Raw genomic sequence first — 55,778 nt, forward strand, 5'->3', positions numbered from 1 at the left:
GCACCCGCCCGCCAGAGGCCACCGCAACCGACCACCAGCAGCAACCACACCATTCCGGTAAAAGACCACCGCAACCAGGACCAACAACAGAACACGCGCTGGTGTTCTGCATTTGAACCCGTTAAGTAAATCTGTGCTGAGCCGTGGCGGGGTGAGGTGGAACCGAAGGGGTCGTGCCGGTGACCTCGGTCGAGCGGGCGGAGTCGGAGCGTGGGGTGCGGGCGGTGGCCTGGACACAGGCGTATGCATTGCGGTGCTGGATCGTGCTGGCTTGCGCTCAGCCCGGGTGTGCTTCAAGCGCATGTGGCCGAGCCGGGCGTCTCGCCGTCGGCGGGTCACCAAGTGGCGCACGAGGTTCATCGAGCACCGGCAAGCGGGCGCAGAACACTAGTCGAAGAAGTCGAATTCGTTGTTGCGGACGCCGGCGAGGAAGGCTTCCCATTCGGTGCGGGTGTAGATGATGACTTCGGCGTCGGGGCGGTGGCTGTGTCGGACGGCGACGCGGTCGGTCCCGTCCGCAAGTGGCCCGGCCTCGACGCAGTTCCCGCCATTATTGGGGCTGTAGCTGCTGATGTGCCAGGCGACGCGGGATCGCTCCCGCGCTCCAGGGGGACGCTCGGGTTCAGGCATGGCTGTGCCCTGTCATGTAGTGAAGAAGTCGAATTCGTTGTTGCGGACGCCGGCGAGGAAGGCTTCCCATTCGGCGCGGGTGTAGATGATGACTTCGGCGTCGGGGCGGTGGCTGTGTCGGACGGCGACGCGGTCGGTCCCGTCCGCAAGTGGCCCGGCCTCGACGCAGTTCCCGCCGCCGTTGGGGCTGAAGCTGCTGATGTGCCACGCGATGTGGGATCGCTCCTGCGGCCCGAGGGCGCCCTGGGGGTCAGATGTGTTCACGTTTCGTCCTCTCCGATCGCCGAGATCACCTCGATGGATTCGGCTGGCTCGAGAGCCATAGCTCGATGACCATCGTAAGCACGGATGAATCGGCATATGTCGGGTGCCTCAGTGTAGATGGCGCCCGCCAGAGTTTCTGTGTAGGCGACCTCCGGGAACGGCTCCGGCATCTGGAAGATCTCGAAGGATCCGTAGACGCTCGCCAGTGCCCCGGCCGAGAGTGGAAGCACCCTGATCTCGACCGTGGGCAGGGCCGCAAGCTCCGTGAGCAGGGCGAGTTGACCCTTCATGACGTCCCGCGCCCCTATCCTTCGCCTGAGCACCGACTCGTCGAGGATCACGGAAAGCTTTGGCGGGTCCTCCCTGTGCAGTATCTGCTGGCGAGTCATGCGGAGCTCGTGCCAGCGCCGCACCTGCTCGGGAGTGGCATTGGGCTCGTCCAGACGGATCGCACGCTCGGCGTAAGCAGGCGTTTGCAGCAGGCCGGGCACGACGACTGATGCATATGAGCGGATGTGGCAGGCGCGTGACTCGAGCCAGACGTAATCGATCAAAGATCCGGTCACGTCGCCCGCGTAGCCGTCCCACCAGCCTTTCTGCCATACGTCTTTGCTGAGGTTGAGAAGCTTCTGGCGGAGAGTCGGATCCGAGACGCCGTAGAGATCGAGAAGGGCGAGCAGGTCGGGCCGCCGTATGGGGTAGAAACCCGTCTCGTACCGGCTGACGGTCCCGGTGTCACGTTGCAGGTACTCGGCGGCGTCCTTGAGTAGGACGCCTTTGCTGTCGCGCAATTCGCGGAGTTGCTGGCCTAGCCATTGGGAGCGCAGGGTTCCCGCCCGAGGTGTGCCCGCCATCGCGTATGTCCTCTCCGGCATCGAAAAGATCAAGAGCAAACTGCCACAGGCAACTTGTCACAAGCTTGGCGCAGTGACATTATACGCAGAGTGCAAGGTTCGATGCGGAGAGTCGCAAAGATCTTTGATCTTAGAGGCCGGGACGGATCAACGCTTGGCGGCACGTCCGTCCCGGCCCGGGGCTCGGAAGGGAGTATCCGGATGGATGACGTCCACGAATCCGAACTAACGCCTGTCTACCACGCGGAGGTGGCGGAGTGGGCCGTGGCGCTCGGCGGTGGGGTGGCGCCCCGGCTGTTCGCGCTGGTGCGCGACGAGTCGGGTGAGGACGATACGGCCGTGGAGGAGATCCTGGCCTACGGGATCGCTCTGCCGGACGGTTCCGCCGCCACCGTGCCGCTGAGCGGGCGGGGGTTCGGGCGCTGGCTCACCCCGGAGAGCGCCTCAGATCGGACGTCCGCGGCGTTGGTCTGGCTGTCGCCGGGGCCGTGATCGAGGACGCGTGCAGCCCCGAAATCCCTGCGGGTTTCGGGGCATGGTCTAGGTGCTGGGAGCCAGGAAGACGTTCTGGCCGGTTCGGGTGACGGTGATGCGGAGCCTGCGAAGTGCGTCGGGCGCGCGCTCTGCGCGGAGCACTGATTGCGGCTGCTTCTGATCTCGCAGCGGCATTAAGAACGTGGCGCCTGCCGCGCGTCCGGTGGCGGTTCCTTTTGTGACCGTGAGCATCAGGAGCGCGCCCGGGCATTCGGGGCCCGAGTAGGGGAGCACGATGCGGCCTCCGTCGCGAGTCTGCTCGACCCACGTGTAGGGGACCGTGCGGGCCGCCGCCGTCACGATCACCCGGTCGAGGGGCGCCCGCTCGGGGACGCCCTGTTCAACTCCGCAGCGTCGATCATCTACCGCATTACGGGGAGGGCCGAGGACGAGGAGGTCGGCCAGAGCAGGCCGTTCGCGTCCTGGTCGACCTGGGTGACCACCGACTCCTCGCCTGCGACGTGCTCCGCCCACAGCTCCGGATCGTCCGCACGATCGAGCGGCTGGAGTTGCTCGCCCTCGGGCCGTATCCAGATCCGCTCCGGGATGAAGTCGGCCCTGTTCGCGGCTACCCGAGACCGGTGCAGAGTGGACACGGTCACCTCCTTCTGCGTCCCGGATCCATTGTTGGCGTGCGGGTGTCCGGTGTCCTCTGCTTGCTCGGTTCATGGTGTCCCGACAGCCACGGATCTCGGTGCCGCTGGAGGGCGAGGGGACGATCACAGCGGAGGGCATGCCGGCTTCCGCCTGGTCCACTGGGGCCGTCGGGCACAGGGCCCGGCTGGACGGCCTGCGTGTCGAGGGGTGCGAGGCCGTGCGGGAGCAGGCGGCGGAGTACGGGAGGCAAGCCCGTGCGTTCGTGTCGGGGGCGGTCGACGGTGCCGGGGCGGAGACGCCATGACGGCCCGGGGCCTTTGCTCTGGGTGGGAGCGCGGGCCCCGGGACTGCCTCAGATGCGGTTGACGCCCTCGCGGCGGGCCTGGTCGGCGACCGCGGCGGTGACGGCCGGGGCGACCCGGTCGTCGAAGGGGTTCGGGATGATGTAGTCGGCGTTCAGGTCGTCGCCGACGATGTCGGCCAGGGCGTTCGCCGCGGCCAGCTTCATGCCCTCGGTGATGCTGTGGGCGCGGACGTCCAGCGCGCCGCGGAAGATGCCCGGGAACGCCAGCACGTTGTTGATCTGGTTCGGGAAGTCGCTGCGGCCGGTCGCGACGACCTTGGCGTGCCGGCGGGCGACCTCGGGGTGGACCTCGGGGGTCGGGTTGGAGAGCGCGAACACGATCGCGTTCTCCGACATCGTGGCGACGCACGACTCGTGGACGGTGCTGCCGGACAGGCCGATGAACACGTCGGCGCCGCGCAGCGCCTCCTCGGTGGAGCCCTTGAGGTGCGACCGGTTCGTGATCGCGGCGATGCGCTCCTTCACCGGGTTGAGGCCGTCGCGGCCCTCGTGGATGAGGCCCTTGCTGTCGGACAGCGCGATGTCGCCGATGCCGCCCTCGATCAGCATCTTGGAGACGGCGATGCCGGACGCGCCGGCGCCGGCGACGACCGCGCGCAGCTCCGACAGCGGCTTGCCGACGAAGCGGGCCGCGTTCTTCAGCGCGGCGAGCGCGACGATCGCGGTGCCGTGCTGGTCGTCGTGGAAGACGGGGATGTCGAGCGCGGCGCGCAGCCGGTCCTCGATCTCGAAGCAGCGGGGGGCGCTGATGTCCTCCAGGTTGATGCCGCCGAAGCTCGGCGCCATCCGGGTCACGGTGTCGACGATCTCGTCCACGTCGGTGCAGCTCAGCGCGATCGGCACCGAGTCGACGTCGGCGAACTCCTTGAACAGCAGGGACTTGCCCTCCATGACCGGCATGGACGCGGCGGGGCCGATGTCGCCGAGGCCGAGCACGGCGGTGCCGTCGGTGACGACGGCGACGACCTTGGACGTCCAGGTGTAGTCGTAGGCCAGGTCGGGGTTGTCGGCGATGGCGGTGCACACCCGGGCGACGCCCGGGGTGTACGCGAGCGAAAGATCGTCCTTGTTCCGGACCGGGATGGTCGACCGCATCTCCAGCTTCCCGCCGCGGTGCAGCGGGAAGGCCGGATCGTCCTCCAGCGAGGGCGGTTCGGTGGGAATGGGCTGAGCAGCCACAGCGACCCCTGTCAGTGAAAGTTGGCTTTCTTGTGATGCCGCCGCGGTGGTGGTGTGTGGTGGCCTCACCTGGTGGTCATCTCGCGACGTACGGGGGTCACCCGTTGTCCGATTGTGCCACACGGGGTCCCGGCCGCCCGGTGGCCGGGGTGGGTGTTGACCGTCACGTGACGGTTGCCACATGTAGCGCCCTGGTAGCACACCGTGGGCGGAGAAGGGGTGGACATGCCCTTTGGGCGCTACCTCGTTGCGTGATTGTTTCGCACCCTTTATCCAGATCAGGGGGGTTGTACGCCAAACTGTGCACCTGACCTTCGGATCTACACGGATCCGACGAAACGATCTGGAGGGGGACCAGTGACCACCGGTTCTCTGCGCCGTCGCCTTGTCGCGGCGAGCGCGCTCGTGCTGGGCGGCGCGCTCGCCCTGTCCGCATGCGGCGACAGTGACGACTCCGGCGACTCCGGCGCGGCCGCGAACACGAGCGCGGACAGCAAGCTCGCGGCCATGGTCCCGGACGCCATCAAGAGCGACGGCAAGATCTCCATCGGCACCGACGCGTCCTACCCGCCCAACGAGTCGGTCGACCCGGCGTCGCAGAAGATCGTCGGCTGGGACATCCAGCTGTTCGACGCCGTCGCGGCCAAGCTCGGCCTGAAGACCGAGTACCACAACGCGGGCTTCGACACGATCATCCCGGGCGTCCAGTCCGGCAAGTACGAGGCCGGTGTCTCCTCCTTCACCGACACCAAGGAGCGCGAGCAGGCCGTCGACTTCGTCACCTACTACTCGGCGGGGACGGCCTGGGCGGCGCTGAAGGGCAACCCCAAGGGCGTCAACCCCGACGACGCCTGCGGCAAGAGCATCGGCGTCCAGCAGGGCACGGTGCAGGTCGACGACCTCACGGCGCGCAGCAAGAAGTGCACCGACGCGGGCAAGCCGGCCATCAAGCAGGTCGTCCGCAAGCAGCAGACCGAGGTCAACAACGACCTGGTCGCCGGCAAGATCGACGCGATGGCGGCGGACTCGCCGATCGTCGGCGGCGCGGCCAAGACGACCGGCAAGCTGGAGATCATCGGCCAGGTCTACGACACCGCGCCCTACGGCTACACCTTCGGCAAGAACTCCGGCCAGTTCAAGGAGGCCGTGCAGGCCGCGCTGAAGGCGCTCATCGCCGACGGCACCTACAAGAAGATCCTCACCGACAACGGCGTGGAGAGCGGCGCGATCACCGAGCCGGCGATCAACGCGGCGCAGAGCTGATCGAATGACGGTCGACACCGACGTCGAGAAGGGACGGCCCGAGGCGATCCGGGCCGTCCCCGTCCGTCATCCCGGCCGCTGGGCCGCCGCGGCGGTCGTGCTCGTACTGATCGCGATGTTCGTCCACTTCCTGTTCACCAGCGACGCGCTGGACTGGGCGGAGCAGCGGAAGTACATCTTCTCCATCGCGGTGCTGAAGGGCGTCCGCAACACGATCCTGCTCACGCTGGCCGCGATGCTGGGCGGCGTGCTGATCGGCACCGTCCTCGCGCTGATGCGGCTGTCGCCCAACCCGCTGCTGCGCGGCTCGTCCTGGTTCTACCTGTGGTTCTTCCGCGGGACGCCGCTGTACACGCAGTTGCTCGTCTGGGGCGCGATCGGGTCGCTGTTCCCGACCGTCGGTATCGGCATCCCGTTCGGGCCGGAGTTCCACACCTGGCAGACGCAGTCGCTCGTCACCGCCATGATCGCCGCGGGGCTCGGGCTCATCCTCAACGAGGCCGCCTACATGGCGGAGATCATCCGGGCCGGGATCCTGTCGGTGGACGAGGGGCAGCAGGAGGCGGCGAGCGCGCTCGGCATGTCCCGGATGCAGACCATGGGGCGGATCGTGCTGCCGCAGGCGATGCGGGTCATCATCCCGCCGACCGGCAACGAGGCGCTCTCCATGATGAAGAACACCTCGCTGGTCGCGGCGATCCCGTTCTCCGAACTGACGTTCACCGCGCAGACCATCTACGCCAGCACCTACAAGATCATTCCGATGCTGGTGATGGCGTGCCTGTGGTACCTGCTGCTGTCCTCGCTGATGATGGTGGGCCAGCACTACCTGGAGCGCCACTTCAGCCGCGGGGTCGGCAGGGCGGTGTCGCGCGAGCCCAGGCGCCGCTTCCGGGGCGGAGGCGGCGGCCAGTGAGCGGAGGGAAGGACATCGTGAGCAGCTCCCTCTCCACGGAGCCCGACCGGGCGCCCGAGAGCGGCGGCCTGATGGTCAAGGCCGAGAACGTGCACAAGTCCTTCGGCCGCCTGGAGGTGCTGAAGGGCATCGACCTGGAGGTGCGGCAGGGCGAGGTGATGTGCGTCGTGGGGCCGTCCGGGTCGGGCAAGTCGACGTTCCTGCGCTGCATCAACCACCTGGAGAAGATCAACGCGGGCAGGCTGTGGGTGAACGGCCACCTGGTCGGCTACCGCGAGTCCGGCGGCAAGCTCTACGAGCTGCGCGACAAGGAGGTGGCCGCGCAGCGCCGCGAGATCGGCATGGTGTTCCAGCGCTTCAACCTCTTCCCCCACAAGACGGCGCTGGACAACGTCATGGGCGCCCCGATGTGGGTCAAGAAGCTTCCGAAGGACCAGGTCAAGCGGCAGGCCCTCGAACTGCTCGAGCGCGTCGGCCTCGCCGACAAAGCGCAGAGCTACCCGGCGCAGCTGTCCGGCGGGCAGCAGCAGCGGGTCGCGATCGCGCGGGCGCTGGCCATGGAGCCCGCGCTGATGCTGTTCGACGAGCCGACGTCCGCGCTGGACCCCGAGCTCGTCGGCGAGGTGCTGGAGACGATGAAGCAGCTCGCGCTCGACGGTATGACCATGGTCGTGGTCACCCACGAGATGGGGTTCGCCCGCGAGGTCGGGGACTCCCTGGTCTTCATGGACGGCGGCGTGGTCGTCGAGGAGGGCACGCCCCGCGACGTCCTGACCAACCCGCAGCACCCCCGCACCCAGGACTTCCTCTCCAAGGTGCTCTAGCTCCCCGTTGGAGATGGGCGCTGTTGCGGCCTCGGCGCGGTTCAGCCGCCCGCGAAGAACGACACCACTTCGCGGGTCGGCTCCCCTCCCTCGGGCTGGACGAGCAGCGGGACGCGCTGTCGCCGGGGCACGAACAGGAAGCCGGGGAACGGCGTGTCGTGGCCGGGGCACGCGCTGAACGTGATCGCGTGGTCGGCCTCCGCCGGGGTGCGGGCGGCGCTCGCGGCGTCGGCGTAGAGGAGGCCCGCGGCCTCCCGGTACTCGTCCGGGACCGACAGCGTGGCCGTCTTCCCGGCGCGCACCACCACGCCCACCTTGTACCGGCCGCCGGAGCCGTGACCGGCGGGGTCGGCGTCCGCCCAGCCGCGCAGGCCCGGGATGATCAGCGGCTCCACGACCAGATCGTCCGGGCCGGTCTTGACGGGACCGGAGCGCTCCCCGGGGAACGAGGCGTTGCGGTTCGCGCAGTTCATGACCCGCGGGTTGGCGAGGCTGCCCGGCGCGGCCGCGGGACGCGACGGTGACGCGGCGGGGCGTTCCGGGGACGGCGCCGCGGTGGGACGGTCGCCGCCGTCCGCCTGGCCGGTGCAGGCCGATGTGAGCACCAGGCCCGTGAGGAGCAGCGTTCGCAATCGCATGGGCGCATTGTCGCGGAGCGCCCGTCCCTCCGGAAGGGGCGGCGGGCCCCGCTGGCGGAGCCGCGGCCCGGCACGGCTAGTGTCGGTTCATGTTCGCTGTCACGGCCACGCAGATCGACGCAGACAATCCGCTGAACGGGCTGACGCTGGGGGAGCGGCCCGAACCCGAGGTACCGGACGGCTGGACGACCGTCACGGTGAAGGCCGCCGCGCTCAACCACCACGACCTGTGGTCGCTGAAGGGCGTCGGCCTGCCCGCCGACCGGCTCCCGATGATCCTCGGCTGCGACGCGGCCGGGGTGGACGAGGACGGCAACGAGGTCATCGTCCACTCGGTGATCGGCGATCCGGAGCGGGGCGGCGGCGACGAGACCCTCGACCCGAAGCGGTCGCTGCTGTCGGAGGTCCACCAGGGGACGCTCGCGGAGAAGGTCGCGGTGCCGCGCCGCAACCTCGTCCCCAAGCCCGCCGAGCTGTCGTTCGAGGAGGCGGCCTGCCTGCCGACGGCCTGGCTGACCGCCTACCGGATGCTGTTCGACAAGGCGGAGCTCCAGCCCGGCTCGTCGGTGCTGGTGCAGGGCGCCGGCGGCGGGGTCGCGACGGCCGCGATCGCGCTGGCGTCCGCCGCCGGGTACCGGGTCTACGCGACGAGCCGGAGCGAGGCCAAGCGCAAGCGGGCGCAGGAGCTCGGCGCGGACGCCGTGTTCGAGACGGGCGCGCGGCTGCCGGAGCGGGTGGACGCCGTCATCGAGACCGTCGGGCAGGCGACCTGGTCGCACTCGCTGAAGTCGCTGCGGCCGGGCGGCCGGATCGTGGTGTCCGGCGCCACCAGCGGCCAGGTGCCGCCGGCGGAGCTGAACCGGGTGTTCTTCCTGCAGCTGTCGGTGGTCGGCAGCACCATGGGCACGCGGGCGCAGCTGGAGCGGCTCGCCCGCTTCCTGGTCAAGACCGGCACGAGGCCGCTGATCGACCGGACGCTGCCGCTGAGCGAGGCCCGGGAGGGGTTCGCCGCCATGGCGGAGGGCGACCTCTTCGGGAAGATCATCTTCACGCCGTGAGGCGCGAGCCGTGACCGGGAGCCGCGACCGGGAGCCGTGACCGGAGGCCGTGGCCGGGGTCCGGCCCGGTCACGGCCATCCGATGCGGCCAGCGGGTCGTGGCCAGCGGGGCATGGCCAGCGGGGCATGGCCAGTAGGTCGTGGCCAGTAGGTCGTGGCCAGTGGGGGCATGGCCGCCGGGTCAGTGCTTGCCGCGGTGGAACACCTCGTCGCGCAGCCGCTGCCGCGCCTCGTCCAGGACGGCCTGCGCGGCGGCGAGGCCCTCGTCGTCCAGACCGCTCTTCTTCGCCGACTTGCGGACGTCCTCGACGAACTTGCGGAGCAGGCGCTCCAGCTTGAGGCGGGCGATGTCCTCGCGGGTGCCGGTCGCCGTCTTCCAGGCGTCGTCCCAGTTCTGCCGCCACTCCTCCTTCCACGCCTGCGTCTGCTCGCGCCAGTACTCCTTCTGGCGGCGCCACTCGTCCTTCTGGCGCTCGGTGGTCTCCTTCCACGCGTCCTTGGACGTGGCCTTGCCCTGGTCGCGCATCGTCCGCGCGGCCTGGGTCAGCTCCTCGCGCAGCGTCCGGACGGTCTGCCGGACGTCCTCCTGCACGCCGCGCGCGAACTCCTGCGCCGAGGCGGAGATCTCCTCCTCCAGCTCGGCCAGCTCGTCCATCCGGCGCTCCAGCTCCTCGCGGCCCTTGTCGGTCAGCGAGTACACCTTCTTGCCCTTGACGACCTCGTGGGTGACCAGGCCCTCGGACTCCAGCCGGGCCAGCCGCGGGTAGATCGTGCCGGGGGAGGGCGAGTAGACCCCGAGGAACCGGTCCTGGAGCAGCCGGATCACCTCGTAGCCGTGCCGGGGGCTCTCCTCCAGCAGCTTCAGCAGGTACAGCCGCAGCCTGCCGTGGCCGAAAACGGGGCTCACGTCTCACTTCTCCATTCGGGGGCCGGTGGTGATCTCCGGGTCGTCGCGGCCGAGCAGGGTGATGGCGCCGGACACGGTGTTGACCGCCAGCCGGCCGCCGCCGTCGCCGAGCTTGCCGGACACGCTCTGCGCGAGCGTGCCCTCCTGCCGGCCGAGTTCGGGGAACGACGTCTTGATCCGGCCGGCGGGCGAGCTGAGCGAGACCTGCGCGCCGGTCGACTCGGGGACGCGCAGCGCCACCTCCCCGGACACCGTGTTCACCTCGAGCGTGCCGTCGGCGCCGAGGTCGAGGTCGGCGGTGATGCGGCCGCTGACCGTGCGGGCGCCGAGCCGCTCGACGGTGGCGCCGGCGAGGGCCAGGTCACCGGAGACGGAGGTGAACGAGACCGTCCCGTCCAGGCCCTGCGCCTCGATCACACCGGACACGGTGTTGGCGTCGATCGCGCCGGCCACCCCGTCCAGCGTCACGTCGCCGGAGGCGCTCTTGATGGACGTGCGGGCCGTCATCCCGGTCACGACGGCGTCCGCGGACACGAGGTTCAGCGAGACCGGGCAGTCGTGCGGGACGGTCACCGTGATCGCGGCGCGCGCCTTGCGGGTGCGCAGCCACGACAGCATGCCCTCGAACAGCTTCTCGTGGGTGAGGGTCAGCATCCCGGCCTCGTGGGTGACCATCAGCGGCGGGCCCTCGACGTCGCCGACCATGACGGACGGGCGCTCGTCGGAGGCGAGTACCGACACGCTGCCCGCGATCAGCGTGACGCGCAGCGCGACCACGCCGTCGAAGTCCAGGGAGGTGGGTTCCTCGATCGTCCAGCGCGACATCGCGACGCCCTTCGTCCGGCTCCATCGACAGTAAACACGATATGTCGCGTCGCCGGAAAGTCAAGACATATCGTGTTCGCGGCGAGCCTTATGCGTCAGTCGTCGTCATCGTCGTCATCGTCGTCATCGTCGTCATCGTCGTCATCGTCGTCCAGGTCGTCCAGCCTCGCCAGCCAGGTGGCGAGGCGGTCCACCGGGGTCTCGAACTCCGGGTTCAGGTCGACGAACTCGCGGAGCCGCTCGGCCAGCCACGTCAGGCTGACCTCCTCCGCGCCGCGCCGGTCCGTCAGCTCCTCGATGCCGCGATCGGTGAAGTACATGGGCTGGTGGTCTTCCTCCCGCGCTTTCCGCCATCGGGACGCCGAGGGCTCCGGCGCGGTGCACCGGAGCCCTCGGGTCTGCGTCGTCCCGCCTACTTCCGCTCGCCGAACAGCCGCGCCAGCAGCGCCTCCTGCTCGGCCTGGTGCAGCTTCGCCGACCCCACGGCCGGGGACGAGGACGCCGGGCGCGACACCCGCGACATCTTCAGCCCCTCGATGTGGTGCGGCAGCTTCAGCGCCATGAACGGCCAGGCGCCCATGTTCGCGGGCTCGTCCTGCACCCACACGACCTCGGCGTCCGACGGGTACTTGGCCAGCTCGGCCTTGATCTCGTCGACCGGCGGCGGGTACAGCCGCTCCACCCGGACCACCGCGGTGTCGTTCGCGCCCGCCGACTGCCGGGCCTTCACCACGTCGTAGTAGATCTTGCCGGTGGTGAGCAGCACCCGCTTCACGCCCGCCGGGTCGATCGCCGGGTCGCTCTCCGGGATCACCGGCTCGAACGCGCCGCCGGTGAACTTCTCGACCGGCGACGTCGCCGCCTTCAGCCGCAGCAGCGACTTCGGCGTGAACACCACCAGCGGCTTGTTCCGGCCCGACAGCACCTGCCAGCGCAGCAGGTGGAAGTAGTTCGCCGGCGTGGTCGGGTACACCACGGTCATGTTGTCCTGCGCGCACAGCTGCAGGTACCGCTCGATCCGCGCGGACGAGTGGTCGGGCCCCTGGCCCTCGTAGCCGTGCGGCAGCAGCAGCACGACGCCGGAGTGCTGGCCCCACTTCTGCTCGCCGGAGGAGATGTACTCGTCCACCACCGACTGGGCGCCGTTGGCGAAGTCGCCGAACTGCGCCTCCCAGCAGACCAGCGCGTCCGGGCGGGTCATCGAGTAGCCGTACTCGAAGCCCATCGCCGCGTACTCGCTGAGCAGCGAGTCGTGCACGTAGAACTTCGAGACGCCCTGCCCGAACTGCTTGAGCGGCGTGTACTCCTCGCCGGTCTTGCGGTCCACGAGCACCGCGTGCCGCTGCCCGAACGTGCCGCGCCGGGTGTCCTGCCCGACGAGCCGCACCGGGCGGCCGTCGATCAGCAGCGAGCCCATCGCCAGCAGCTCACCGGTCGCCCAGTCGATCGCGTCGTCCTCGATCATCTGGGCGCGGCGCTGCAGGATCGGCTGGAGCCGCGGGTGCGGGGTGAAGCCCTCCGGCAGGCTGACCTGCGTCTCGATGATCCGCTTGACGGTCTCCTGCGGGATCGCCGTCCCGGCCTTGCCGTGGTCGATCGGGATGCGCTCCTCGACGTCCGGCTTGACGACCGAGCCCGGCTCCAGCGGCTTCTTCACCGCCTCCCGGGTCTCGGTGAAGGCCCGTTCCAGCTGCTCCTGGTAGTCGCGGAGCGCCTGCTCGGCCTCCTCCACCGTGATGTCGCCGCGGCCGATCAGCGCCTCGGTGTAGAGCTTGCGCACCGAGCGCTTCGCGTCGATCAGGTCGTACATCAGCGGCTGCGTGAACGAGGGGTTCTCGCCCTCGTTGTGGCCGCGCCGCCGGTAGCAGACCATGTCGATGACGACGTCCTTCTTGAACGTCTGCCGGTACTCGAACGCCAGCCGCGCCACCCGCGCGCACGCCTCCGGGTCGTCGCCGTTGACGTGGAAGATCGGCGCCTGGATCATCCGCGCGACGTCGGTCGCGTAGACGCTGGAGCGCGAGTACTCCGGCGCGGTGGTGAAGCCGACCTGGTTGTTGATGATGACGTGCACGGTGCCGCCGGTGCGGTACCCGCGCAGCTGCGACAGGTTCAGCGTCTCGGCCACCACGCCCTGCCCGGCGAACGCGGCGTCGCCGTGGATCAGCACCGGCAGCACGGTGAAGCCGGCCTCGCCGACGTCGAGGATGTCCTGCTTGGCGCGGACGACGCCCTCCAGCACCGGGTCGACCGTCTCCAGGTGGGACGGGTTCGCGACCAGCTCGCAGTGGATCTTCGAGCCGTCGCTCGCCACGAAGTCGCCGGACGCGCCGAGGTGGTACTTCACGTCGCCGGAGCCCTGCGCGCTGCGCGGGTCGAGGTTGCCCTCGAACTCGCCGAAGATCTGCCCGTAGGACTTGCCGACGATGTTCGCCAGCACGTTCAGCCGGCCGCGGTGCGCCATCCCGATGACGACCTCGTCCAGGCTGGCCTTCGCCGCCGCCGAGATCACCGAGTCCAGCAGCGGGATGACCGACTCGCCGCCCTCCAGCGAGAACCGCTTCTGCCCGACGAACTTCGTCTGCAGGAACGTCTCGAACGCCTCGGCGCTGTTCAGCCGGCGCAGCACGTGCAGCTGCTCCTCGCGCGACGGCTTGTCGTGCGGGACCTCCACGCGCTCCTGGATCCAGGCGCGCTCCTCCGGGTCCTGGATGTGCATGTACTCGATGCCGACCGTCCGGCAGTACGCCATCCGCAGCACGCCGAGGATGTCGCGCAGCTTCATCGTCGGCTTGCCGCCGAACCCGCCCGTCGCGAACTCGCGCTCCAGGTCCCACAGGGTGAGGCCGTGCTTGAGGATGTCGAGGTCGGGGTGCCGGCGCTGCTTGTACTCCAGCGGGTCGGTGTCGGCCATCAGGTGGCCGCGGACCCGGTAGGCGTGGATCAGCTCGTGCACGCGGGCGACCTTGGCGACGTCGTCCTCGTGCGTGGCGGAGATGTCCTTGACCCAGCGCACCGGCTCGTACGGGATGCGCAGCGCCTCGAAGATCTCGTCGTAGAAGCCGTCCTCGCCGAGCAGCAGCTCGTGGATGCGGCGCAGGAAGTCGCCGGACTGCGCGCCCTGGATGATCCGGTGGTCGTAGGTGGAGGTCAGCGTCATGACCTTGCTGATCCCCATGCGCGACAGCGTCTCGCCGGACGCGCCGGCGAACTCGGCGGGGTACTCCATCGCGCCCACGCCGATGATCGTGCCCTGGCCCGGCATCAGCCGCGGCACCGAGTGCACCGTGCCGATCGTGCCCGGGTTCGTCAGGCTGATCGTGGTGCCCTGGAAGTCCTCCAGGGTGAGCTTGCCGCCGCGGGCCTTGCGGACGATCTCCTCGTAGGCGGCCCAGAACTGGCGGAAGTCCAGCGTCTCGGCGGCCTTGATGCTCGGCACGACGAGCTGCCGCGAGCCGTCGCCCTTCTGCAGGTCGATCGCCAGCCCGAAGTTGACGTGCTCCGGCCGGATGAGCACCGGCTTGCCGTCCACCTCGGTGAACGCGGCGTTCATCTCCGGCATCGCCGCGAGCGCCTTGACGATCGCGTACCCGATCAGGTGCGTGAACGAGACCTTGCCGCCGCGCCCGCGCTTCAGGTGGTTGTTGATGACGATGCGGTTGTCGATGAGCAGCTTCGCCGGGACGGCCCGCACGCTCGTCGCCGTCGGCACGGCGAGGCTGGCCTCCATGTTGGTGGCCGTCCGGGCCGCGACACCGCGCAGCCGGACCTCCTCCGCGCCCGCCGGCACCGGCGGGGGCGCGGGCTTGTCCGCCGCCTTCGGCGCCGGCTTCGCGGGAGCCGAAGGCGGCGCCGCCGGGCGCTGCGGTGTCGGCGGAGCGGCCGCGGTGCCGTTCGCGGCCGTGCGGGCCGCGCTCTCGGTCGGCGCCTGGGGGGACGCGGGGGTCGCGGACGCGGGCCGGCTGTCCGGCTGGTAGTCCGCGAAGAAGTTCCACCAGGCTTCGTCAACGGAGTTCGGATCTTCGAGGTACTTCTGGTACAGCTCGTCGACCAGCCACTCGTTGGCGCCGAAATCTGTGATCTTTGGGTCGGCACTTGTTTGCGACGACTCTGTCGACACGGCGGAGATCGCCCTCTTCCGCAGCTCGCAGGTGAGTTCTGAGACGCACCCCAGGCTACCGTGTTTATTGCCTTGCCCTCGGCGGTCGGCGCCTGGGGCGCCTCCCTTCAGCGGGCAAGGCGCGCGATCGCTGTGTTGATTGCTCCGCCCTCGGCGGTCGGCGCTGGCGCGCCTTCCTTCCACGGGCGAAGCGGCGATCGCTGCATCGCTCCGGCTCGCCTTGCGGCTCGCTTCGCGATCAGGTTCTCGCTTCGCTCGAACCTGGCTTCGCACGCGATCGCACCGTTTCGGTCGCTGCCGCCTCGGGTTACGGACGGTCTGGTTGCCGTCTGTGCGTGGTGCCGTGGTGGCTGGGGTTGGTGGTGCTGGGGTGGTGCGGGTCAGGTGGGTGTGTCAGTGGGTGTGGGGGGCCACCGTGGGGCCCTCGCTGGCCTGGATCAGGACGAAGCCCTGGCCCTGGTAGGCGAGCTGCATGGCCTCACCGCTGCCCCGGCCGATGAGCGCGCCGGCCTTGAAGGTGCGGTTGACGCCCACCTGGAGGCTGGTGCTCCATGCGACGGCGGACTGGCCGTCGGCGAACGTGGGGGCGCGGCCGCAGTCGAGCATGACGGGCGTGCCGTGCGTGGTGAGCGCCACCCAGCCGGTGCCCTGCAGCGTGGTGTTGAACAGGCCCCCGGCGGCGATGCCCGCGCCCTGGACGCGCTGGATGTCGGACTGCAGGTGCGAGTCGTAGGCGAGGATGTTCTTGCCGTTGACCGTGATGCCCTCGTTCTCCAGGTAGAACAGGTGGATGTCGTCCGCGTCGTTCGCGACGAACAGCAGGCCCTGCCCCTTCACGCGCATCAGCGGGACGCCCTCACCGGTCAGGGCCTTCTTCATGAACTTGCCGATGCCGCCCGCGCCCTCGTAGTCGAACTCCATCTGGCCCTGGAACGCGACCATGGAACCCTGCCGGGCCAGGACGTCCCCGTTCAGGTGGACCCGGAGCATCTTGGAGTTCTGGAGCGCGAAGTGGCCGGGAAGCTGCTGGCCCTGGTCGAGGTTGCCGAAGAACTGGCTGCGCATGGTCGGGCATGCCTTTCGTGCGGATTGGTGGAGATCCGCCAGCATAACGAGGCGACGGGGTCAGCGGTTCCGGTCGTGGGGCGCGGTCCAGTCGATGGCCGGGCCCTTGGGGACCACGCCGGACGGGTTGATGTTGCGCTGCGTCACGTAGTAGTGGCGCTTGATGTGGTCGAAGTTCGTCGTCTCGCCGAACGCGGGGATCGAGTACAGGTCGCGCGCGTAGCCCCACAGGTTCGGGTAGTCGGCGATCCGGCGCAGGTTGCATTTGAAGTGGCCGTGGTAGACGGCGTCGAACCGGGCCAGGGTCGGGTACAGCCGGACGTCGGCCTCGGTGACGGCGTCGCCGAACAGGTAGCGGCTCGTGGAGAGGCGCTCCTCCAGCCGGTCGAGGGTGTCGAAGAGGGCGTCGAACGCCTCCTCGTAGGCGTCCTGGGAGGTGGCGAACCCCGCCTTGTAGACGCCGTTGTTGACCGTCCGGTAGACGAGGTCGTTCAGCTCGTCGATCTGCGGGCGGAGCGCCTCGGGGTACAGGTCGGGCGCGCCGGCCCGGTGCAGGGCGGTGAACTCGGTCTCGAACGTGGTCGTGATGTTCGGGAAGTCGTTGGTGACCAGCCGCTCGGTCCGGGTGTCCCAGATGCACGGGACGGTGTAGCGGCCCTGGAAGGACGGGTCCGTCGACAGGTACAGCTCGGACAGGAACACCGCACCGGTCACGGGGTCGCGGTCGGGGAACCGCCAGCCCCGCTCGTCCCGGATGGGGTCGACGACGGCGACGCTGATCGCGTCCTCCAGGCCGAGGAGGCGGCGGACGATCAGGGTGCGCTGCGCCCACGGGCAGGCGTAGGAGACGAACAGCCGGTACCGGCCGGGCTCGGCCGGGTAGCCGGACGAGCCGTCCGCGGTGATCCGGTCGGTGAACCGGTTGGCCTGCCGGACGAACCGGCCTCCCTCGACCTCCTGCACGCTCACGGCGCCTCCTCCGAAAAGCCGATGGGCCGGGGCGGATCCTCGTCCTCACGGCCGGTTCGGGGACGTGTCCCCGCGGCTACCATAACCGTCGGTGGCCGGCGCGAAACGGCCGCGACCTGTCCAGGCGCACACGAGATGGCGGGGGTCCATGCTCGAACAGTTCAACGCCCTGGTGGACGGCCTGCCGCCCGCGACGGTCTACCTGATCATCGCCGCGCTGGTGTTCGCCGAGGCGGCGCTCTTCGTCGGGTTCGTGTTCCCCGGCGAGACCGCGATCGTCGTCGGCGGGGTGCTCGCCAGCCAGGACGTGCTGTCGCTGCCGGTGCTGCTGATCATCGCGGTGGTCGCGGCGGTCGCGGGCGACTCGGTCGGCTACGAGATCGGCCGCAAGTACGGGCCGCGGCTGCTGGACGTCAAGATCATGCGAAAACACCGCGCGAAGGTCGCGGGCGCGCAGGACCTGATCCGCCGCCGGGGCGCGTTCGCGGTGTTCATCGGGCGCTTCACCGCGCTGCTGCGGGCGCTGATGCCGGCGCTGGCGGGCAGCTCGAAGCTGCCGTATCCGAAGTTCCTGCTGTTCAACGTCATCGGCGGCGTGGTCTGGGTGGTGACGTTCACGCTCGGCGGCTACTTCGCGGGCGCGGCGTTCGAGCACGCGGCGAAGCTGGCGGGCCGGGGCCTCGCGATCGGGCTCGCGGTGGCGGCGGTCGTGGGGCTGGCGGTGTGGAGCGTCCGCAAGCGCCGCAAGGAGGCCGCGGAGGAGGCCCGCGCCGAGGCCGCGGAGGCCGGGGCGGGAGAGGTCGAGCCCGCGCGGCCGCTGCCGTAGGGCTCGGGTGCGGGCGGGGCTCAGATGTGCATCCGGCCGCTGATCATCGGCAGGTCGAGGTAGGTGCGGATCCCGGGTTCGGCGGCGCACACCGCGGGGACGGAGTTCAGCGCGTGCGCGGACGCGGCGGAGATCACGTCGGTGGCCCAGTCCTGGTCGACCGCGAGCGTCAGCGCGGGGCGGCCGTCCACCCGCAGCGAGTAGCCGGGGCGGCCCCAGTCGTCCGGCATCCGGGCGGCGTCGGCCTTGTGCACCACCTCGACGGTGATCACGGGGCGGCCGGCGGCGATCCCGCTGAACGTCCAGCGCGCCGCGGCGACGGTGCCGCGCGGGATCGGCCCGGCGGCGGTGGCGAGGTCGGTGCCGGCGAGCCGGTAGTCCGCGTCCACGTCGATCTCGTCGAGGTCGACGCCGAGCCCGGCCGCGACGAGGTGCAGGCTCTCGGAGAACTGCGCGCGCATCGCCGCGCGGGTCGGCCGCAGCGCGCGCTGGTACGCCTCCTCGGTCTTGCCGAAGCCGAGCATCTCGTGGACCATCCGCCACGACGGGTGCCGGGCGAAGTCGGAGCACTCGCGGGCGTAGACGTGGGTGATGCGGCGCGACAGCCGCGACAGCACGAGCGGCATGACGTCGGCCATGAAGCCGCCGCTGATGCCGCTGCCGTGCACGGACGTCCCGCCCCGCTTGCACGCCTGCTCCAGTTCGCCGACGTACTGGGGGCCGTGGGCGTGCGGGTACACCAGCCCGCTGAGCGAGATCAGGTTCTTGCCGGACGCCAGCAGCGCGCAGATCGTGTCGAGCTCGGCGAACCGGTCGTGCACGGGGCTCGGGGCGTAGATGACGCAGTCGGCGTCCAGCGCGAGGATGTCGGCGATGTCGCGGGTCGCGGCCAGCCCGATCGGGGCGCGGCCCGCGAGGGCCCCGGCGTCGGCGCCGTCCTTGGCGGGGCTGTGCACCCAGACGCCGGCGAGCTCCATGTCGTCGCGGTCGAGGACGCCCCTGATCGCGCTGCGTCCGATCGCGCCCGTCGCCCATTGCACGATGCGGTAGGGGCGGCGGCCGGTGCCCGGCGCGGCGGCGGCGATCATCGGGTCGGGACCTCCGTTGCTCCTCGCGGCTTCGCTGGAGACTACGCGCTGGCTCCGGCGAATTGCGGCATTCAACGCAACTTCCCTCGCTCTCATCGTACGCGGGGACGACCCCGGTGCGGCGCGGCCGAGCGAGATTCGGTTTAGTGGTACCACTCGGTGGCCCCGGATGGTTGTCTGGTGGCCAGGTCTCGATGTGAGGGAGATGCGAATGTCGGAACTGCGCTACGACGGCCGGGTCGCGGTCGTGACCGGGGCCGGCCACGGCCTCGGCCGCCGGCACGCCCTGGAGCTCGCCGCGCGCGGCGCCAAGGTCGTCGTCAACGACCTCGGCGGCGACCGGTCCGGTGTCGGCGCCTCCGCGGGCCCCGCCCAGGAGGTCGTGGACGAGATCAAGAAGAACGGCGGCGAGGCCGTCGCGAACCCAGACAACGTCGCGACCCCCGAGGGCGCGCAGGCCGTCGTGCAGACCGCGCTGGACGCGTTCGGCAAGGTCGACATCGTCATCAACAACGCGGGCATCCTGCGCGACAAGTCGTTCAAGAACATGTCCGTCGAGGAGTTCGACGCGGTCATCGCCGTCCACCTGCGCGGCTCGTTCCTGGTGTCCAGCGCCGCGTGGTCGCACCTGCGGGAGCAGGGCTACGGCCGGATCGTGAACACCTCGTCCCCGGCGGGCCTGTTCGGCAACTTCGGCCAGGCCAACTACTCCACCGCCAAGATGGGCCTGGTCGGCTTCACCAAGACCCTCGCCCAGGAGGGCGCGAAGTACAACATCAAGGCCAACGCGATCGCCCCGGTGGCGTGGACGCGGATGACCGAGGACCTGCTGCCCGCCGACTTCGCGGACAAGCTCGGCGTCGACCAGGTGACGCCGCTCGTCGCGTGGCTGGTGCACGAGTCCAACGAGGACTCCGGCGAGGTCTACACCGTCGGCGGCGGCCGGATCGCGAAGATCTTCGTCGCGGAGGGCCCCGGCTACGGCCAGAACTCCACGCTGTCGGTGGAGGACGTCCGGGACAACTGGGCGGCGATCAGCGCGAACGAGCCGCTCACGGTGTTCCGGAACGTGGGCGAGCAGATGGGCCCGCTGATCCAGCAGCTCACCTCCTGAGCCGTTGGGCGGGATCAAGCTCGACCGGCGGGACGGGGTGGTCACGATCACCCTGTCCCGGCCGGAGCGTCTGAACGCCGTCGACGGCGCCCTGACCGAGGAGATGCTCGACGCCCTCAACGAGCTGGCGCGCGACGCGTCCACCCACGTGGTCGTGCTCACCGGCGAGGGCCGCGGGTTCTGCTCGGGCATGGACATCCAGGGCGGCGACCCGGGCGGGGAGAGCGCCGAGGGCCGCGTCCAGCGGCTCTACGGGGGCATCGCGCGCGGCGCGGAGGTCACCGCGCGGCTGCGGGAGATCCCGCAGCCGGTGATCGCGGCGCTGCACGGGCCGGTCGCGGGCATGGGCGTGTCGTGGGCGCTCGCCAGCGACCTGCGGGTCGCCGACCCGACGACCCGGTTCGTCATCCCGTTCACGAACCTCGGCCTGTCGGCCGGCGACTGCGGCCTGTCCTGGCTGCTGCCCCGCCTGGTCGGCCCGGCCAAGGCCGCGGAGCTGTCCTACCGCGCCCAGCGCCTGGACGTGACCCGCGCGAACGAGCTCGGCCTGATCACCGAGATCACCCCGGAGGGCGGTGACCAGGAGGCCGCGCAGGCCCTGGCCGACGAGCTGCTCACCAAGTCCCCGTACGGCCTGCGCCGCACGAAGGAACTGCTCAACGCGTCCCTGGACGCCCCGGGCCTGCGCCGCCAGCTCATGGCGGAGACGGCCGTCCAGACCCTCGCCTTCTTCAGCGAGGACCTCGCGGAGGGCATGACCGCGACCCTGCAGAAGCGCACACCCGATTTCAAGAACCGCTGACGCCCGACAGGCCACGGGCCGGACGACGAAAAGCGCCCAGCGAAGGCCGCCCGGCCCGTGCCGCAATTGTCAGGCGAAGCCCTACAGACCAACAACCCCAGCCCCGGTACGGGTCGGGCGGCCGGAGGGCGCCCAGCGCCCGGAGGCCGCACGGCCCGCCGAGCCGGGCGACCGCAGCGACACGACGAGAGCCTGCACGGTCGTAGGACACCGGCACCGTGGCGTGAGGATCGACCGGCTCGTGACGGGGGTTCCAGGGGGTCGCCCCCCTGGGTTGACGCAGCACGGGTAGGGCCGCGGAGCGAGCGCTAGCGAGCGCGGCGGCCCTGCCCGCCGAGCCGGGCGACCGCAGCGGCACGACGAGAGCCTGCACGGTCGTAGGACACCGGCACCGTGGCGTGAGGATCGACCGGCTCGTGACGGGGGTTCCAGGGGGTCGCCCCCCTGGGTAAACACAGCTCAACCAGCCAGTGCGGACGACAGAGCTTCCACGTAGCGGAGTGCGGCCAGGCGGGCCAGGGCGGGGTGCGCGCCGAGGGGGGCGGAGTGGGCGGCGCCCACGCTGGCGGCGGCGGGCGGGATGAGGGCCGCTTCCGGTTCGGTGCCGATCACGTGGGGGGCCACTGCGATCGACGCGGCGCCCGCCATGCGCAGCTGCTCGGCCGCGGCCTTGACCGACGCCTCGTCGTTGAGGGAGGCGGTGAAGACCGGCGCGGCGAGCCGGGAGGCGAGCAGCACGCTGGTGACCTCGGCCTGCCGTACGGCGGTCGCGTCGCCGGGGGTGGCGACGATGAAGCCGGACGCGGCGGTCACCATGGTCATCAGCCGGATGCGGTCGGCGCGGGCGAGGCCGGCGTCGGCGAGCCGGTCGTGCAGCGCCTCGGCGATGAGCGGGTGCGGGCCGAGCGGCTCGGCGGCGACGGCGCGCACGGGGGCGGCCGCGACGGCGGCGTGCACGGCGCGGTCGAGCGCCGGGTCGGGGCCGGTGGTCAGCGGGACCACGACGGCGGCGAGCTCGTCCTGCTCCTGGCGCAGCCCGGCGAGGACGCCGTGCAGCGGGGCCTCGGCGCCGTCCAGGTGCCCGACGTAGGCGGGCTGGCCGGTGTGCTCTATCTCGACGAGCCGGGCTAGCTCGGCGCCGACCTCGGCGCCGGCCTGCCGGGCGTGCCCGGGCACGGCCAGGACCAGCGTGGGGGAACCGGGGGGCAGCAGGAAGGACTCGTCGCCGCGGTGCCGGCCGCCGCGGGGGGTGCGGCGCCGTCGCGACGGCAGTGCCTCGGATGCCTGGCTTTCGGGACTCACGGCGGGCATCGTAACGCCCTCGGGGCCCGGAGCCCTCCTCCCGTCCCGGCCTCCGTCGTTGCCTGTATGAATCGTGGATCTCCTTTCCGTGCCGGCGCGACGCGAACGGGGGTGGTGCGAGCGTGGTGGCGCGAGCGGTGGTGAAGAAGCAGAGTATGGCGCAATGCCCGCGAGCAACAGGGGGAAATGAAGTAAATTGTCCGGATTTGCCGCTATCTCCTTGCGGAAGCCGCGGCAAGATCACTCCGGTCCCGCGCATCGCCGCAGGTGACGCGGAATGGTGCGGATCCGTCCGAAAGGCGCCAAAGGGGTTGCGGTCTCGTCGCGGGCCGCCTTTATGATCCAGGGACCCTCCACGACGGAACGGTCGAGGTCACATGAAATCCCCCCGTACGCGCTCGATCCGCTCGAAGGTGACGGCGCTGCTGCTCGTGCCGCTGCTGTCGCTGGTGGCGCTGTGGGGGTACGCCGCGAGCGCCACCGGGCGGGACGCGCTCGCCCAGCGCAAGTACCACACACTCGACCGCGTGTTCGGGCCGAGCGGGCAGAGCCTCCTGGTGGAGCTCGGCAAGGAGCGCCAGTCCTCGGCCGTCTTCCTCAGCACCCCGCGCTCCACCCCCGGCGGCGTGCCCGTCACGCTCGTCGCCCAGCGCACGCGCGTCGACAAGGCCGTCGAGAACTTCCGGCGCCAGGCCGCCTCGGACGCGGCGCGCGGCGCCACCACCGAGGAGATGAAGGGCCGCGTCACCGAGGTCCTGCGGGCGCTCGGCGGGCTGGCCGGCCTGCGCTCGGCGGTCGACGGGCGGCTCGTCGACCGGCTGACCGCGATCAACGGCTACAGCACGATGGTGGACGACCTGCACCGGCTGTACGACGGCCTCGTGGTCATCGACGACTCCGGCCTCTACAACTGGATGCTGGCCACCCGGCACGCCGCGCGCGGCATGGAACTGCTCCAGCGCGAGAACGCGCTGATCGCCTCCGCCCTCGTCACCAAGGGCCGGATGACGCCCGCCGAGCACCGGCTGTTCGTCGAGATGACCGGCGAGCAGCGCTGGCAGTGGATCAAGCAGCGCACGCTGCTCGACCCGGTCGTCTACCGGACCGGGACCGCGCCGGTCTTCGCGTCCCGCCGCTACCAGGACTTCAAGGCCATCGAGGACCGCGTCGCCGCCGCCGACCCGCGCAAGCCGCTGCCCGTCGGGGAGGCCGAGTGGCGCCGGACCGCCGACCCGCTCGTGGCGTCGGTCAGCGCGATGGTGCTCGGCAGCTCCAAGGGGGCCGCCGAGCGGGCCGACCGGCTCGGCCGCGACGCCTACGTGCGGCTCGGCGTGGTCGGCGGCCTCGGCCTGCTGGCGATCGCCGCCTCGGTGCTGCTGTCGCTGCGGTTCGCGCGCGGGTTCGTCCGGGAGCTGGTCGGGCTGCACGGCTCCGCCGAGGAACTGGCCGAGCGGCGGCTGCCCGGCGTCGTCGCGCGGCTCAGCCGCAACGAGAGCGTGGACGTCGCCGCCGAGGCGCCGGGCCTGCACGCGGGCGGCACCACCGAGATCGCCCGGCTGGCGGACGCGTTCGCCAAGGTGCAGCGGACCGCCGTCGACGCCGCCGTCGGCCAGGCCGAGCTGCGCGCCGGCGTCAGCCGCATCTTCCTCAACATCGCCCGCCGCAACCAGTCGCTCCTGCACCGCCAGCTCACGATGCTGGACGGCCTGGAGAGCCGCGCCGAGGCCGACGACCTGGAAGACCTGTTCCGCATCGACCACCTCACCACCCGCATGCGGCGGCACGCGGAGAGCCTGATCATCCTGTCCGGCGCCACGCCGGGCCGCGGCTGGCGGCGGCCGGTGCGGCTCACCGACGTGCTGCGCGCCGCCGTGTCGGAGATCGAGGACTACACCCGCGTGACCGTGCTCACCGACTCCGAGGACGGACTGGTCGGCGCCGCCGTCACCGACGTCGTGCACCTGCTGGCCGAGCTGATCGAGAACGCCGCCGTGTTCTCGCCGCCGAACACCGAGGTGCGCGTCAAGGCCGAGCGGGTCGGCAACGGGTTCGCCGTCGAGATCGAGGACCGCGGGCTCGGCGTCCGGCCGGAGCTGCTCGCCGAGGCGAACCGGCGGCTCGCCGAACCGCCGGACTACGACCTCGTCGACACCGACCAGCTCGGCTTGTTCGTCGTCGCGCGCCTCGCGGCCCGGCACGGCATCGCCGTGACGCTGCAGCGGTCCCCGTACGGCGGCGTGACGGCGGTCGTCCTGCTGCCGCACGATCTGGTCGTCCCGGCGGAGCAGATGGAGGCGGGCTCGGCCGAGGCGTCCCCCCTCGACACCGCCACCGACGGCGAGCCGGGTGCGGCCCTGGTGCCGAGGCCCCGGTCCGAGGCCGTCGTCCCGCTGCGCGAGGCGCCTCCGGCGGAGGCGGGGCTGACGGACGCGGGGCTGGCGGACGCGGGGCCCGCGGAGCCGGTGGAGGCGCCGCCCGCGCTGCCCCGGCTCACCGGCCCGTGGGGCGACCCGGCCCGGCCGGTGCTCGCGGCGCCGCCGCGCAGCGCCCCGAACCCCTGGTCGGATGATGCCGCCGTGGGCGGGACCATGGGCGAGACCGCTGCGGGAGACGCCGCCGGGGAGCCCGCGGAGGGCGGGACGGACGGCGGCATCGACGGCGGCACCGAGACTGGCGCGGACGCCGGCGACGACGACTGGCGGCCCGCGGGGACCCATGCGGGGCTGCCCCGCCGGGTCAGGCAGAAGAACCTGGCACCGCAGCTGCGCAAGCGGCCCGCGCCGCGTCCCGCGGCGCAGGCCGGGGCGGGCGTGTCCGGGGGCGTCGCACGCTCCCCGGAGGAGGCGCGCTCGCTGATGGCATCGATTCAGCAGGGTTGGCGGCGCGGCCGCGCGACGGATGTGGGGGATGAGGAAACCCGATGATGCACAACACCGCGACCGGTGAACTGAACTGGCTGCTCAACGACTTCGCCGAGCGGGTGACCACGGTGCGGCAGGCGGTGATCCTGTCCCGGGACGGGCTGGCCGTCGCCGCCTCGAACGAGCTGGCCCGCGAGGACGCCGAGCACCTGTCCGCGCTGGCGTCCGGGGTGCAGAGCCTCGCGCGCGGCGCGGGCCGGCACTTCGCGGGCGGCAACGTCCGGCAGACCATCATCGAGATGGACGCGCTGCTGCTGTTCGTGACCGCCGCGGGCGACGGCACCTGCCTCGCCGTGCTCGCCGAGGCGGAGGCCGACGCCGGCCTCGTCGCCTACGAGATGGCGGTGCTGGTCAAGCGGGTCGGCCAGCACCTGCAGGCGGGCCCGAGGTTCGGCGCGGACGCGCCCGGCGCGGACTTCGGCGCCGGAGGGCCCGCGCCACGGGTCTACTGAGGGCCGCCGACCCATGGACCCGTCGGCAGAGCGGTGGCTGGACCGGGACGCCGGCCCGGTCGTGCGCCCGTACGCGCGGACCCGGGGCCGCACCCGCCCCGGCGGCCCCGGCTTCGAGCTGATCGCGGTGGTCGCCGCGACCGGCGTCCCGGCCGGGGACCGGCTGCGCTACCGCCCCGACCACGCCCGGGTGCTGCGCCGCTGCGCCGCGCCCGTCCCGGTCGTCGACCTCGCCAGCGACCTCGGGCTGCCGATCGGCGTCGTCCGCGTGCTGCTCGGCGACCTGCGGGACGAGGGGCTCGTCGCGGTGGTCGCCGAGGCGCGCTCCGCCGCGGGCCGCCGCCCGCCGGCCGGGGTGCTGAGGGAGGTGCTCAATGGCCTCCGAGCACTTTGACCGGGCGCCCTTTGAGGGAACTCGCGAGGGGGCGGTGCCGGAGGTCCGGCCGCCGATCACCACGAAGATCCTCATCGCGGGCGGGTTCGGCGCCGGCAAGACCACCATGGTCGGCTCGATCAGCGAGATCCGGCCGCTGCACACCGAGGAGCCGCTGACCGACCGCGGCGCCGGAGTCGACGACGTGTCGGGGGTCGGCGCCAAGTCGACCACGACCGTCGCCATGGACTTCGGCCGCATCACCCTCTCGGACCACCTGCTGCTCTACCTGTTCGGCACGCCCGGCCAGGAGCGGTTCTGGTTCATGTGGGACGAGCTGGCGGCCGGTGCGATCGGCGCCGTGGTGATCGCCGACACCCGCCGGCTGGCGGGCAGCTTCCCGGCCGTCGACTACTTCGAGCGCCGGGGCATCCCGTTCGTCGTCGCGGTGAACTGCTTCGACGGGATCCGCACGCACCCCGCCGAGGACATCGCGATCGCGCTCGACCTCGACCCCGGCGTCCCGGTGGTGCTGTGCGACGTCCGCCGCCGCGAGTCGTCCAAGGAGGTGCTCGTCGCGCTGATGGAGCACGTGCTGAGCTGGCCCGACGACGAGCCCGACGCCGAGCCCGACAACGAGGAGGTGGCGGACGGTGATCGGTTGCGCGATCATCGTGAACCCGCGACGTAGTAGGCTCCCGCACACCCCCGTACTCCACGCATCGGGAGGTTTCCCCCGCATGTACCGCCCCGCCCCCCAATGCCAAGCCCCCCAAGCCCGGACGATCCAGTGCAGGAGGACGAGCCAGTGAGCAGGGTCCGCCAGCGGTGAAGGTCCGCGGTTTCTCCTCCATCCGGGCGAGGATCATCCTGCTGGTCCTCGTGCCGCTGCTGGCGCTCGCCTCGCTGTGGGGCTTCCTCACCGGCATCACCTACGGCGACGCGCACCAGCTCCTGCAGAGCCGGGCGTTCCAGCAGAAGACGCTGCTGCCCACGCAGCGGCTCATCAACGCGCTGCAGAAGGAACGCCGGCTGTCGATGACCGAGCTGGGCGGCGCGCGCGTGGAGCCGGGCGCGATGCGGACCCAGCGCAACTCGACCGACGAGGCGGGCGAGGAGTTCCGCGCCGGCGCCCGCGACGGAGGGCTGCGGGACGCGATCCAGCCCGAGGTCGTCCGGCGCATGGACGAGCTGTCCGCCAAGCTCGGCACGCTCCAGTCGCTGCGCCGCGGCGTGGACGAGCGCACCGGCGGCCGCGCCCACGTCCTGCGCGAGTACAGCGAGCTCATCGACGCCTGCTATGCCATCTACACCTCGACCACGCCCGGGGACGGGTCCATCACCGCGAGCGCCCGCACTCTCACCGCGTTCGGTATGGCCCGCGAGTTCATGTCCCGCGAGGACGCCCTGCTGACGGGCGCGCTCGCCGCGGGCCGCATCACCGGCGCCGAGCGCGCCCAGTTCGCCAAGCTGGTCGGGGCGCACCACACGCTGCACGAGATCAACGCGCGCGACCTGCCCGCCGCGGGCAAGGCCCGCTACGACAAGCTCATGTCGTCCCCGGCCTTCATGCAGATGATGAAGCTGGAGGACCAGGTCATCGCGGGCGCCGAGCCGCCGCAGGCCGCCGCGCGCCGGACCCGCACGTCCACGACCCGGGGGACCGGCACCCAGGGAACGACGCCCGCCCACGGCACCGCCGGGACGAGCGCGACACAGGGGCAGACGCAGGGGCACGCGCAGGGACGGCAGCAGACGGGCGCCGCGCGGGGCCCCGCCGTCATCGAGCCGACCGTGTGGCGGTCGGTGGCCGACACCGCCGACGGCGAGCTCTACGAGCTGGAGAACAAGGTCCTCGACGAGATCGCCGCCCGCGGGCGGCACATCGCGGTCGGCGCGTTCACCCGGCTCGGCCTCGCCGGCGGCCTCGGGCTCGTGGCGATCGTGCTGTCGCTGGTCATCGCGATCCGCGTGTCCCGGCGGCTGGTGCGCGAGTGCCGCACGCTCGCGGCCGGCGTGGTGAACTTCACCACCGAGCGGCTGCCCCGGCTCGCCGCGCAGATCATCGCGGGCCGCGGCGCCGAACCGGAGCCGGAACCGGGCATCGACTACCGCATCACCGAGGTCCGGCAGATCGCCGAGTCGTTCGACCGCGCCCGCGCGGCGGTGCTGGAGGCCGCCGAGGGCGAGGTCGCGGCGCGGCGCGGCATCAGCGAGGTGTTCGTCAACCTCGCGCGCCGCAACCAGGCGCTGCTGCACCGCCAGCTCAGCCTGCTCGACAGCATGGAGCGGCGCACCGAGGACCCGTCGGAGCTGTCGGACCTGTTCCGCCTCGACCACCTCGCGACCCGCATGCGCCGGCACGCCGAGGGCCTGGTCATCCTGGCGGGCAAGTCCGCCGGGCGCGGCTGGCGGCGGCCCGTCCCGCTGGTGGACGTGGTGCGCGGCGCCGTCGCCGAGGTCGAGGACTACCCGCGCGTCCGGGTGCAGCCGCTGCCGCGCATCGCGCTGCTCGGCTCCGCCGTCGCCGACGTCATCCACCTGCTCGCCGAGGTGGTGGAGAACGCCACCACGTTCTCGCCGCCGCAGTCGCCGGTGCGGGTCAGCGGGCAGCCGGTGCCGAGCGGGTTCGCGATCGAGATCGAGGACCGCGGGCTCGGCATGACCGAGGAGGCGCTGCGCGCCGCGAACGAGCGGCTCGCGAACCCGCCGGAGTTCGACCCGTCCGACAGCGCCCAGCTCGGCCTGTTCGTCGTGGCGCGGCTGGCGCAGCGGCACGACATCACGGTCACGCTCCGCCCGTCCCCGTACGGCGGGACGACCGCGATCGCGCTGATCCCCGGCTCGCTCATCGTCGAGCACGCGGACGCGGAACCGCCCGCGCGGCGCCCGACCGGGCCGATGCGCGCGCTCCCGGACCGGCCCGCGGCGCTGTCGGCGTCCGCGCGCCCGGCGGTCGAGTCCGGCGGCGTCGTCCGGCTGGTCGCCGAGCCGGAACCGCCCGCCCCGCCGTCGGCGCGGCCGGAACCACCGCAGGAGCGGCCGGAACCACCGCAGGCCCGGCCGGAACCGGCGCAGGCCGCACCCCCCGAGGCGCCGCTGAAGGAGGGCGAGCTGCCCAAGCGCCGCAGGCAGACCCATCTCGCGCCCCAGCTCAAGGAGCGGGTGGACGCGCATCTCGCCGCGCGGGGCCAGGCGCCGCCACCGGGCGCCGAGCCCGCGGGCCGACCGGGCCAGGGGAGCCGGGAGGGGCAGGGGAGCCGGGAGGGGCAGGCGGAGCCCGCCGGGTCGCCGCCCGAGCCGGCCGGGATGCCGCTCGCCGCGCCCGTCCCCATGGACGAGCCCGCGCCGCCCGGCGGCGGGACCGTTCCGCCGGGCGCCGCCCCGGACGCGGCTCCGGGCACGGGCCCGGGCGAGGCTCCGGACGGCGACGCGGCGCGCTCACCCGAGGCGATGCGATCGATGCTGTCCGCCATGCAGGCCGGATGGCGGCGTGGCAGGCAGGACGCGGCCGACGCGGAAGCGCAGGCCGAGCGCAACCCAGGCGACCAGGAGGACGACACCCCATGACACGAGCCCAGCACTCCGGCGCGGAGGTCCCGGGTGGAGCCGGAGGTGACCTGAACTGGCTGCTCGACAGCCTGGTCCAGCGGGTCGCCGCGGTGCAGAACGCGGTCGTGCTGTCCAGCGACGGGCTGAAGATGGCCGCGTCGCGGGGCCTGGCCGCCGAGGAGTCCGACCACCTCGCCGCGGTGGCCGCCAGCTTCCAGAGCCTCGCGCGCGGGGCGGGGGAGTCGTTCGGCGGCGGCCCCGTCCGGCAGACCATCGTGGAGATGGAGTCGTCGTTCCTGTTCGTCACCGCCGCCGGGCGCGGCGCGTGCCTGGCCGTGCTGGCCTCCGCCGACGCCGACCTCGGGATCATCGCCTACGAGATGGCGATGCTCGTCACCCGGGTCGGGCAGCACCTGTCCGCCGACCCGCGGGTGGCCGCGGCCGAGCCGGGCGGCGTGTGAGGTGGGCGGCACGGCCTGGTACGACGACGCTGCGGGGCCGGTGGTCCGCCCGTACGCGGTCACCGGAGGCCGGACGCACTACGACGGCGACGACTTCGACCTCGTCGCGCTGATCGCCGTCGCGGACCCGCCGCCGGAGCCCGCGGACGGCGCGCCGTCCGCGGGACCGTGGGCCCCGGAGCCCGAACATGACATGATCCTGGAGCTTTGCCGCACCCCGTTGTCGGTCGCCGAGATAGCGTCGGATCTGGAACTCCCCCTCGGGGTGGTCCGTGTCCTGCTCGGTGATCTGCTCGACCACTCGCTGATACAGGTCCGGCGTCCCGCGCCGGTGGCGCAGTTCCCCAGCGAGCGCGTACTCAAGGAAGTGATCGATGGAATCCGTGCGCTCTGACGCGGCGGCCCAGCAGGGCGAGTCCGCGCTGACGGTGAAGATCCTCGTGGCCGGTGGTTTCGGCGTCGGCAAGACCACCCTGGTGAGCGCGGTCAGCGAGATCCGTCCGCTGCGCACCGAGGAGGCGCTGACCGAGAAGAGCATCGGGGTCGACGACACCAGCGCCGTCGCGTCCAAGACGACGACGACCGTCGCGATGGACTTCGGCCGCATCACGCTGCCGAACGGCCTCGTGCTGTTCGTCTTCGGCACCCCCGGCCAGGACCGCTTCTGGTTCATGTGGGACGAGCTGGCCAAGGGCGCCCTCGGCGCGGTCGTCCTGGTCGACACCCGCCGCCTGGCCGACTGCTTCGCCTCGGTCGACTACTTCGAACGGCGCGGCGTCCCGTTCATCATCGGCGTCAACCGCTTCGACGGCGCCGGCGTCCACTCGGCCGACCAGGTCCGCGACGCGCTCGACCTCCCCGCCGACGTGCCCGTCATCAACTGCGACGTGCGCGACCGCGAGGACGCCAAGCGCGTGCTGATCACCCTGGTCGAGCACATCATGCGCACCATGAGCGGCCGCCAGTACGCCTAGCAGCACGCCTGGCAGCACGCCTGGCAGCACGCCTGGCAGTACGCCCATTAGCACGCCTGGCCGCACCGCCGTGACGCATCGCTGACGGCCCGTACTCTCCGCGTTCCGCGGGGGTGCGGGCCGTTGCTTTCCGTGACTTTGTCCTCTGGGTGGAGAAAGTTTGGATGATCTAGAGAAAAGGTCTTCTCAAGGCGGCGAAAGCGGGTTACGGTCTCGGCCATGAGACCGGGGTCACACCGCCCCGGGAATCCCGAGAGGACGGCGTGATGCGCATGTCGGCTCGCCCGCAGAACGTGCATCAGGCACGGCTGCTGCGGCTGCTGCGGGACGAGGGGCCGCGGTCGCGCGCCGAGCTCGGCGACGTCGTCCGGCTGTCCCGGTCGAAGCTGGCCGTGGAGCTGGACCGGCTCGTCGAGCTGGGGCTCGTCGAGGGCGCCGGGCTCGCGGCCTCGCGCGGCGGGCGGCGGTCCGGGATCGTGCGGCTGGCGCCGAGCCTGCGGTTCGTCGCCTTCGACATCGGCGCCACCTCGATCGACGTCGCCGTCACCGACGGGACGCTGGAGGTGCTCGGGCACGTCAGCGAGCAGTGCGACGTCCGGCAGGGCGCGACCGTGGTGCTGGAGCGGGCGCTCGACCTGCTCGGCAAGCTGCGCGACGAGGGCCTCATCCCGCAGGTGCACGGCACCGGGATCGGGGTGCCCGGCCCGGTCAGCTTCCGCGACGGCATGCCGGTCGTCCCGCCGATCATGCCGGGCTGGGACCGGTTCCCGGTGCGCGACGCGATCGGCCAGGAGCTCGGCTGCCCGGTGCTCGTCGACAACGACGTGAACCTCATGGCCCTCGGCGAGCTGCACGCCGGGCTCGCCCGGTCGGTGGACGACTTCCTGCTCGTCAAGATCGGCACCGGCATCGGCTGCGGCATCGTGGTGGACGGCGCCATCTACCGGGGCGTGTCCGGCAGCGCCGGGGACATCGGGCACATCCGCGTCGACGACGACGGTCCGATGTGCGCGTGCGGGAACGCGGGCTGCCTGGAGGCGTTCTTCGGCGGCGCGGCCCTCGCGCGGGACGCCGCGGCGGCGGCCCGGTCGGGGGAGTCGCCGGCGCTCGCGGCGCTGCTGGAGGCGCACGGCGAGCTGACCGCCGAGCACGTCGGCGAGGCCGCCGCCGCGGGCGACCCGGCCGCGGTGCGCATCATCCGGGAGGGCGGCCGGCACGTCGGGCAGGTCCTCGCCGGGCTGGTCAGCTTCTTCAACCCCGGCCTGGTGATCATCGCGGGCGGCGTCGCCGGGCTCGGCCACACGCTGCTCGCCGAGATCCGCAGCGTCGTCTACCGCCGGTCCGCGCCGCTCGCGACCGGCAACCTGCCGATCGTGCTGTCCGAACTCGCCGGCGCGGCGGGCGTGGTCGGCGGCGCGCGGCTCATCAGCGACCACGTCTTCTCCGCGTCCTGAGGAGGCCTCCCGATGGAACCGCTGCTGCTCATGCGCGGCATCGTCAAGCAGTTCCCCGGCGTCCGCGCGCTGGACGGCGTCGACCTCGACGTCCGCCCCGGCGAGGTGCACTGCCTGCTCGGGCAGAACGGCGCCGGGAAGTCCACCCTGATCAAGGTGCTGGCCGGCGCGCACCAGCCGGACCGCGGCGAGATCGTCTTCGCCGGCGAGCCGGTGCGGCTGGCCGGGCCGACCGCCGCGATGCGGGCCGGCATCGCCACCATCTACCAGGAGCTCGACCTGGTCGACGGGCTGTCGGTCGCCGAGAACATCTTCCTCGGGCACGAGCGGGCCCGGTTCGGGTTCACCCGGCGCGGGGACGCCGAGCGGGCCGCGCGGGACCTGCTCGGCCGGCTCGGGCACGGGGAGATCCCGCCGCGCCGCGAGGTCGGCCGGCTGCCCGCGGCGGGCAAGCAGGTCGTCAGCATGGCCCGCGCCCTGTCCCACGACGCGCGGCTCATCGTGATGGACGAGCCGTCCGCCGCGCTCGCGCACGACGAGGTCGGCAACCTGTTCCGCATCATCCGCGAGCTGACCGCCGCGGGCGTCGCCGTCGTCTACATCTCGCACCGGCTGGAGGAGATCCGCGAGATCGGCGACCGGGTGACCGTCCTCAAGGACGGCCGGGCCGTCGCGGGCGGCCTGCCCGCCAAGACCACCCCGACCGGCCGGATCGTCTCGCTGATGACCGGCCGGGACGTCGAGTACGTCTTCCCGGAGCGGCCGGAGCCCGGCGGCGAGCGGGCCGAGGTGCTGCGCGTCGAGGGGCTCACGCTGCCCGGCGCGTTCGAGGACGTCTCGCTCACCGTGCGCGCCGGCGAGATCGTCGGGCTGGCCGGGCTCGTCGGGTCCGGGCGCTCGGAGATCCTGGAGACCGTCTACGGCGCCCGGCGGCCCGCGCGCGGGCGGGTGCTCGTGGACGGCCGGCCCGTCCGCCCCGGCGACACCGGCGCGGCGGTGCGGCGCGGCATGGGCATGGCGCCGGAGGAGCGCAAGAGCCAGGCGCTGCTGCTGAACGAGTCCGTCGCCGGGAACGTCAGCGTCGCCGGGCTGTCGCGGTACGCCTCGTTCGGCTGGCTCAACCGGCGCCGCGAGCTGGCCGACGTCCGCCGCCTGATCGCCTCGCTCGACATCCGGCCGCCCGACCCGCGGCGCCCCGTCGTGACGCTGTCGGGCGGCAACCAGCAGAAGGTCGTCCTCGCCCGCTGGCTGCTCGGCTCGACCGGGCTGCGGCTGCTGATCCTTGACGAGCCGACCCGCGGCGTGGACGTCGGCGCCCGCGCCGAGCTGTACGCGGTGATCCGCGAGCTGGCCGGGCGGGGGATCGGGGTGCTGCTGGTGTCCAGCGAGGTCCCCGAGGTGCTGGGGCTCGCCGACCGGGTCCTCGTCGTGCGGGAGGGGCGGGTCGTGCACACCGGCGACGCCCGCGACCTCGACGAGGCCGCCGTGCTCAACATGATCATGGAAGGGAGTGCCCTGTGACCGATACGGGACGCCCTGTGACCAAGCCGGGAGTGGGCGAGCGCGGCGGGACGCTCGTCGCGAAGGAGCCGGGCGGCGGCGGGCCCCGGCGGCTCCTCGCCCGCCTCGGCGCGGGCGGCCGGGAGATGCACCACCTCGGGCTCGTCGCCGCGCTGGTGCTGCTCGCGGCCGTCGGCCTGGTGACCGAGCCGGACAACTTCGCCACCTCCGGCAACATCGTCGGCATCCTGGCGCTCGCCGCCACCATCGGCGTGATCACCGTCGGCCAGACCTTCGTGATCATCGGCGGCGGGATCGACCTGTCCGTCGGGTCGGTGATGGCGCTCGCGTCGGTGTGGGCGACGACGGTCGCGACGCAGTCCTACGGCCCGGCCGTGATGGCGCTGTGCGCGATCCTCGTCGGGACCGGCTCCGGCGTCGTGACCGGGCTGCTGATCTCCTACGGCCGGATGGTCCCGTTCATCGCGACGCTCGCGATGCTCGTCGCGGCGCGGGGCCTCGCGCAGCGGATGTCGGACCGCAAGACCCAGCTCGTCCGGCCCGAGAACGACGCGATCGAGGCGCTGTCCACCACGAAGCTGCTCGGGCTGCCCCTCGTCGTCTACATCTTCGCGGCCGTGGCGATCGCCGGGTGGCTGCTGCTCAACCGCACCACGTTCGGCCGCCGGACGTTCGCGGTCGGCGGCAACCCGGAGGCGGCGCGGCTGGCCGGCATCGACGTCCGGCGGCACACCCTGCTGCTGTACGCGCTGTCCGGGTTCTGCTGCGGCATCGCGGCGCTCATCATCATGGCGCGCACCACCACCGGGTCCAGCACCCACGGCGACCTCTACGAGCTGGACGCGATCGCCGCCGTCATCATCGGCGGCACGCTGCTCACCGGTGGCCGCGGCACCGTCGTCGGGTCGATCCTCGGCGTGCTGATCTTCACCGTCATCACCAACCTGTTCATCCTGAACGGCCTGCAGACCAGCGACCAGCTCATCGCCAAGGGCGTGATCATCGTGATCGCCGTGCTGCTGCAGCGCCGCGGGCTCCGCTCGCCCACCTGACCCCCGTCCACCCACCCCCCAGGTCCAGCGCCGCGCGCCGCGGGGAGGCGCGCGGCGGGGGACGCCCCATCCCTTCACCAGGAGCACGTCATGCGTGATCAGAGCCCTCGTCCCACCCGCAGAGGCGTCCTGTTCTCCGGCGCCGTCGTCGCGGCCGGCGGCCTCGCCGCCGCCTGCACCAGCAACAGCGAGAAGGACGACCCGGCGCCCGCGGCGCAGGCCGGGTCGCTCGCCGGCGACAACGACAAGCCGGGCAAGCAGGTCACCCTCGGGTTCTCCGCGCCGGCCGCCGACCACGGCTGGATCGCGGCGATCGCCAAGAACGCCGAGGCGCAGGCCAAGAAGTACCAGGACGTGACGTTCAAGCCGGTCGAGCCGACCAACGACATCAACCAGCAGATCTCCGCCGTCGAGTCGCTGATCCGGGCGAAGGTGAACGTGCTGGTGATCCTGCCGAACGACGGCGAGCAGCTGAACCAGGTCGCGCGCAAGGCGATGGACGCCGGCATCCCCGTCGTCAACCTCGACCGCGTCTTCCCCGACAAGCTGTCGTACCGGACGTGGATCGGCGGCGACAACTACGGCATGGGCGTCTCCGCCGGCCACTACATCGGCAAGAAGCTGAAGGACAAGGGCGTCTCGAACCCGGTGATCCTGGAGATCCAGGGCATCGCGACGCTGCCGCTGACGCAGGAGCGCAGCAAGGGCTTCGCGGACGCGCTCAGGGCCTACGGCTTCAAGGTCACCGCGCAGCAGGACGCGAAGTTCACCGTGGAGTCCGGCAACCAGGTCGCCTCCAACCTGCTGCAGGCGCACAAGAAGATCGACGCGGTGTGGAACCACGACGACGACCAGGGCGTCGGCGTGCTCGCCGCGATCAAGCAGTCCGGCCGCAAGGAGTTCTTCATGGTCGGCGGCGCCGGGTCCGCCAACGCGATGCGGGAGATCAAGTCGGGCGGCGGCGTGCTGGAGGCGACCGTCACCTACCCGCCGACGATGGCCGCGTCCGCGATCAAGCTGGGCCGGCTCATCGCGCAGGGCAAGGGTATGGCCGACCTCGTGGAGCTCCAGGTGCCCCAGTCGGTCACGCTGGCGTCCGAGACCGTCACCAAGGACAACGTCGACACGTACATGCCGCTCGGCTTCGAGTCCTGAGCGACGGGGGCGCCGGCGCGCCCGCCCGCCGCGGCGGGCGCGCCGGCCCCGCGGGGCGGGGGGCGTCCCGGAGGACGACCCGCGAGCCCGGAAGACCACACAGAGAGGTGAGCTGAACATGACGACCGTCGGAGTCGGGATGGTCGGGCACGCGTTCATGGGACGCGCCCACTCCCAGGCGTGGCGCAGTGTCGGGCCGTTCTTCGGGCCGCCGCTGACGCCCGTCATGACCGCCCTGGCCGGACGCTCCGCCGACCGGGTCCGCGCCGCCGCCGACGCGCTCGGCTGGGCGTCGGTCGAGACCGACTGGAAGGAGCTGCTCCGCCGCGACGACGTCCAGCTCGTCGACATCTGCACGCCGGGCGACAGCCACGCCGAGATCGCCGTCGCCGCGCTGGACGCCGGCAAGCACGTCCTGTGCGAGAAGCCCCTCGCCAACTCCGTCGCCGAGGCCGAGGCGATGGCCGCCGCCGCGGAGCGGGCGCGCGAGCGCGGGATCCGCTCGATGGTCGGGTTCAACTACCGGCGCGTCCCGGCGGTCACCCTCGCGCGGCGGCTCGTGGAGGAGGGCCGCATCGGGACCGTCCGGCACGTCCGGGCGCAGTACCTCCAGGACTGGCTCGCCGACCCGGCGGCGCCGTTCACCTGGCGGCTGGACCGTGACAGGGCCGGGTCCGGGTCGCTCGGCGACATCGGCGCGCACATCATCGACACCGCGCAGTTCATCACCGGGCAGTCGCTCGTCGGGGTGTCGGCGCTGATGGACACCTTCGTCCCCGAGCGGCCCCTGCCCGGCGGCGGCACCGCCCAGGTCACCGTGGACGACGCGGCCCTGTTCATCGGGCGCACCGACGGCGGCGCGCTCGCCTCGTTCGAGGCCACCCGGTTCGCCACCGGGCGCAAGAACTCGCTGCGCATCGAGGTCAGCGGCTCGTCCGGCGCGCTGTCGTTCGACCTGGAGGCGCTCAACGAACTGTGGTTCTACGACCGGGCGGAGGACGACGCGACCGCCGGGTTCCGCCGCATCGTCGTCACCGAGCCCGTCCACCCGTACGCCGGGCACTGGTGGCCGCCCGGCCACATGCTCGGCTACGAGCACACCTTCACCCACCAGATGGCCGACCTGCTCACCGCCATCGCGGACGGCACCGACCCCCGGCCGTCGTTCGCCGACGGGCTGCAGGTCCAGCGCGTCCTCGCCGCGGTCGCCGACAGCGCGGCCTCCCGCGGCTGGGTCGACGTCGAAGGGAGCGCATGACCATGGCACGACCGATCACCCTGTTCACCGGCCAGTGGGCGGACCTGCCGTTCGAGGAGGTCTGCCGGCTCGCCTCCGGCTGGGGCTACGAGGGCCTGGAGATCGCCTGCTGGGGCGACCACTTCGAGGTCGACAAGGCCCTCGCCGACGACGACTACGTCCCGCGCAGGCTGGAGACGCTCGCCAAGCACGACCTGAAGGTGTGGGCGATCTCCAACCACCTGGTCGGGCAGGCCGTGTGCGACAACCCCGACGAGCGGCACAAGGCGATCCTGCCCGAGCGGATCTGGGGCGACGGGGAGGCCGAGGGCGTCCGGCGCCGCGCCGCCGAGGAGATCAAGGACACCGCGCGGGCCGCCGCCAAGCTCGGCGTCGACACCGTCGTCGGCTTCACCGGCTCGTCGATCTGGCACACGGTCGCGATGTTCCCGCCGACCCCCGACGCTATGGTGGAGCGCGGCTACGCCGACTTCGCCGAGCGCTGGAACCCGATCCTGGACGTGTTCGACGAGGTCGGCGTCCGGTTCGCGCACGAGGTCCACCCGAGCGAGATCGCCTACGACTACTGGACGACCGTCCGGACGCTGGAGGCCATCGGGCACCGCCCCGCGTTCGGGCTGAACTTCGACCCGTCCCACTTCGTGTGGCAGGAGCTCGACCCGGTCGGGTTCCTGTTCGACTTCCGCGACCGGATCTACCACGTCGACTGCAAGGACACCAAGGTCCGCACGGGCGACGGCCGGCGCGGGCGGCTGTCGTCGCACCTGCCGTGGGCGGACATGCGGCGCGGCTGGGACTTCATCTCCACCGGCCGCGGCGACGTGCCGTGGGAGGACGTCTTCCGCGCCCTCAACGCGATCGGCTACGACGGCCCCATCTCGGTCGAGTGGGAGGACGCCGGCATGGACCGCCTCCAGGGCGCGCCCGAGGCGCTGGAGTTCGTCCGCGGGCTGAACGCCATGACGCCGCCGGAGGGCGCGTTCGACGCCGCGTTCTCGTCCGACTGAGCGTTCTCGTCCGACTGAGCGTTCTCGTCCGACTGAGCCTTCTCGTCTGACTGAGCGTCCTCGTCCGACTGAGCGTTCGGTTCAGGGGGAGTCACGGCAGGGCGCGGAAGTCGGCGAAGTCGAAGCCGGGGGAGACCACGCAGCTGACGAGGACCTCCTCGTCCCTGGCGGGGCGCGCGGCCTGCCACACGCCGGGCGGCACGACGGCCTGGGGGACCTGCCCGTCCGCCAGGCCGTCGCCCAGCAGCACGGTCTCCGGGTCGCCGGACGGGCGGTCGCCGTCGCCGCCGAGCAGCAGCGCCAGCGGCCCGCCGCGGTGCCACAGCCACACCTCGGCGGACCGCACGGCGTGCCACATCGACTCCTCGCCGGGCGGCAGCAGGAAGTAGATGGCGGTCGCGCTCGCGCGCTCGCCCGGATAGCCGTCCGGGACGAGGGAGACGCCCGACCGCCACGTCTCCCGGTACCAGCCGCCCTCGGGGTGCGGCAGCAGGTCGAGCGCGGCGGCGGTGGCGGGCCGGTCGAGCAGCGCCGCGTGCCGCCCGTCCGGGCCGCGCCGCAGGTACCGGACGCGGGACGCGGTCGTCGTGTCGATCGTCCCGCGGCCGGGGACGGCGCCCGGCGCGGGGTCGAGCTCGACGGCGACGACCTGCCCGCCGCCGGGGAACGCGTCGTCGGCGACGGCGAGCGCGGCCTCCTCCGGCGCCCACACCGCCCCCGCGTCCGAGAGGACGAAGCGCGGCCCGGCCGCGGCCCGCCAGGCGTCCAGCGTCGTGATCAGCAGCACGGTCAGTCCATTTCGGAGAGGCGGGCCGGGTCGAAGGCGATCGGGTAGGGGCGGTCGACGGCGAGGACGTCGCCCGAGCGCGCCCTGCCCGCCACCTCGTAGCGGCCGTCCCGCAGTTCGAGCAGCGTGACGGCGGGGCGCGGCTCCAGGTCGACCAGCCAGTAGTGCGGGATGCCCGTCGCGGCGTACTCCTCGACCTTGCGGACGCGGTCGATCTGCTCGTTGACCGTCCGCGGCGTGACGACCTCGGCGACCAGGATGAGGTCGGGGCCGTAGTAGGTGCGGGTCTGCCGCTCCAGGGCGGTGCGGGCGACGTCGCGGGCCACGGCGAAGACGTCGGGCTTGCGGATGCCGGACGGCGTCGTCACGTCCTGCGGGGCGCCCGCGATGTGGACGTCGGCGTCCGCCTGGCGCGCCGCGTCCTTCAGCACGGTCTTCAGCTGCTCGGCGGCGTGGTCGTGCCACAGGTCCCCGGGCAGCTCGTTCAGCCAGCCGTCGGCGAGCTCGTAGCGGCGGCCCTCCTCGGGAAGGGCGTCGAGGTCGTACAGCGTGTACGGGCCGTGCGCGCGGCCGAGCGTCCCGCCCATGGATCGTCCCCCCTCTCCTCGATCTACGGGCGGTTCCGAATCTAGCGGACCGGCGTCCGAAGGGGCCGTAAGCATGATCGCGCGTCGGGATGCGGCCGAATGTCTCGATCGCCGCGCGGCGGCGAGTTACGATGTATCGCGTTTGACCCTCCACATGCTGGAGGGTGCAGGCTGCGAGGGCCGGCCTCGAAGGAGAGATGCGATGAGCGTCGAACAGCATCCCGCACTGCGCGCCTCGGACCGCGACCGCGACGAGATGCTCGTCCGGCTGCACACCGCCTTCGCCGAGGGGCGGCTCGACGAGCCCGAACTGGACGAGCGCATCGACCGCGTGCTGGCGGCCCGCACCCACGCCGACCTGGGCGCGGTGGCCGCCGACCTGCCGTCCGCCCGCAGCGCCCCGCCCTGTCCCGGGGCCGCGCCCGCCGGGCGGTTCCAGCTCGCCTACAAGACCTCGGTCACCCGGGCCGGGCGGTGGCGGCTGCCCGAGCGGTTCACGACCGTCGTCTACAAGGGGTGCGGGACGCTCGACCTCCAGGCCGCCGAGCTGCTGGGCCGGACCGCGGTGCTGCGGGTGCTCGCCTACAAGTCCACGGTCGAGATCATCGTGCCGCCCGGCATCCGCGTGGAGGCGGAGGGGGCGGGGATCTCCACCGAGGCGCACGGCGATCCGGTGCACGGCGATCCGCTGCACGGTGCCCCCGTCGTCCATGTCCGGGGTTATGCGTACAAGGGGGCTATCCGCGTGAAAGGTCTGATACGTCGGCTCTGAAGTGATAGAACGCTCCAGCGGCCCCCTAGGCCGCCGTTCACGCGGATGTCGGTACACGGCGTCCCGTGGCGCGATTTGATGGTGGTCCGACAGGACCGTGAAGGAGCGCGTGTGACGGCGAGCACCCCGGAGCAGGACGAGGCCCCGCGGACGGCCGGAGACGAGCCGGCGGGCTCCCGCCAGGCCCGGCGCCGGCTGACGTTCGGCGTCGCCGGCGACATCGCCGACCTCCCGGCCGCCCTCTCGCCCTGGCAGCGCGCCTACGAGGCATGGCGGGCCGCCGGGCTGACCTGGGGGCACGGCGCCCCGCCCCGCGAGCGCGCGAAGGCCGCATCCCCCCGCGAGACCGCCGAGTCGGAGCCCGCGACCGAGGCGGCCGCGCCGAAGCCTCCGAAGCCTCCGAAGCCCGCCAAATCTGGGAAGCCCGCCAAGGCCGGGAAGCCTGCGAAGGCGGAGAAGTCCGCGAAGGCCGGGAAGTCCGCGGAGCCCGCGAAACCGGCCAAGCCTGCCAAGACCTCGAAGGCCGCGAAGCCCGATCCCGGGGACGTGCTGGTCGCCGGTCCGTCGAAGCACGCGCAGCCGCCGGCGCGCAAGCCGGTGCTGTGGCGCAGGCTGCGGGTGCGGGCGGCGGTCGGTGGGGTGCTCGTGCTCGCCGCCGCCGGGACGATCGTCGCGGTGGCGCAGCGCGCGGACTCTCCCGCCGAGCCGGGCATCCCGGGTCCCGTCGCCGCCGACGGGCTGTTCGCCCCCGACCCGGCCGCCGCGTCCGACGGCCTCGTGCAGAACCTCACCTCCGTCGCCTCCGCCGGAGCGGCGATCGTCGCCGCCGGCACCGAGGGCCCCGGCGCGCCCGCCGCGGCGCGGGCGCGCTTCCTGGTCTCCACCGACGCGGGCCGCGCCTGGGCGCTCGCCGAGATCCGCACGCCCGACGGTGCCGCGCCCCCGTCCGGGGAGGCCCCGCTCTTCGTCGCCGGCGCGGCCGGGCACTGGGCGGCGCTCGGCCGGACGCCCTCCGGCGCCGCGGTCGCGTGGACGAGCGAGGACGCCCGCACCTGGACCCGCCGCCCGGCGGGCACCGCCTTCACACCGTCCGACCAGGTGACCGGGCTGACCCGCACCGCCCAGGGCTTCCTCGCCGTGGGCGCGGCGAAGGGGCGCGCCGTCACCTGGACCTCCGCCGACGGGCGGGCCTGGCAGCGCGGCACCGCCCCGGCCGCCACCCGCCTCGACGGCGTGGCGGCGTCCGGCGCCGTCGTCGTGGCGCACGGCACGACCGCCAGGAAGGTCGTCAAGAAGCGGGGCCGCAAGAAGGTCACCCGGACGGTGGTGGGCGAGGGGTTCTGGCGGTCCCCGGACGGCGGCCGGACGTGGGCCGCCGCGTCCGTGGCGCAGGCGCAGGGCTCCTACGGGCCCGCGAAGGGCCTCGCCGTGGGGCCGGGCGGGTTCGCGACCGTCCGCGAGGGCAAGCAGGCGACCGGGAGCAAGAAGCGCCGCAAGACCGCCCGGTTCGGAGTCCTGTTCACCTCGCCGGACGGCCTCAAGTGGCGGCCGGCGGGCCGGTTCGGCGGTGGCGGCATCGAGCGGTTCGGCGGCACGCCGGACGGTCTCGCCGCCATCGTGCGCGGCGCGAAGGGCGTGCGCACGGTCCTGCGCAGCACCGACGGCCGCACCTGGCGGCCCGGCGGCACGGTCCCGGCGCCCGTGCGCGCCACCGGGCTGACGGTCGCCACCGGCGGCGCGCTCGCGATCGCCGGCGGGCAGGGCGCCGACGCCTACCTGCACGGCGTCGACCTGAAGGCCGTGCCGGGCGCCGTCAACCCCGAGCGCTCGGTCAGGGCGCTCGCCGCGGGGCCCGCGATGGCGGTCGCGGTCGGCAGCACCAACGGCGCCGCCGCGCTGTGGACCGCGCCGGACGGCCGGCGCTGGGCGCGGGCGCAGATACCCCCCGGCCGCATGCTGACGGACGCCGTGCACGGCGGCCGCGGCTGGGCGGCCGTGGGCCGCACCGCAGGGGCCGTGGCCGCGCCGCTGGTGCTGACCTCGCCGGACGGCCGGGCCTGGCAGAAGGCCGCGTTCCCCGCCGGGCCGGTGCCGGTCGCCGTCGCGGCGGGCCCGTCCGGGTACGTCGCGGTCGGCCCCCGCACGGCCTGGCGCTCCGCCGACCTCCGCACCTGGAGCCGCGCGGTCCTCGACGGTGTCCCGGCCGACATCGCCGCGGCGGACGGTGCCTACGCGGCGGTCGGCGCGCGCGGCAAGGCGCCCGCCGTCTGGACGTCCCCGGACGGCGTGAAGTGGACGGCCGCCAAGACGCCGCCCGGCTTCACCGCGCCCCTCACCGGGGTGGCCGCGCACGGCCGCACCCTCGTGGCGCTCTCCGCGACGGCGAACGCACTGGTCTCCACCGACGCCGGGGCGACCTGGACGCAGCGCAACCTCGGCCCCGGCCTGACCGCCGCCGCCGTCACCGCCACCCCGCAGGGCTTCGTGGTGACCGCCGCCACCGGGAGCGACGCCGCCGTCCTCACCTCCCCGGACGGCACGACCTGGCGCCGCCTCGGCGTCGCCGGGCTGAGCGGCCACGGCGAGCAGCGGCTCACCGCGCTGACCACCCTGGGCGCGCACCTCATCGCGACGGGCACCGACGAAAGCGGCCCCACCCTCTGGCACACTCCCGTTCCGGAATAGCCGCCGGCTCCGGGCGATGTGTCAGCCTGGGCTGACAAATCACGGATGTCAGCCTAGGCTGACGTCATGACGTCCGTGAGGGAACTGGCGGAGGCCGCCGACAGTGCCGATCCCGCGGTGGGGCTCGCCGCCGTGGCGGCGCTGCGCAGGCTCACCGACGAGCTGGAGGCGCTGCACGTCCGCAACGCGCGTGCGCAGGGATGGTCGTGGCAGGCCGTCGCCGCCGCGCTCGGTGTGCGGCGCCAGTCCGTCCACAAGAAGCACGCCGCACGGCTGAGCGGGGAGAGGCGATGACCATGCTCGACAGGTTCGCACCGGACGCGCGGCGCACGGTCGTGCGCGCCGGAAGGCTGGCGGTCGAGTCGGAGCGCGCCTGCCTGACCGACGCTTTCCTGCTCGCCGCGCTCGCCGAGGCCCGCCCGGTCGGCGCCGCGCCCGACGACGTCGGGGCGGCCGCGGGCGCGCGTCCCGGCCGGGACCGCGAACTTCTCGCGACCCTCGGCATCGACCTCGACGAGGTGCGGCGCCGGGTGGGCGAGGCGACGGCGGCCCGCGCGGACGACCCGGCGCTGTGGACGCTGCGGCGCGCGCCGCTGCATCCGCTGCGGGTCACCCTGGCGGGGCCGAGCACCGCGATCGTGCTGGACGAGAGCGCCCGCAAGGCCGTCGAGGTCGCGTTCTGGGCCGCGCGCCGCGCGCACCGCGCGCACGCCGGCCTGGACGACCTGCTGTGGGGCCTGCTGGCCGACGGCGCCGGCGGGGCGGTGGGCGTCCTCCGGGACCTCGGCGTCGACCGGGGAGCGCTGTGGGCGGATCTCCGCCGCGCGGCCTAGCGGCATCCGGCCGCGCCTACGTGTGACCGGTGGGGGTCAGCCGTTGCAGCCGCAGGAGCAGCCCTTCGCGCAGGAGCATCCGCCGCCGTGTCCGCAACTGCAGTCTTTTTTCGTCATGGGCGGAAAGTAACCCTCTGGGCACTGCGCGGTCTATGACCGGGACGCGATGTGCGCCTGTCCATCGCGATGTGCGCCTGTCCATCGCGATGCGCGCCTGTCCATAGGGACACGGGCCGCCCCGTGGCGGGGGACGTCGGGGGCGGCCCGTGCCCGGTTCGGGGGGCTCAGAAGTCGATGTGGAAGTCGACCCCGAGCAGGACGAGGATCCACAGGAAGACGGCCAGCAGCGCGCTCACGACGCGCTGGACGAGGTTCTCGTCGATGTAGCCGCGGTCCCAGGCGATGAACACGCCGATGATGATGTAGATGAGGCCGAGCAGGCCGATGTGCGGCCTGTAGCGGGTCGCCATGGAGGGCGTCTCCTCCCGGTGGGGGGTGTGACGAACCATCGGTGCCCGGCCGGGTCGGAGAATAACACCGGCGGTATTCCGGACCATGCCATGACGATCGTTTCGGCATCTCCCAAATCGGGAGGCGGCTACTTCCCGGACATGTCTACTTCCCGGACATGTCGATGCGGACCACCGTCGGGTCGCGCTCGCCCGCCCGGTCCGCGAACTCCGCGTTGCGGTGCACGATGTCGAACTCGTGCTTGCGCTTGCGCAGCGACGCGCTGAGCAGGATGTGGTCGAGGTCCTCGGCGTTGCCGCCCGTCACCGCGGTGTAGCGGTCGACCGCCGGCAGTTCGGCGGGCAGGTCGGCGAGCCCGGCGCCGGGGGTGCGCCAGGCGCCGGTGGTGAGGGTGCGCAGCGGCGTGGACGTCCCGCGGTCGTTGAGGTCGCCCGCGACGATCACCCGCGCGTTCGCGTCCACCTTGCGGACCGCGTGCACGAAGCCCGTCACCGTCCGGGCCTGCGCGAAGCGGCGCCACCCGGTGGGCTGGGACGGCGGCTGCCGCCGGCCGAACAGCGGCTGGTCGTCGCCGGTCCGCGGGTACCACCGGTTCGCGATCACGATGAACCGGTGGCCGCGCCAGGTCAGCTCCCCGGCGAGCGGCTTCTGCGTGCCCGCCCAGGCGGCGTCGCGGGGCGCGATCCGGCCGGGGCTGAGCGTCAGCGCGGCGGTGCCGCCGCGCCGGACGACGCGGGCCGCGGTGACGGCCGGGTCGGGCCGGTCGGACGGCGCGTCCGGGATCGGGTCGCCGGGCGCGGGGCGGTCGACGAACGCCAGGCCCCGGTCGGTGCGGAACAGGAACCCGGACCGCTCGTTGTCGCCGTCCTCGCCGCCGTCGGCGTTGTCGCGGGGGTCCACCGAGCGCCAGTCGTAGGCGGGGCCGCCCGCCGCGCTGATCGCGGTGACGAGCTGCGCGACGGTCTGGTCGGTGGCGACGGTGCCGTCATCCTCGGGGCCGCTGTTGTCGCCGACCCCGCTGACCGCGATGAGGTCGGGGGAGCGCAGGCCGTGCACGATGTCGTCGGCGAGCGCGGCGAACCGGGCGGGCGGCGCGTCCGGGTGCAGCCCGTCGAGCGCGGCGGTCGCGACGGCCATCTCGCCGGGCCGCTGCGGGCGCGTCGACTCGCGGGCCAGCGTGCCCGCGGCGCGCTTCGGGGCGGCGGTGAGCAGCAGCTTGTAGTCGCCGTAGGAGTAGTCGAGGACGCCGTGGTTCACGCCGGGCAGCCGGTCGCCGACGTTCATGGCGGGCAGCGGGGCGAGCGCGTCGTCGAGGATGATCCGCTCGGGGTTGGGGTCGCGGTCGCGCAGCAGGATGCCGCCGCGCGCGGTCCGCACCCCGGCGCCGGCGCCGTTCGCGGGCAGCACCGGCAGCTCGCCGTAGCGGGACGGGCCGACCGCGACGGCGTCGCCGATCGCGATCCGCATCCCTTCGAGGGCCTCGTAGAAGTCGAGGCCCTCGCGGCGCGGGTCGAAGCCGCCGCCGCGCTCCACGTCGCCGTGCCCGCGGTCGACCACGGCGCCGGGGGCGCGGCGGCCGTGCGGGCCGCCGAGCACGACCGGCGGCGGCAGCGGCCGCCCGTGCGCGGTGACGGCGACGGCGGTGGCGTCGATCTCGGTGCGGGTCAGGCCGCCGGAGGACGCGCCGTCCGGGCGGAACTCGCTGACCCGGCCGTCCACCCGGACGGCGTCGCCGACGGCGGCTTCGGGGCGGGTCCGGGTGAAGACGTAGATCCCCTCGGACGTCGCCGCGCTCCGGTCGGGATGCGGGTCCTGCATCCAGAAGCCGTTCACGGTCACGGCCGTCACGACGCCGGGGACCCGGGCGACCCGGGCGCCGTTCAGCGGCGAGATGTGCGCGGCGCCCTGGATGTCGTGGATGCGGGCCGGGCGGGGGGCTGCGGAAGCGGGGGACGCGAGGGCGACGGGCGCGGCGACGGCCGCCGCGGCCAGGATCGTCCCCAAACCGTGGATCACCCGAAGGATGATACGGGCGGGACGGCCCCGGCCGCGCCTCGTCGCGGACTCCGCGGGCCCGTCTTCGGTGCGGGCCCGTTCCGGGCCGGATCAGTCGAACAGCCGGATCAGTCGAACGGCCGGATCAGTCGAACAGGACGACCTGGCGGATCACTTCGCCGTCGGTGAGCGCCCGGACGGCGTCGTTGAGGTCGCCGAAGCCGATCCGGCGGGTGATGAGGCCGTCGATGTCGAGCTTCCCGGCCCGCCACAGGTCGACGAACAGCGGGATGTCGCGCTTGAGGTCGCAGCCGCCGTACAGGGACGCCTTGACGCTCTTGCCGTCGAACAGCAGCGCGAACGCGGTCTGGCTCCAGCTGTCGTCGGCGGCGCCCGCGCCGACCACGATGACGTCGCCGCCGCGCCGGGTGGCGTTCCACGCCGTGGTGATGGCCGCGGACTTGCCGACGACCTCGAAGACGTAGTCGAAGCCCGCGCCGCCGGTGAGCAGCCCCTTGGCCTCGTCCAGGCCGTCCAGCGTCGCGGTGTGGGTGGCGCCGAACCGCTCGGCGACCGGGTGCTTGGCCTCGTTCGGGTCGATCGCCAGGATCGTGGCCGCCCCGGCGATCTTGGCGCCCTGGATCACCGAGAGCCCGACGCCGCCCGCGCCGACGACCGCGACCGTGCTGCCCGGCGCGACCTTCGCGGTGTTGAACACCGCGCCGACGCCGGTGGGGACGCCGCAGCCGAGCAGGGCCGCGTACTCGAACGGGATGTCCTCGGCGACCTTGACGACGCCCCGCCGGGGGAGCACGACCTCCTCGGCCCAGGTACCGGTGCCCGCCATGCCGAACGCCGGGCTGCCGTCGCCGAGCCGGAAGGCCGGCTCGCTGAACGACCGCGCCAGGTGGGTCATGCACAGGTACGGCTCACCGCGCAGGCACTCGGCGCACTCGCCGCAGTCCGGCGTCCAGTTGACGACGACGTGGTCGCCGGGCGCGACGCCGGTCACCCGGTCGCCGACCTCCGTGACGACGCCCGCGCCCTCGTGCCCGATGACGGTCGGCAGCGCCGCCGGCAGCACGCCGCTCATGGTCGACAGGTCCGAGTGGCAGACCCCCGTCGCCTTGATCTTGACCTTGACCTGGTCGGGACCCGGATCGATCGTCGAGACGTCGTCGCGCAGGTCGAGTTCCTTGTCGCCGACCGCATGCAGGACCGCGGCACGTGCCATCGCTGCCTCCACGTTGAGGAGAGGAAAGGGGGAGAGGGGACGGGGGGACGGGGCGGGGACAGGGCGGAGGGCGGCTACTCCTCCAGCGTCAGCGCGGCCTTCGGGCACGACCGCACCGCGTGCCGGACGCGGTCCTGCTGGTCGGCCGGGACGTCCGGCTGGAGGATCTGGAGCTCGTCGTCGTCGTTCAGGTCGAAGACCTCCGGTGCGAGCCCGACGCACACGGCGTTCGCCTCGCACACCAGCGGGTCGACTCGTACTCTCATCGTTTCTCCGTTCCAGGGTGCACCGTGACCGCCAACCTACCGAACCAGGTTCGGAAAGGGGCGCCCACCCCCGAAAGTAGAACACGTTCCAGTCTGGCTGGGCAAGACCGGCGTCCCGCCCCCGGAGCGCGGATAGTAGGGTGCCCCGACGGAGGAGATCGATGACCCACAGCAAGGCGTCCGCCGACCCGGGGACGACCCCCCAAGCCGCCCCCGAGATGCCCTCGGAGCTGCTGCGCGCCGCGCGCACGGCCAAGGGCTTCATGCCGGACGACGAGGGCCGCGCGCTCTACCAGACGGGCCTCGGCTACGGGGCGCGCCTCGCCGCGACCGGCCCCATGCTCGAAGTCGGCACCTACTGCGGCAAGTCCGCCGTCTACCTGGGCGCCGCCGCCCGGGAGGCGGGCACCGTCCTGGTCACCGTCGACCACCACCACGGCTCGGAGGAGAACCAGGCGGGCTGGGAGCACCACGACCCGTCCCTGGTCGACCCGAGCACCGGCCGCATGGACACGCTGCCGACCTTCCGCAAGACGATCGGCGCCGCCGGCCTGGAGGACGAGGTCGTCGCCATCGTCGGCCAGTCGCGCACGGTGTCGGCGCTCTGGCGGACGCCGCTGGCGCTGCTGTTCATCGACGGCGGGCACGCCGAGGAGCACGCCCAGGGCGACTACGAGGGCTGGGCCCCGCACGTCGCCGTCGGCGGGGCCCTCGTCATCCACGACGTCTTCCCCGACCCGAAGGACGGCGGGCAGGCGCCCTACCACCTCTACCTGCGCGCCCTGGAGAGCGGCGCCTTCGAGGAGCGCCGGGTGGTGGGGTCGCTGCGCGTCCTGGAACGCGTCAGCGACGCCGACCCCCTCGGCACCCGGTAGCTGGGCACCCGGTAGCCCGCGGCCCGGCCCGCGCCGGCCGGCCCGGGCGGGTCCCCCCGATCAGCCGCGGCCGGCCGCCGGTACGAGCGCGCACCCGCACGCGAGCGGATCGGACGCCTCAGACGGCCCGAGCGGCCGCCCGGCGACCTCCTTGAACAGCCGGGAGCCGGGGGAGGCGTCCGCCAGCGCGTCGGCCGCGAGGATCACCGCCGCCGCCGTGTAGGTGGAGCGGTCCCCCGGGAAGTGCCGCTCGTTCTCGAACTGCCAGCCCGTCCAGTACGAGCCGTCCTCGTGCCGCAGGTGCTGGATCGTCGTGAACAGCTCCAGCGCCCGGTCGCGGTCGCCGGACGCGTCCAGCGCCAGCACCAGCTCGCAGCTCTCCGCCGCCGTCACCCACGGCTGGTCCGACACGCACCGGCAGCCGAGGCCCGGCACCACGAACGTGTCCCAGCCCTCGGCGAACCGCCGCGCCGCGTCCGCGCCGCGGACCGGGCCGCCGAGCACCGGGTAGTACCAGTCCATCGACCAGCGGCTCTTGTCGGCGAACGCCTCCGGGTGCGCGGCCACCACGTGCCCGAGCTGGTCGGCGGCGAGCTCCCACTCCGGCTGCGGCTCGCCGAGGTGCTCGGCCAGCGCGACCGCGCAGCGCAGCGACTGGTAGATCGACGAGCAGCCGGTCAGCAGCGCGTGGTCGGACGGCTCGCCGCTCTCGTGCCGGATCCAGATGATCTCCCCGCGCCGGGTGCGCAGCCCGAGCGTGAAGTCGATCGCCCGGCGGACCGCCGGCCACATGTGCCGCGCGAAGCCCTCGTCGCCGGTGCACAGCAGCTCGTGCCAGACGCCGACCGCCACGTAGGCGGCGTGGTTGGACTCGCCGCCCGGCTCGGTGACCTCGCCGAGCACCCACTTCGCGGGCCAGGACCCGTCCGGCCGCTGGACGCTCCGCAGCCACTCGTAGGCCCGCCGCGCCTCCGCGCCGAACCCGGCGACGGTCAGCGCCATCGCCGCCTCGACGTGGTTCCAGGCGTCCACGTGGCCGGGCACGCCGCCGGTCGGCGAGAACCACGGGATGGCGCCGGACGCCTCCTGCTGCGCCACGATGCTGCGCGCCGTGGCGACGATGTCGTCGGAGGTCAGGACGCCGGGGACGGAGGGCGGGGCGGCCTCAGACCGCATCCGCCGTCTCCTTGGCCGGGGCCGCGGGCGTGCCCGGCACGGCGGGCTTGGCGAAGTACACGACGACGCTCTTGCCGATCAGCGGGTTCATCACCCGCTCGGCGAGCCGCGTCGCCAGCGGCCGCTTCATGATGTCCCACACGAGGATCTGGTGGTACGCCTTGGCGAGCGGGTTGGCGTCGTTGTCGACCCCCACCGCGCACTTGATCCACCAGTACGGGGCGTGCAGGCCGTGCGCGTGGTGGTGGCCGCCGACCTTGAAGCCGATCGACTTCAGCTTGGCCTCCAGCTCGGCGCGGGTGTAGATCCGCACGTGCCCGCCGGGGGCGGTGTGGTAGTCCTCGGACAGCGCCCAGCACACCCGTTCGGGCAGCCAGCTCGGCACCGTCACGGCCAGCTTCCCGCCGGGCTTGAGGACGCGGAGCAGCTCCCGCATCGCCCGCATGTCGTCGGGGATGTGCTCCAGCACCTCGGACGCGATGATCGCGTCGAAGTGGTCGTCGGGGAACGGCAGGTCGAGCGCGTCACCCTGCACGGTCTCGGCGGTCGCGCCGGCCGGCACCTCGTCCGCGAGGCGCATCGCCCCGAACATCTTCTCCACGCCCGCCAGCTCGTCGGCGTCCATGTCGAAGGCCACGACGTGCGCACCCCGGCGGTACAGCTCGAAGGCGTGCCGTCCGGCGCCGCATCCCATGTCGAGGACGCGGTCTCCGGGGGTGACGCGGAACCGCTGGAAATCCACGGTCAGCAGGGTCGTGCTCCTTCCGTACAGGGGGCCCGGCGGGCGTCCCCTACTTGCCCTTCGCGGCCAGCCGCAGGTAGTTCTGCTGGGCGATGGCCGCCCGGTAGTGCTCGACGGTGGCGCGTGCCACGGCCGGCCAGGCGAAGCGCCGCTGGACGCGGGCGAGCCCCGCGGCACCGGTCCGTGCCCGCTCCTCGGCGGAGTCGTGCAGGCGGTGCAGGGTCGCGGCCAGCTCCTCGACGTCCCCGGGCGAGACGAGGATCCCCGCGTCGCCGACGACCTCGGGCAGCGCGCCGGCGCGGCTCGCGACCAGCGGCGTGCCGGACGCCATGTGCTCCACGGCGGGCAGCGAGAACCCCTCGTACCGGGACGGGACGACGGCGATCTCCGCCGACGCCAGCAGCTCGCCCAGCTCGTCGTCGCTGATCCCGCTGACGAACCGCACGCGGTCGCCGAGGGCGAGCTCGCGGACGAGCCTCTCGGTCGGGCCGTCCTTCTGCGGCCTGCTGACGATCACGACGTGGACGTCCCGCTCGGTCGCGACCTTGGCGACCGCGCGCAGCAGCACGTCCACGCCCTTGATCGGCGCGTCCGCGCTGGCCATCGCCACGATCCGGCCGGGGACGCGCTCGCCGCGCGGGTGGAAGATGCGGGTGTCGACGCCGAGCGGCAGGATCTCGATGTCGCGCGGGTCGACCTTGAAGTCCTTGACGATGTCGACCTTGGACGACTCCGACACCGTCAGCACCGGGCCGATCCGCCGCGACACCTGGGCCTGCATCGCGACGAACCCGTACCAGCGGCGCTTGCCGAGCTTCTGCTTGATCCCGCGCGCGGCCTCCAGCTCGATGCGCCGGTCCACGCTGATCGGGTGGTGGATGCTGGTCACCAGCGGCAGCCCGAGCCCGGCGATGCCGAGGTTGCCGAGCCCGAGGACCTGGTTGTCGTGCACCACGTCGAAGTCGCGCCGGCGCCGCTTCAGCAGCCGCAGCGCGCGCAGCGAGAACGTCAGCGGCTCGGGGAAGCCGCCCGTCTTCATGTGCGCGAACTCGAGGACGTCCACCCAGTCGCGGAACTCGCGGAGGGCGGGGGTGCGGAACGGGTCCTCGTCCCGGTAGAGGTCCAGGCTCGGGAGCTTGGTGAGGACGATCTCCTCCCGGTCCAGCTCGGGATACGGCTGGCCGGAGACCACCTCGACCGAGTGCCCGAGATCGACCAGCTCCCGGCTCAGATGCCGGAGGTAGACCCCCTGGCCGCCGCAGTGCGGCTTGCTCCGGTACGAGAGCAGGGCGACCCGCAGGGGGCCGTCCTGCGCATGACCGCCCGCCTCGCCTGCCTCACCCACGCCAGCCCCTGCCCACGCACCACTCCCGTCAGTCGAGGGACGCCGGACGCACACGCACCGGCATCTCCTTTATGCCGTTGATGAAACTAGACCTTAGCCTGCGAACGTTACCGCTGAGTTCAATATTGGGCACAGTGTCCAAAAGTGTTTCGAAGAGCACACTCAGCTCGAGTCGGGCGAGGTGGGACCCCAGGCAGAAGTGCGGCCCGCCGCCGCCGAAGCCGAGGTGGGGGTTCGGGTCCCGGCCCACGTCGAACGCCCACGGGTCGGCGAACACGGCCTCGTCGCGGTTCGCGGAGGAGTAGAAGACGACGACCTTGTCGCCCTCCTTGATCGTCTTGCCGCCGAGCTCGGTGTCCCGGACGGCGGTCCGCCGGAACAGGTTGACCGGCGTGACCCAGCGGACGATCTCGTCCGCCGCCGTGCGGACCAGCGACCGGTCGGCCTTCAGCCGCTCCCACTGCTCCGGGTGCTCCAGCAGCGCGAGCATGCCGCCGGTCGCCGCGTTGCGGGTGGTCTCGTTTCCGGCGACCGACAGCAGCATCACGAACAGCTCGAACTCGTCGCCGGTGAGGACCTCGCCGCCGGCGTCCGGCTGGAGGAGCTTCGTGACGATGTCGTCGCGCGGGTTCTCCCGCCGCTCGGCGGCCAGGACGTTGGCGTAGGCGTACAGCTCCGTCGCCGCGGCCTGCCCCTCCTCGGGCGTGCGCTGGAACTCCGGGTCGTCCCCGCCGATGAGGGTGTTCGACCAGGTGAAGATCTTCTCCCGGTCCTCCGGCGGGGCGCCCAGCAGCTCGCAGATCACGTACAGCGGCAGCGGCGCCGCCAGGTCGCGGACGAAGTCGGCGTCCTCCCCCCGCTCCACGGTCTCCGCGACGAGCCTGCGGCAGATGTCGCGGATGTGCTCCTCCAGGGCGCCGATCGCGCGCGGCGTGAACCCGCGGTTCACGATGCTCCGCTTGCGCGAGTGCTCCGGCGGGTCCTGGTTGAGCATCATCATCCGCTGCAGGACGAGGTGCTCCTCCGGCGGCTCGTCGAACAGCGCGAGCCGCCGCCACGAGGAGAACAGCTCCGGGTGCCGCGACACGTGCACGACGTCCTCGTGCCGGGTGACCGCCCAGAACGGCGGGTAGTCCCGGCTCGGGTCGCCGTGGTGCCAGTGGACGGGATCGTGCTCGCGCAGCCAGGTCAGCTGCTCGTGCGGGATGCCGCCGCGCTCGTAGGCGCCCGGGTCGACCAGCTCGATGTCAGGGGTGGCGTCAGGGGTGGCGTGGGGGGTGGTGGTCATCGTCTCGAACCTCCTCGTCCGCAGACGCCGTCAGCCCCCGAGCGGGGCGGACGGTGTGAAGCTCACCGGGATCTCCTTGTAGCCGTTGACGAAGTTGGACCGGAGCCGGCGGGGCTCGCCGGCGAGCCGGATGTCGGGCATCCGGTCGAGGATCGTCTCGAAGATGATGCGCAGGTTCAGCCGGGCGAGGTGGGTGCCGAGGCAGTAGTGCGGGCCGCCGCCGCCGAAGCCGATGTGCGGGTTCGGGTCGCGGCCCACGTCGAACGAGAACGGGGCGTCGAAGACCCGCTCGTCCCGGTTGGCGGAGCCGTAGAACAGCACGACCTTGTCGCCGGCCTTGATCTGCTTGCCGCCGAGCTCGGTGTCGACCAGGGCGGTGCGGCGGAACTGGTTGATCGGGCTCACCCAGCGGACGATCTCCTCGACCGCCGTCGGCAGCAGGCTCCGGTCGGCGCGCAGCCGCTCCCACTGGTCGGGGCGCTCGAAGAAGGCCAGCATGCCGCCCGCGGTCGCGGTCCGGGTGGTCTCGTTCCCGGCGATCGACAGCATGATCACGAACAGCTGGAACTCCTCCAGCGTGATCCGGTTGCCGTCCGCGTCGGGCGCGAGCAGCTTGGTCACGATGTCGTCGCGCGGGGTGGACTCGCGCGCCGCCGCGAGCTGCCCGCCCCACTCGGCGAACTCGGCCGCGCACAGCGTCGACTCCTCGCGGCCCCCGATGAACTCGGGGTCGTTGAAGGCGACCAGCTTGTTCGACCAGTGGAAGATCCGCTCCCGGTCCTCCAGCGGCGCGCCGAGCAGCTCGCAGATCGTGTAGAGCGGGAGCGGCGCGGCGAACTTCTCCACGAAGTCGCACTCGCCGAGCGGCGCCGCCTCGTCGATCAGCTCGTTGCAGATCCGGCGGATGTGGTCCTCCAGCCGGCCGATCATCCGCGGCGTGAAGCCCTTGTTCACCATGGCCCGCAGCCGGGTGTGGTCCGGCGGGTCCTGGAACAGCATCATCTGGCCGTACATGTCGATGTCGTCGGACGAGAACTCCTCGAACATCGCGGTGCGCTCGTGCGAGGAGTACGGGTTGGCGCGCCGCGACACCGACACGACGTCCTCGTGCCGCGTCACGGCCCAGAACCCGGGGACGCCCTCGTTGGGGTCCTGGTGCCAGTGGACGGGGTCGTTGTCGCGCAGCCACTGGAACTGCCGGTGGGGGATGCCTCCGCGCTCGTACACGCCCGGATCGATGACGTCGATCTCGGGGGCGCGGAACACCCGATCGTGCGGAGCGATGGACGTCGCGAGTGCCATGGAAGACCCTTCGTGCCGGGACGGTGCCAGATCGCTCGACTGAGCGCTTGCTTGGCCGCAGACCTAGAACACGTTCTAACATGAGACTGGAGTCTCATCAAGGGCCCGGACGGCAAAGGTGACCTGGCTCGCACACGGCCCCTTCCTCCCCGTTCCGGCTGATGCGTGGATCCGCGCTCCAGCAGCGCGGGAGCTCGCCGGCGCCCGCGCCGCGCCGGCGGCGTTCGACGAGGCGGCCCGCGCCATGTCGGCGAGGGGGACGTCACCCGCGTCTGACGCTGTCGCGTTTGAGGCTTCGGGCGTCGCTACCTGGGGGCAGCGCCCGAAAGCTTCACTCGTCCTTTCAAAGTTACGATTAAGGCACATGAGTCAGGAGATTCACGACTTCGTGTCCGCGTCATGCGAGCTGCTGGCGCTCGGCGAGCCCGCCCACCCGTCCCAGGAACCGGTGTTCGGGGACGTCCGCAACGAGCTGCTCGCCGCGCTGGCGGACCTGGGCTTTCGCTCCATCGCCCTGGAGACCGATCGGGTGGCCGCGCTCGCGGTGGACGACTTCGTCCGGCGCGGGACGGGCACCCTCGACACGGCGATGGCCGAGGGCTTCTCGCACGGCTTCGGCCGGCTGGAGTCCAATCGCCGGCTGGTCGCCTGGATGCGCGAGTACAACGACGGCCGTCCCGCCGGAGAGCGGCTGGCCTTCCACGGCTTCGACGTCCCGGCCGAGAACACCAGCGCGCCCAGCCCGCGCCGCCATCTGGAGTACGCCCGCGACTACCTGGGACTCGACCTCGACATCGCGGCCATGCTCGGCCCCGACGAGAGGTGGAGCCGCCAGGAGGCCATCCTGGACCCGGCGGAGTCGCCCGGCGGCAGCCCCGAGGCGGCCCGCTCACGGGCGGCGGCCGACGACATGCTCACCTCGCTCTACGCGCGGGCACCGGAACTGATCGCGGCGACCTCGCGCGCCGCCTGGTTCCGCGCCCGCACCCACCTCACCGCGGGCATCGGCCTGCTCCGCTACCACGCGCAGGCCGCCCGGCGGATCGAGGAGAGCGCGCGGATCTCGGGCCTGATGGCCACGCGGGACGCGCTCATGGCCCA

General features: G+C 72.6%; 54 protein-coding genes (1 of these 54 running past the window's edge). 28 read left to right on the forward strand and 26 right to left on the reverse strand.

Annotation, left to right across the window (positions count from 1 at the left end; translation table 11 throughout):
* Positions 1–387: 387 nt before the first annotated feature.
* From CHF16_RS22515 to CHF16_RS22525, 3 genes are read right to left on the reverse strand one after another with little or no spacing between them, the layout of a single operon-like run.
* Positions 388–630, reverse strand: a complete 243-nt coding sequence (locus CHF16_RS22515; protein ID WP_089328092.1) for a DUF397 domain-containing protein — start codon at positions 628–630, stop codon at positions 388–390.
* Positions 631–642: 12 nt separating this feature from the next.
* Complete coding sequence (locus CHF16_RS22520) at positions 643–894, reverse strand: DUF397 domain-containing protein (RefSeq protein WP_245869026.1); 252 nt, start codon at positions 892–894, stop codon at positions 643–645.
* Positions 891–1,748 (reverse strand): helix-turn-helix domain-containing protein, encoded by an 858-nt coding sequence (locus CHF16_RS22525; protein ID WP_089328198.1) that lies wholly within the window; start codon positions 1,746–1,748, stop codon positions 891–893. Before CHF16_RS22525 ends, CHF16_RS22520 begins: the two co-directional genes overlap by 4 nt.
* 201 nt (positions 1,749–1,949) lie before the next feature.
* On the opposite strand from CHF16_RS22525, the gene CHF16_RS22530 reads away from it, so the two are divergent.
* Positions 1,950–2,240: a hypothetical protein gene (locus CHF16_RS22530; protein ID WP_089328094.1), complete on the forward strand. Its 291-nt coding sequence runs from the start codon at positions 1,950–1,952 to the stop codon at positions 2,238–2,240.
* Between the two features lie 48 nt (positions 2,241–2,288).
* Here the strand turns inward: CHF16_RS22530 and CHF16_RS42205 are convergent, their stop codons facing one another.
* The 3 genes from CHF16_RS42205 to CHF16_RS22540 form a co-directional block, all read right to left on the reverse strand.
* A complete protein-coding gene (locus CHF16_RS42205; RefSeq protein WP_425427505.1) occupies positions 2,289–2,756 on the reverse strand; it encodes a hypothetical protein in 468 nt (155 codons plus the stop codon).
* Positions 2,645–2,878, reverse strand: a complete 234-nt coding sequence (locus CHF16_RS41495) for a hypothetical protein (protein WP_245869029.1) — start codon at positions 2,876–2,878, stop codon at positions 2,645–2,647. The genes CHF16_RS42205 and CHF16_RS41495 overlap by 112 nt, the downstream gene beginning before the upstream one ends.
* 353 nt (positions 2,879–3,231) lie before the next feature.
* Positions 3,232–4,422: an NAD(P)-dependent malic enzyme gene (locus CHF16_RS22540; RefSeq protein WP_089328095.1), complete on the reverse strand. Its 1,191-nt coding sequence runs from the start codon at positions 4,420–4,422 to the stop codon at positions 3,232–3,234.
* Between the two features lie 357 nt (positions 4,423–4,779).
* Here CHF16_RS22540 and CHF16_RS22545 point away from each other — a divergent pair, with 357 nt between their 5' ends.
* The 3 genes from CHF16_RS22545 to CHF16_RS22555 all read left to right on the forward strand — a co-directional run bounded on the left by CHF16_RS22545 (position 4,780) and on the right by CHF16_RS22555 (position 7,425).
* Positions 4,780–5,685, forward strand: a complete 906-nt coding sequence (locus CHF16_RS22545) for an ABC transporter substrate-binding protein (RefSeq protein ID WP_089328096.1) — start codon at positions 4,780–4,782, stop codon at positions 5,683–5,685.
* Between the two features lie 4 nt (positions 5,686–5,689).
* On the forward strand, positions 5,690–6,601 hold the full coding sequence (locus CHF16_RS22550) for an amino acid ABC transporter permease (protein ID WP_089328097.1): 912 nt from the start codon (positions 5,690–5,692) through the stop codon (positions 6,599–6,601).
* Between the two features lie 71 nt (positions 6,602–6,672).
* A complete protein-coding gene (locus CHF16_RS22555) occupies positions 6,673–7,425 on the forward strand; it encodes an amino acid ABC transporter ATP-binding protein (protein WP_089328200.1) in 753 nt (250 codons plus the stop codon).
* Positions 7,426–7,466: 41 nt separating this feature from the next.
* On the opposite strand, the gene CHF16_RS22560 is transcribed toward CHF16_RS22555, so the two are convergent.
* Positions 7,467–8,063, reverse strand: coding sequence for a hypothetical protein (locus CHF16_RS22560; RefSeq protein WP_143228092.1), 597 nt, complete (start codon positions 8,061–8,063; stop codon positions 7,467–7,469).
* Positions 8,064–8,152: 89 nt separating this feature from the next.
* On the opposite strand from CHF16_RS22560, the gene CHF16_RS22565 reads away from it, so the two are divergent.
* The gene (locus CHF16_RS22565; protein ID WP_089328099.1) at positions 8,153–9,121 is read left to right on the forward strand and encodes a zinc-binding dehydrogenase; all 969 of its coding nucleotides are present in this window, start codon (positions 8,153–8,155) and stop codon (positions 9,119–9,121) included.
* Between the two features lie 181 nt (positions 9,122–9,302).
* Here the strand turns inward: CHF16_RS22565 and CHF16_RS22570 are convergent, their stop codons facing one another.
* The 6 genes from CHF16_RS22570 to CHF16_RS22595 form a co-directional block, all read right to left on the reverse strand.
* Positions 9,303–10,028 (reverse strand): PadR family transcriptional regulator, encoded by a 726-nt coding sequence (locus CHF16_RS22570; RefSeq protein WP_089328100.1) that lies wholly within the window; start codon positions 10,026–10,028, stop codon positions 9,303–9,305.
* 3 nt (positions 10,029–10,031) lie between these two features.
* Positions 10,032–10,853, reverse strand: coding sequence for a DUF4097 family beta strand repeat-containing protein (locus CHF16_RS22575; protein WP_089328101.1), 822 nt, complete (start codon positions 10,851–10,853; stop codon positions 10,032–10,034).
* Between the two features lie 95 nt (positions 10,854–10,948).
* Positions 10,949–11,173, reverse strand: coding sequence for a DUF6104 family protein (locus CHF16_RS22580; protein WP_089328102.1), 225 nt, complete (start codon positions 11,171–11,173; stop codon positions 10,949–10,951).
* Positions 11,174–11,265: 92 nt separating this feature from the next.
* Positions 11,266–14,973, reverse strand: a complete 3,708-nt coding sequence (locus tag CHF16_RS22585) for a multifunctional oxoglutarate decarboxylase/oxoglutarate dehydrogenase thiamine pyrophosphate-binding subunit/dihydrolipoyllysine-residue succinyltransferase subunit (RefSeq protein ID WP_089328103.1) — start codon at positions 14,971–14,973, stop codon at positions 11,266–11,268.
* 393 nt (positions 14,974–15,366) lie between these two features.
* The gene (locus CHF16_RS22590; RefSeq protein WP_089328104.1) at positions 15,367–16,038 is read right to left on the reverse strand and encodes an AIM24 family protein; all 672 of its coding nucleotides are present in this window, start codon (positions 16,036–16,038) and stop codon (positions 15,367–15,369) included.
* Positions 16,039–16,098: 60 nt separating this feature from the next.
* Positions 16,099–17,007, reverse strand: coding sequence for a glutathione S-transferase family protein (locus CHF16_RS22595; protein WP_089328105.1), 909 nt, complete (start codon positions 17,005–17,007; stop codon positions 16,099–16,101).
* A gap of 148 nt (positions 17,008–17,155) precedes the next feature.
* Here CHF16_RS22595 and CHF16_RS22600 point away from each other — a divergent pair, with 148 nt between their 5' ends.
* Positions 17,156–17,833 carry a DedA family protein gene (locus tag CHF16_RS22600; protein WP_089328106.1) on the forward strand — a complete coding sequence of 226 codons (678 nt, stop codon included), beginning with the start codon at positions 17,156–17,158 and terminating at the stop codon, positions 17,831–17,833.
* A gap of 20 nt (positions 17,834–17,853) precedes the next feature.
* Here CHF16_RS22600 and CHF16_RS22605 read toward each other — a convergent pair whose 3' ends face one another.
* A complete protein-coding gene (locus CHF16_RS22605; RefSeq protein WP_089328107.1) occupies positions 17,854–18,921 on the reverse strand; it encodes an NAD(P)H-dependent amine dehydrogenase family protein in 1,068 nt (355 codons plus the stop codon).
* Positions 18,922–19,132: 211 nt separating this feature from the next.
* Between CHF16_RS22605 and CHF16_RS22610 the strand changes: the two genes are divergently transcribed.
* Together CHF16_RS22610 and CHF16_RS22615 are read left to right on the forward strand one after the other, a co-directional pair.
* Positions 19,133–20,035 (forward strand): SDR family oxidoreductase, encoded by a 903-nt coding sequence (locus CHF16_RS22610; protein ID WP_089328108.1) that lies wholly within the window; start codon positions 19,133–19,135, stop codon positions 20,033–20,035.
* 4 nt (positions 20,036–20,039) lie between these two features.
* Complete coding sequence (locus tag CHF16_RS22615; RefSeq protein WP_089328109.1) at positions 20,040–20,837, forward strand: enoyl-CoA hydratase/isomerase family protein; 798 nt, start codon at positions 20,040–20,042, stop codon at positions 20,835–20,837.
* A gap of 459 nt (positions 20,838–21,296) precedes the next feature.
* Here the strand turns inward: CHF16_RS22615 and CHF16_RS22620 are convergent, their stop codons facing one another.
* Entirely contained in the window at positions 21,297–22,139 is an 843-nt protein-coding gene (locus tag CHF16_RS22620) for a sirohydrochlorin chelatase (protein WP_143228093.1), read from the reverse strand.
* A 377-nt stretch (positions 22,140–22,516) separates the two neighbouring features.
* Here CHF16_RS22620 and CHF16_RS22625 point away from each other — a divergent pair, with 377 nt between their 5' ends.
* The 14 genes from CHF16_RS22625 (at position 22,517) to CHF16_RS22690 (ending at position 38,319) form a co-directional block, all read left to right on the forward strand.
* Positions 22,517–25,063, forward strand: coding sequence for a nitrate- and nitrite sensing domain-containing protein (locus CHF16_RS22625; RefSeq protein WP_089328111.1), 2,547 nt, complete (start codon positions 22,517–22,519; stop codon positions 25,061–25,063).
* Entirely contained in the window at positions 25,060–25,512 is a 453-nt protein-coding gene (locus CHF16_RS22630; protein ID WP_425427506.1) for a roadblock/LC7 domain-containing protein, read from the forward strand. Before CHF16_RS22625 ends, CHF16_RS22630 begins: the two co-directional genes overlap by 4 nt.
* A gap of 13 nt (positions 25,513–25,525) precedes the next feature.
* Positions 25,526–25,906, forward strand: a complete 381-nt coding sequence (locus CHF16_RS22635) for a DUF742 domain-containing protein (RefSeq protein WP_089328112.1) — start codon at positions 25,526–25,528, stop codon at positions 25,904–25,906.
* Positions 25,887–26,576, forward strand: a complete 690-nt coding sequence (locus CHF16_RS22640; protein ID WP_089328113.1) for a GTP-binding protein — start codon at positions 25,887–25,889, stop codon at positions 26,574–26,576. The genes CHF16_RS22635 and CHF16_RS22640 overlap by 20 nt, the downstream gene beginning before the upstream one ends.
* A gap of 137 nt (positions 26,577–26,713) precedes the next feature.
* A complete protein-coding gene (locus CHF16_RS22645; protein WP_089328114.1) occupies positions 26,714–29,455 on the forward strand; it encodes a nitrate- and nitrite sensing domain-containing protein in 2,742 nt (913 codons plus the stop codon).
* Positions 29,452–29,898, forward strand: a complete 447-nt coding sequence (locus CHF16_RS22650) for a roadblock/LC7 domain-containing protein (protein WP_089328115.1) — start codon at positions 29,452–29,454, stop codon at positions 29,896–29,898. Before CHF16_RS22645 ends, CHF16_RS22650 begins: the two co-directional genes overlap by 4 nt.
* 1 nt (position 29,899) lies before the next feature.
* Complete coding sequence (locus tag CHF16_RS22655; RefSeq protein WP_089328116.1) at positions 29,900–30,292, forward strand: DUF742 domain-containing protein; 393 nt, start codon at positions 29,900–29,902, stop codon at positions 30,290–30,292.
* Positions 30,273–30,872, forward strand: a complete 600-nt coding sequence (locus CHF16_RS22660) for a GTP-binding protein (RefSeq protein WP_089328117.1) — start codon at positions 30,273–30,275, stop codon at positions 30,870–30,872. Before CHF16_RS22655 ends, CHF16_RS22660 begins: the two co-directional genes overlap by 20 nt.
* 266 nt (positions 30,873–31,138) lie before the next feature.
* On the forward strand, positions 31,139–32,326 hold the full coding sequence (locus CHF16_RS22665) for an ROK family transcriptional regulator (RefSeq protein ID WP_218826786.1): 1,188 nt from the start codon (positions 31,139–31,141) through the stop codon (positions 32,324–32,326).
* 12 nt (positions 32,327–32,338) lie between these two features.
* Positions 32,339–33,847 carry a sugar ABC transporter ATP-binding protein gene (locus CHF16_RS22670; RefSeq protein ID WP_089328118.1) on the forward strand — a complete coding sequence of 503 codons (1,509 nt, stop codon included), beginning with the start codon at positions 32,339–32,341 and terminating at the stop codon, positions 33,845–33,847.
* Complete coding sequence (locus CHF16_RS22675; protein WP_245869035.1) at positions 33,844–34,899, forward strand: ABC transporter permease; 1,056 nt, start codon at positions 33,844–33,846, stop codon at positions 34,897–34,899. The genes CHF16_RS22670 and CHF16_RS22675 overlap by 4 nt, the downstream gene beginning before the upstream one ends.
* A gap of 90 nt (positions 34,900–34,989) precedes the next feature.
* A complete protein-coding gene (locus CHF16_RS22680) occupies positions 34,990–36,054 on the forward strand; it encodes an ABC transporter substrate-binding protein (RefSeq protein WP_089328119.1) in 1,065 nt (354 codons plus the stop codon).
* Between the two features lie 118 nt (positions 36,055–36,172).
* Positions 36,173–37,312 (forward strand): Gfo/Idh/MocA family protein, encoded by a 1,140-nt coding sequence (locus tag CHF16_RS22685; protein ID WP_089328120.1) that lies wholly within the window; start codon positions 36,173–36,175, stop codon positions 37,310–37,312.
* A 2-nt stretch (positions 37,313–37,314) separates the two neighbouring features.
* Positions 37,315–38,319 (forward strand): sugar phosphate isomerase/epimerase family protein, encoded by a 1,005-nt coding sequence (locus CHF16_RS22690; RefSeq protein ID WP_089328121.1) that lies wholly within the window; start codon positions 37,315–37,317, stop codon positions 38,317–38,319.
* 91 nt (positions 38,320–38,410) lie between these two features.
* On the opposite strand, the gene CHF16_RS22695 is transcribed toward CHF16_RS22690, so the two are convergent.
* A complete protein-coding gene (locus CHF16_RS22695; RefSeq protein ID WP_245869038.1) occupies positions 38,411–39,106 on the reverse strand; it encodes a cupin domain-containing protein in 696 nt (231 codons plus the stop codon).
* 2 nt (positions 39,107–39,108) lie between these two features.
* A complete protein-coding gene (locus CHF16_RS22700) occupies positions 39,109–39,693 on the reverse strand; it encodes a Uma2 family endonuclease (protein WP_089328122.1) in 585 nt (194 codons plus the stop codon).
* 202 nt (positions 39,694–39,895) lie between these two features.
* Here CHF16_RS22700 and CHF16_RS22705 point away from each other — a divergent pair, with 202 nt between their 5' ends.
* From CHF16_RS22705 to CHF16_RS22720, 4 genes are all read left to right on the forward strand, one after another.
* Positions 39,896–40,465 (forward strand): DUF1707 SHOCT-like domain-containing protein, encoded by a 570-nt coding sequence (locus CHF16_RS22705; protein ID WP_089328123.1) that lies wholly within the window; start codon positions 39,896–39,898, stop codon positions 40,463–40,465.
* Between the two features lie 111 nt (positions 40,466–40,576).
* The gene (locus CHF16_RS22710; RefSeq protein WP_089328124.1) at positions 40,577–43,150 is read left to right on the forward strand and encodes a hypothetical protein; all 2,574 of its coding nucleotides are present in this window, start codon (positions 40,577–40,579) and stop codon (positions 43,148–43,150) included.
* A gap of 66 nt (positions 43,151–43,216) precedes the next feature.
* A complete protein-coding gene (locus CHF16_RS22715) occupies positions 43,217–43,444 on the forward strand; it encodes a helix-turn-helix domain-containing protein (protein WP_089328125.1) in 228 nt (75 codons plus the stop codon).
* Entirely contained in the window at positions 43,441–43,983 is a 543-nt protein-coding gene (locus CHF16_RS22720; protein WP_089328126.1) for a Clp protease N-terminal domain-containing protein, read from the forward strand. The genes CHF16_RS22715 and CHF16_RS22720 overlap by 4 nt, the downstream gene beginning before the upstream one ends.
* A gap of 284 nt (positions 43,984–44,267) precedes the next feature.
* Here CHF16_RS22720 and CHF16_RS22725 read toward each other — a convergent pair whose 3' ends face one another.
* The 4 genes from CHF16_RS22725 to CHF16_RS22740 all read right to left on the reverse strand — a co-directional run bounded on the left by CHF16_RS22725 (position 44,268) and on the right by CHF16_RS22740 (position 47,949).
* A complete protein-coding gene (locus CHF16_RS22725; protein ID WP_089328127.1) occupies positions 44,268–44,453 on the reverse strand; it encodes a hypothetical protein in 186 nt (61 codons plus the stop codon).
* A 145-nt stretch (positions 44,454–44,598) separates the two neighbouring features.
* Entirely contained in the window at positions 44,599–46,470 is a 1,872-nt protein-coding gene (locus tag CHF16_RS22730; RefSeq protein WP_245869040.1) for an endonuclease/exonuclease/phosphatase, read from the reverse strand.
* Between the two features lie 124 nt (positions 46,471–46,594).
* Positions 46,595–47,683 carry an alcohol dehydrogenase catalytic domain-containing protein gene (locus CHF16_RS22735; RefSeq protein ID WP_089328128.1) on the reverse strand — a complete coding sequence of 363 codons (1,089 nt, stop codon included), beginning with the start codon at positions 47,681–47,683 and terminating at the stop codon, positions 46,595–46,597.
* 74 nt (positions 47,684–47,757) lie between these two features.
* The gene (locus tag CHF16_RS22740) at positions 47,758–47,949 is read right to left on the reverse strand and encodes a ferredoxin (RefSeq protein ID WP_089328129.1); all 192 of its coding nucleotides are present in this window, start codon (positions 47,947–47,949) and stop codon (positions 47,758–47,760) included.
* A 161-nt stretch (positions 47,950–48,110) separates the two neighbouring features.
* Here CHF16_RS22740 and CHF16_RS22745 point away from each other — a divergent pair, with 161 nt between their 5' ends.
* Positions 48,111–48,824, forward strand: coding sequence for a class I SAM-dependent methyltransferase (locus tag CHF16_RS22745; protein WP_089328130.1), 714 nt, complete (start codon positions 48,111–48,113; stop codon positions 48,822–48,824).
* A 60-nt stretch (positions 48,825–48,884) separates the two neighbouring features.
* On the opposite strand, the gene CHF16_RS22750 is transcribed toward CHF16_RS22745, so the two are convergent.
* From CHF16_RS22750 to CHF16_RS22770, 5 genes are read right to left on the reverse strand one after another with little or no spacing between them, the layout of a single operon-like run.
* Positions 48,885–50,000, reverse strand: a complete 1,116-nt coding sequence (locus CHF16_RS22750) for a glycoside hydrolase family 15 protein (protein WP_089328131.1) — start codon at positions 49,998–50,000, stop codon at positions 48,885–48,887.
* Positions 49,990–50,751, reverse strand: coding sequence for a class I SAM-dependent methyltransferase (locus CHF16_RS22755; protein WP_179271658.1), 762 nt, complete (start codon positions 50,749–50,751; stop codon positions 49,990–49,992). The genes CHF16_RS22750 and CHF16_RS22755 overlap by 11 nt, the downstream gene beginning before the upstream one ends.
* A gap of 40 nt (positions 50,752–50,791) precedes the next feature.
* Complete coding sequence (locus CHF16_RS22760) at positions 50,792–52,087, reverse strand: glycosyltransferase family 4 protein (RefSeq protein WP_089328133.1); 1,296 nt, start codon at positions 52,085–52,087, stop codon at positions 50,792–50,794.
* A gap of 28 nt (positions 52,088–52,115) precedes the next feature.
* Positions 52,116–53,375: a cytochrome P450 gene (locus CHF16_RS22765; protein WP_089328134.1), complete on the reverse strand. Its 1,260-nt coding sequence runs from the start codon at positions 53,373–53,375 to the stop codon at positions 52,116–52,118.
* Between the two features lie 30 nt (positions 53,376–53,405).
* Positions 53,406–54,677, reverse strand: coding sequence for a cytochrome P450 (locus CHF16_RS22770; RefSeq protein ID WP_089328135.1), 1,272 nt, complete (start codon positions 54,675–54,677; stop codon positions 53,406–53,408).
* Positions 54,678–55,041: 364 nt separating this feature from the next.
* On the opposite strand from CHF16_RS22770, the gene CHF16_RS22775 reads away from it, so the two are divergent.
* Positions 55,042–55,778: the 5' portion of an erythromycin esterase family protein gene (locus tag CHF16_RS22775; protein ID WP_089328136.1), read on the forward strand. The gene runs 424 nt beyond the window's last position; 737 of the gene's 1,161 nt are visible here — the first part of the coding sequence; the start codon lies at positions 55,042–55,044; its stop codon lies beyond the right edge, outside the window.

Origin of the sequence: Actinomadura meyerae (genome assembly GCF_900188445.1) — a bacterium.
Classification (GTDB): Bacteria; Actinomycetota; Actinomycetes; order Streptosporangiales; family Streptosporangiaceae; genus Spirillospora; species Spirillospora meyerae.

Bases quoted from the DNA above. Each gene is read 5' to 3' on its own strand.
- CHF16_RS22670 (WP_089328118.1), top strand. From the start codon at position 32,339: ATGGAACCGCTGCTGCTCATGCGCGGCATCGTCAAGCAGTTCCCCGGC.
- CHF16_RS22745 (WP_089328130.1), top strand. From the start codon at position 48,111: ATGACCCACAGCAAGGCGTCCGCCGACCCGGGGACGACCCCCCAAGCC.
- CHF16_RS22725 (WP_089328127.1), bottom strand. From the start codon at position 44,453: ATGGCGACCCGCTACAGGCCGCACATCGGCCTGCTCGGCCTCATCTAC.
- CHF16_RS22680 (WP_089328119.1), top strand. From the start codon at position 34,990: ATGCGTGATCAGAGCCCTCGTCCCACCCGCAGAGGCGTCCTGTTCTCC.
- CHF16_RS22560 (WP_143228092.1), bottom strand. From the start codon at position 8,063: ATGCGATTGCGAACGCTGCTCCTCACGGGCCTGGTGCTCACATCGGCC.
- CHF16_RS22735 (WP_089328128.1), bottom strand. From the start codon at position 47,683: ATGGCACGTGCCGCGGTCCTGCATGCGGTCGGCGACAAGGAACTCGAC.
- CHF16_RS22555 (WP_089328200.1), top strand. From the start codon at position 6,673: ATGGTCAAGGCCGAGAACGTGCACAAGTCCTTCGGCCGCCTGGAGGTG.
- CHF16_RS22575 (WP_089328101.1), bottom strand. From the start codon at position 10,853: ATGTCGCGCTGGACGATCGAGGAACCCACCTCCCTGGACTTCGACGGC.
- CHF16_RS22530 (WP_089328094.1), top strand. From the start codon at position 1,950: ATGGATGACGTCCACGAATCCGAACTAACGCCTGTCTACCACGCGGAG.
- CHF16_RS22740 (WP_089328129.1), bottom strand. From the start codon at position 47,949: ATGAGAGTACGAGTCGACCCGCTGGTGTGCGAGGCGAACGCCGTGTGC.
- CHF16_RS22720 (WP_089328126.1), top strand. From the start codon at position 43,441: ATGACCATGCTCGACAGGTTCGCACCGGACGCGCGGCGCACGGTCGTG.
- CHF16_RS22715 (WP_089328125.1), top strand. From the start codon at position 43,217: ATGACGTCCGTGAGGGAACTGGCGGAGGCCGCCGACAGTGCCGATCCC.
- CHF16_RS22650 (WP_089328115.1), top strand. From the start codon at position 29,452: ATGACACGAGCCCAGCACTCCGGCGCGGAGGTCCCGGGTGGAGCCGGA.
- CHF16_RS22580 (WP_089328102.1), bottom strand. From the start codon at position 11,173: ATGTACTTCACCGATCGCGGCATCGAGGAGCTGACGGACCGGCGCGGC.
- CHF16_RS22630 (WP_425427506.1), top strand. From the start codon at position 25,060: ATGATGCACAACACCGCGACCGGTGAACTGAACTGGCTGCTCAACGAC.
- CHF16_RS22550 (WP_089328097.1), top strand. From the start codon at position 5,690: ATGACGGTCGACACCGACGTCGAGAAGGGACGGCCCGAGGCGATCCGG.
- CHF16_RS22565 (WP_089328099.1), top strand. From the start codon at position 8,153: ATGTTCGCTGTCACGGCCACGCAGATCGACGCAGACAATCCGCTGAAC.
- CHF16_RS22770 (WP_089328135.1), bottom strand. From the start codon at position 54,677: ATGGCACTCGCGACGTCCATCGCTCCGCACGATCGGGTGTTCCGCGCC.
- CHF16_RS22765 (WP_089328134.1), bottom strand. From the start codon at position 53,375: ATGACCACCACCCCCCACGCCACCCCTGACGCCACCCCTGACATCGAG.
- CHF16_RS22685 (WP_089328120.1), top strand. From the start codon at position 36,173: ATGACGACCGTCGGAGTCGGGATGGTCGGGCACGCGTTCATGGGACGC.
- CHF16_RS22705 (WP_089328123.1), top strand. From the start codon at position 39,896: ATGAGCGTCGAACAGCATCCCGCACTGCGCGCCTCGGACCGCGACCGC.
- CHF16_RS22660 (WP_089328117.1), top strand. From the start codon at position 30,273: ATGGAATCCGTGCGCTCTGACGCGGCGGCCCAGCAGGGCGAGTCCGCG.
- CHF16_RS22525 (WP_089328198.1), bottom strand. From the start codon at position 1,748: ATGGCGGGCACACCTCGGGCGGGAACCCTGCGCTCCCAATGGCTAGGC.
- CHF16_RS22635 (WP_089328112.1), top strand. From the start codon at position 25,526: ATGGACCCGTCGGCAGAGCGGTGGCTGGACCGGGACGCCGGCCCGGTC.
- CHF16_RS22515 (WP_089328092.1), bottom strand. From the start codon at position 630: ATGCCTGAACCCGAGCGTCCCCCTGGAGCGCGGGAGCGATCCCGCGTC.
- CHF16_RS22605 (WP_089328107.1), bottom strand. From the start codon at position 18,921: ATGATCGCCGCCGCCGCGCCGGGCACCGGCCGCCGCCCCTACCGCATC.
- CHF16_RS22690 (WP_089328121.1), top strand. From the start codon at position 37,315: ATGGCACGACCGATCACCCTGTTCACCGGCCAGTGGGCGGACCTGCCG.
- CHF16_RS22610 (WP_089328108.1), top strand. From the start codon at position 19,133: ATGTCGGAACTGCGCTACGACGGCCGGGTCGCGGTCGTGACCGGGGCC.
- CHF16_RS22600 (WP_089328106.1), top strand. From the start codon at position 17,156: ATGCTCGAACAGTTCAACGCCCTGGTGGACGGCCTGCCGCCCGCGACG.
- CHF16_RS22590 (WP_089328104.1), bottom strand. From the start codon at position 16,038: ATGCGCAGCCAGTTCTTCGGCAACCTCGACCAGGGCCAGCAGCTTCCC.
- CHF16_RS22700 (WP_089328122.1), bottom strand. From the start codon at position 39,693: ATGGGCGGGACGCTCGGCCGCGCGCACGGCCCGTACACGCTGTACGAC.
- CHF16_RS22750 (WP_089328131.1), bottom strand. From the start codon at position 50,000: ATGCGGTCTGAGGCCGCCCCGCCCTCCGTCCCCGGCGTCCTGACCTCC.
- CHF16_RS22640 (WP_089328113.1), top strand. From the start codon at position 25,887: ATGGCCTCCGAGCACTTTGACCGGGCGCCCTTTGAGGGAACTCGCGAG.
- CHF16_RS22625 (WP_089328111.1), top strand. From the start codon at position 22,517: ATGAAATCCCCCCGTACGCGCTCGATCCGCTCGAAGGTGACGGCGCTG.
- CHF16_RS22665 (WP_218826786.1), top strand. From the start codon at position 31,139: ATGCGCATGTCGGCTCGCCCGCAGAACGTGCATCAGGCACGGCTGCTG.